The following is a 57,671-nucleotide window of genomic DNA, read 5'->3' as shown; positions in this document are numbered from 1 at the left end:
AAGATGGCTTAACGCCAATTGCGGGCAAGCCCGCTCCCACAGTGATTGAGAGGAACACAAAATTTGTGAACACCTCCGAACCTGTGGGAACGGGCTTGCCCGCGATGGCCGCGACTTGGTCGCACTGAACAGTTAGTTACTGATGCCTATAACAACAGATTCTCGTGGAGCCTCGCTGATGAAATCCTATGAAGTCAATTTTGACGGTCTAGTGGGGCCGACCCATAACTACGGCGGCCTGTCCTACGGCAACGTCGCGTCCCAGAGCAACAGTCAGCAGTCTTCGAACCCGAAGGAAGCCGCGCTGCAAGGCCTGGCGAAGATGAAAGCACTGATGGAGATGGGCTTTCAGCAAGGCGTTTTGGCGCCACAAGAACGTCCGGACGTAGCCGCACTGCGCCGCCTGGGTTTCAGCGGTACCGATGCTCAGGTGATCGAGAGCGCCGCCAAAGATGCCATGCCGCTGCTGGTTGCCAGTTGCTCGGCGTCGAGCATGTGGGTGGCCAACGCCGCCACGGTCAGCCCGAGCGCCGACACCGCGGATGGCCGCGTGCATTTCACCGCCGCCAACCTCAACTGCAAATACCACCGCAGCATCGAACACCCGACCACTAGCCGTGTACTGGGGGCGATGTTCGCCGATCAGAAGCACTTCGCTCACCACGCCGCTTTGCCGGCCGTGGCGCAGTTCGGTGACGAAGGCGCGGCCAACCACACCCGTTTCTGCCGTGACTACGGTGAGGCCGGCGTCGAGTTTTTCGTGTTCGGCCGCAGCGCGTTCGACACCCGTTACCCGTCGCCGCAGAAATATCCGGCGCGCCAGACCCTCGAAGCGTCCCAGGCGGTCGCGCGTCTGCACGGTCTGAGCGATGACGGCGTGGTCTATGCCCAGCAGAACCCTTCGGTGATCGATCAGGGTGTGTTCCACAACGACGTGATCGCGGTGGGTAACGGCGAGGTGCTGTTCTATCACGAGGATGCCTTCCTCGACACCGAGCAGATGCTCGCTGAACTGCACGGCAAACTCGCAAAAACCGGTGGGAAATTTCAGTCGATCTGCGTACCGCGTTCCGCGGTCACCGTAGAAGACGCCGTTCGTTCCTACCTGTTCAATAGCCAGCTGCTGTCGCGTCCTGACGGCTCCATGCTATTGATCGTGCCGGAAGAATGCCGTGGCAACGAGCGTGTCTGGCAGTACCTGCAAGGCCTGACGAGCTCTGGCGGCCTGATCCGCGAAGTGAAAGTTTTCGATCTCAAGCAGAGCATGCAGAACGGTGGTGGCCCGGCTTGCCTGCGGTTACGCGTCGCACTTAACGAAACCGAACTGGCGGCCGTCAACCAAGGGGTTATCATGACGGCACCGTTGTACGGCACGTTGACCGAATGGGTCGACAAGCACTACCGCGACCGCATGACCGAAAACGATCTCGCGGACCCGCAATTGCTGCTTGAGTGCCGGACGGCACTGGATGAACTGACGCAAATCCTTAAACTGGGCGCGGTTTATCCATTCCAGATCAATTGAACGTCGAGAGCGTAAAACACATGAGCGATACCCTGCAGCTGATCCTTGAAGACACCGACGGCACGCAACTGGAAACTTCCTGCACCCGCGTCGCGGTCATGTGGCAAGGCAAAGAGCTGTGGATCCAGCAGGACGGCCGCGGCCAGTTGCTGATCGGCGTAGACGTCGAAGAAGGTGACGCTGAATACGCAAACCTGCTGCTGCGCCCATTGGCGACTAATCTGGTAAGTCTGCAACTGGAAATGGAACCGGCTGAAGTCGGTGATGATGAGGACCACGTACACGGCCCGGATTGCAATCACGACCACTAAGGAAACCGCTCTATGCTCGCCCTCGGCAAACTGCTTGAACTGACCCTCGCCGGCCGCGAACCGGCGGAGAAGACTCAACTGACTGTCGAAGGCGTGCGGATGCGCTGGTTGAGCGAAGGTGCGCTGGAAGTCCGGCCACCTGAAGCTCGCGACAATGGCCTGGACCTGCTGCTCTCGGCTGGCATCCATGGCAACGAAACAGCGCCGATCGAGCTGCTCGATCGTCTGTTGCATGACATCGCCCGCGGTGACTTGAAGCCGCGCGCACGTATTCTGTTTCTGTTCGGCAACCCCGAGGCTATCCGCCGCGGCGAGCGTTTTATCGAGCAGGACGTCAATCGGCTGTTCAACGGCCGTCACGAACAAACCAGCGGTTCCGAGGCCTTGCGCGCTTGTGAACTGGAGCGGCTGGCGGCGACTTTCTTCAGCCTGCCGGACCGCAATCGCCTGCATTACGACCTGCACACGGCGATCCGTGGCTCGAAAATCGAGCAGTTCGCCCTGTATCCCTGGAAAGAAGGTCGTCAGCATTCACGCCAGGAACTGGCTCGCTTGCGCGCCGCCGGCATGGAAGCAGTGCTGCTGCAGAACAAACCCTCCATCGTCTTCAGCTCCTACACCTACGACAAGCTCGATGCCGAGTCCTTCACCCTGGAACTGGGCAAGGCCCGGCCGTTCGGGCAGAACGATGGGGTCAACGTCGACCTTCTTGAAACCCGCCTGAAGCAGATCATCTCAGGCACTGAGCCGCCAATGACCGACGAAGGGCTGGATGGCTTGCAGTTGTTCAGCGTTGCGCGGGAAGTCATCAAGCACAGCGATAGCTTCCGCCTGAACCTGCCGGCAGATATCGAAAACTTTTCGGAGTTGAAAGTGGGTTATGTGCTGGCCGAGGATATCGCCAATACCCGCTGGGTCATCGAAGAGAAGGGCGCCCGGATCATCTTCCCGAACCCCAGGGTCAAGAACGGCCTGCGCGCCGGCATCCTGATCGTGCCGACCACCGACGAAAACCTGGCCTGACTATGATCTTTGGCTCGACATAAATCCTTGTGGGAGCGGGCTTGCCCGCGATAACGGACTGTCTGTCGATAATAGGGTGACTGACACACTGCTATCGCGGGCAAGCCCGCTCCCACAGGTTTTGTGTTTAAACCGCTACCGCGCGTGGCTCACTGCGACGCAATGCGCGAGTCTTGTGCAGCGTATCCGCGCAAGTCTTCGCCGCTTCCTGACCTTTATGCACGAAATGCTCGAAGAAGAACTTCTGATGTTCTTCGCCGGCATGGAAGTGGTGCGGGGTCAAAACCACCGAGAACACTGGCACTTCAGTTTCCAGCTGAACCTGCATCAGGCCGCTGATTACCGACTGGGCGACGAATTCGTGGCGATAGATGCCGCCGTCGACCACCAGGCCCGCCGCGACGATGCCGGCATAGCGGCCTGACTTGGCCAGCAGTTTGGCGTGCAGCGGAATTTCAAAGGCGCCGCCGACTTCGAAGAAATCGATGTCTGACTCCTGATAACCCTGAGCAATCATTTCGGCGACGAAGCCTTTACGGCTCTGATCGACGATTTCCTTGTGCCAGCAGGCCTGGATGAACGCGACGCGCTCGCCCTGATGGTTTTTGCTTTTGCTATCGATTGCGGTGGGTTGCATGTTCTGACTCCTGTTTGTGTGAAAAACAGGGCGTTATGAATCGAATGGGATTTAAGGGTACGCAGGCACAAATGCCTGCGGACGGCGCTTTGGTATAGAGCCTAGGCGGCGCCAATCCCGTTCTCTCTTCATCCGGACTATGACCGTCGGCCCCGGGATCACACCGGGTCTGCTGACCTTACCGCCATCACAGCCATTGCCGTGCCTGTCGCCAAGCGCTCGCGGGCTATGCGCATTGCGCGCAATTACCGCCGGTGGGGAGTTGCACCCCGCCCTGAGAACGTTTTGCCGCCAGATTGTTTGGCGGCGAAGCGTTTTTAACACATATTTCTCACCTGTGCATTGCTGCCATCTGATGATTGTTATCGACTTTTTCGTTGGCATAACCAGCCTTTTCCTGGAACAAGGCTTGATTATTCGCCGACATGACCGCAGTAAATCCAATCCAAAAGGGATTTTCCCTGCTTACCGAGGCCAGATTCATGAGCGTTATCGATCTTCGCAGCGACACCGTCACCCAACCGACCGCAGGGATGCTCGACGCGATGGCCAATGCGGCCACCGGTGACGACGTTTATGGCGAAGATCCGACGGTCAACCGACTGGAAGCCGAGCTTGCAAATCAGTTGGGTTTTGCCGAGACGCTGTTTGTCCCGACGGGCACCATGAGCAACTTGCTGGGCCTGATGGCCCACTGCGATCGCGGTGACGAATACATTGTCGGACAACAGGCTCACACCTATAAGTACGAAGGTGGTGGCGCGGCAGTGCTCGGCTCGATCCAGCCGCAGCCGCTGGAAGTGCAGGCCGACGGTTCGCTGGACCTGGGGCAGGTCGCCGCCGCGATCAAGCCGGATGACTTCCACTTCGCCCGCACCCGTTTGCTGGCGCTGGAAAACACCATGCAGGGCAAGGTTCTGCCGCTGGAGTATCTGGCCCGGGCACGCCGTTTCACTCATGAAAACGGCCTGGCGCTGCATCTGGATGGCGCGCGGCTCTACAACGCGGCGGTCAAGTTGGGTGTCGACGCCCGGGAGATCACTCAGCATTTCGATTCGGTTTCGGTCTGCCTGTCCAAAGGCCTGGGCGCGCCGATTGGTTCGGTGCTATGCGGCTCGGTCGAGTTGATTGCCAAGGCGCGACGTCTGCGCAAGATGGTCGGCGGCGGCATGCGCCAGGCCGGGATTCTCGCCGCGGCAGGGCTTTATGCGCTGGATAACAATATTCAGCGCCTGGCAGATGATCATGCCAACGCACAAATGCTGGCCGAAGGCCTGCGTGCGGCGGGCTATCAGGTCGAGCCGGTGCAGACCAATATGGTTTACGTGCAGATGGGCGAAAAGGCCGAAGCGATCAAGGCCTTCGCGGCGACACGCGGGATCAAACTCAGCGCTGCCGGTCGTCTGCGAATGGTCACGCACATGGACGTCACTCGTGCGCAAATCGAGCAAGTCGTCGCCACATTTGCCGACTTTTCTCACAACTGAGCGTGTTAGCCGTCCAATTGACTGTTTGTATCGTACAAACACACTGTACCTAGTCACTAACGCCGATATAATGCGGCCCTTTGCCGTCGCTTCGTCTGTTGACGTTTCGCACAGGCCTTTGGCCGCAGCCTCCGTGGAAGAACCTAATGAAAAGCGCAGAAATCCGTGAAGCCTTCCTTCGCTTCTTCGAAGAGCAAGGCCACACCCGTGTAGCCTCCAGCTCTTTGATTCCGGGCAACGACCCAACCCTGCTGTTCACTAACGCGGGGATGAACCAGTTCAAGGACTGCTTTCTGGGCCAGGAAAAGCGCGCGTACACCCGCGCTGTAAGCAGCCAGAAATGCGTGCGCGCCGGCGGCAAGCACAACGACCTGGAAAACGTCGGTTATACCGCCCGCCACCACACCTTCTTCGAAATGCTGGGTAACTTCAGCTTCGGTGATTATTTCAAGCGTGACGCCATCACCTACGCCTGGAACTTCCTGACCTCCGAGAAGTGGCTGAACCTGCCGAAAGAAAAGCTCTGGGTCACCGTCTACGCCAGCGATGACGAGGCGTACGACATCTGGACCAAAGACATCGGCGTGCCAGCCGAGCGCATGGTTCGCATCGGCGACAACAAAGGCGCGCCGTACGCGTCCGATAACTTCTGGACCATGGGCGATACCGGCCCGTGCGGTCCTTGCACCGAGATTTTCTATGATCACGGCGCCGACATCTGGGGTGGCCCACCGGGCTCGCCGGAAGAAGACGGCGACCGTTACATCGAGATCTGGAACAACGTGTTCATGCAGTTCAACCGCACCGCCGATGGCGTGTTGCACCCGTTGCCAGCGCCGTCGGTGGACACCGGCATGGGCCTGGAGCGGATCAGTGCCGTGCTGCAGCACGTTCACTCGAACTATGAAATCGACCTGTTCCAGAGCCTGCTGACCGCATCGGCCAAAGCCATCGGTTGCACCAACGACGCTCAGGCTTCGCTGAAAGTCGTGGCTGACCACATTCGTTCGTGCGGCTTCCTGGTTGCCGATGGCGTGCTGCCGTCCAACGAAGGTCGCGGTTACGTGCTGCGCCGGATCATTCGTCGCGCTTGCCGTCACGGTAACAAGCTGGGCGCCAAGGGCAGCTTCTTCTACCAGATCGTTGCGGCCCTGGTCGCCGAGATGGGCGAAGCGTTCCCAGAGCTGAAATCCCAACAGGCGCACATCGAGCGCGTCCTGAAAGCTGAAGAAGAGCAGTTCGCCAAGACCCTGGAACAGGGCCTGAAGATCCTCGAGCAGGATCTGGCCGAACTCAAAGGCGACGTGGTGCCGGGCGATGTGGTGTTCAAGCTCTACGACACTTACGGCTTCCCGATGGACCTGACCGGCGACATCGCTCGCGAGCGCAGCCTGACCATCGACGAAGAAGGCTTCGAGCGCGAAATGGAAGCCCAGCGCGTCCGTGCTCGCTCCGCCAGCTCCTTCGGCATGGACTACAACAGTCTGGTCAAGGTTGATGTGGCCACTGAGTTCACCGGTTACACCGCTCATAGTGGTTCCGCCAAAATCGTTGCTCTCTATAAAGACGGGCAATCGGTTGACGTACTGAGCGAAGGCGAAGAGGGCGTGGTCGTTCTCAATCAGACCCCATTCTATGCTGAGTCGGGCGGTCAGATCGGTGACTGCGGCTTCCTGCAGGCTGGTGCTTCGCGTTTTGACGTGCGTGACACAACCAAGACCGGTGGTGCGTTCCTGCATCACGGTGTGTTGGCATCTGGCAGCCTGATCGTGGGTGCTCCGGTGGAGACTCATGTCGATGCCGAAGTGCGCCACGCGACTTCGCTGAACCACTCCGCCACTCACTTGCTGCACGCCGCATTGCGCCAGGTACTGGGCGAGCATGTTCAGCAGAAAGGCTCGTTGGTTGACAGTCAGCGTCTACGCTTTGACTTCAGCCACTTCGAAGCGATCAAGCCTGAACAGCTGAAAGCGCTGGAAGACATCGTCAACGCCGAGATTCGCAAGAACTCTGAAGTTGAAACCGAAGAAACCGACATCGAAACCGCCAAGCAGAAAGGCGCCATGGCGCTGTTCGGCGAGAAGTACGGCGACAGCGTCCGCGTGCTGAGCATGGGCGGCGATTTCTCCGTCGAGCTGTGCGGCGGTATTCACGCCAACCGTACCGGCGACATCGGCCTGCTGAAAATCATCAGCGAAGGCGGTGTGGCCTCCGGTGTGCGTCGTATCGAGGCAGTGACCGGCGCAGCAGCGCTGGCTTACTTGAACGCGGCTGAAGAACAACTCAAGGAAGCGGCCAACCTGGTCAAGGGCAGCCGCGATAACCTGATCGACAAGCTGTCGGCTGTGCTGGAGCGCAACCGTCTGCTGGAGAAGCAACTCGAGCAGTTGCAAGCCAAGGCGGCCAGTGCGGCGGGCGACGATCTGTCGGCTTCTGCCCTGGACGTCAAAGGCGTGAAAGTGCTGGCCGTGCGTCTGGACGGTCAGGATGGCAAGGCGCTGCTGGCGCTGGTCGATCAACTGAAAAACAAACTCGGCCGCGCAGTGATCCTGCTCGGCAGTGTCCATGAGGAAAAGGTCGTTCTGGTTGCAGGCGTGACCAAAGACCTGACTGGCCAACTCAAAGCCGGTGATTTAATGAAGCAGGCTGCTGCGGCAGTGGGCGGGAAGGGCGGTGGTCGTCCAGACATGGCGCAGGGCGGTGGTATTGACGCTGGCGCACTGGATGCCGCATTGGCCCTGACTGTTCCATTTGTAGAGCAGGGTTTATAAGGCAGTGTGCCTGGCCCGCGGTCTAGTGGCGGGCCAGAACGCTGTTTGAGTGATTATTGGGCGCCCTTCATGGGCAGAGGCGGCTTTGAAATGGCTTTGATCGTACAGAAATTTGGAGGCACCTCAGTCGGCACTGTCGAGAGAATCGAGCAGGTCGCCGACAAGGTTAAGAAATTCCGCGATGCGGGCGATGACCTGGTGGTTGTGCTGTCTGCAATGAGCGGCGAAACCAACCGTCTGATCGATCTGGCCAAGCAAATCAGTGGCGACAGTCAGCCGGTTCCTCGCGAACTGGATGTGATCGTTTCCACCGGTGAGCAGGTGACGATTGCACTGTTGGCCATGGCGCTCATCAAGCGTGGCGTGCCAGCGGTGTCGTACACCGGCAACCAGGTACGGATTCTGACGGATAGCGCGCACAATAAAGCGCGTATCTTGCAGATTGATGACCAGAAGATTCGCGGTGACCTGAAGGCCGGTCGTGTGGTGGTTGTCGCCGGTTTCCAGGGCGTCGACGAGCACGGCAATATCACCACCCTCGGTCGTGGCGGTTCCGACACCACCGGCGTGGCGCTGGCGGCAGCCCTGAAGGCTGACGAATGCCAGATCTACACCGACGTCGACGGCGTCTACACCACCGATCCGCGTGTAGTGTCCGTGGCTCAGCGTCTGGACAAGATCACCTTTGAAGAGATGCTGGAAATGGCCAGCCTCGGTTCCAAGGTGTTGCAGATCCGTGCGGTGGAATTCGCCGGCAAGTACAACGTTCCGCTGCGCGTACTGCACAGCTTCAAGGAGGGTCCGGGCACCCTCATTACTATTGATGAAGAGGAAACCATGGAACAGCCGATCATTTCCGGCATCGCTTTCAACCGCGATGAAGCCAAGCTGACCATCCGTGGCGTGCCAGACACCCCGGGCGTGGCGTTCAAGATTCTCGGCCCGATCAGTGCCGCGAACATCGAAGTCGACATGATCGTGCAAAACGTTGCGCACGATAACACCACCGACTTCACCTTCACCGTGCACCGCAATGACTTCCAGGCGGCGCAAACCGTGCTGGAAAACACTGCTCGCGAGATCGGTGCCCGTGAAGTCATTGGCGACACCAAGATTGCCAAGGTCTCGATCGTCGGCGTCGGCATGCGCTCCCATGCGGGCGTGGCCAGCCGTATGTTCGAATCGCTGGCGAAAGAGAGCATCAACATCCAGATGATCTCGACGTCGGAAATCAAAGTATCCGTGGTGATCGAAGAGAAGTACCTGGAGCTGGCTGTGCGCGCTCTGCACACGGCTTTCGAACTGGATGCGCCGGCCCGACAGGGCGAGTAATGCGTTTCCCGAAGGGCGCGGTCTGACCGCGCCCTTTGTTTTTTTGAATGGCGCGGCCCAAAGCTGTTCTTTTGCCCGCGCTAGTCAATACTCAGGCATGTAGGGCTGCGATCGTTCTGGTTGTAGGTCGAATGCCTTTTTTTTGCAGACTGTTGTCCCTGAAATGAAATGCGTGAGGAGAAAGGTATGCTGATTCTGACTCGTCGGTGCGCAGAAAGCCTGATTATTGGTGATGGCGAAATCACTGTGACCGTGCTCGGCGTTAAAGGAAATCAAGTGCGTATCGGTGTCAACGCCCCGAAAGAGGTTGCTGTGCACCGTGAAGAAATTTACCTGCGTATAAAGAAAGAGAAGGACGAAGAACCAAGCCATTAATTTTTATCGTTTTTTATGTTTGCAAACGGGGAAAAGGTTGGTTAAGATACGCCCCGTGTTGCGGAGAGCTGGCCGAGTGGCCGAAGGCGCTCCCCTGCTAAGGGAGTACACCTCAAAAGGGTGTCGGGGGTTCGAATCCCCCGTTCTCCGCCATTATTTGCGTAGTACGTTGTAATCTGGCTTCTTCGGTAAGTTGTTGAAATTACTAGAAAAAAGCGCTTTACAAAAAGATTCAACGGCCTATAATGCGCGGCAACAAATGCACTCGTAGCTCAGCTGGATAGAGTACTCGGCTACGAACCGAGCGGTCACAGGTTCGAATCCTGTCGAGTGCACCATTTAAGAGTTGTTTGCAGTAATGTGAATAACTTGGCTTCAACCAGTTGTGATCTGGTATAAAAACACAAATGCACTCGTAGCTCAGCTGGATAGAGTACTCGGCTACGAACCGAGCGGTCACAGGTTCGAATCCTGTCGAGTGCACCAAACACCAAAAAGCCCGCGTTTAACGCGGGCTTTTTGCCGTCTGCGATTTGGCTTTTCCTTTGGTACAGCCTTTCTCGTCGAACTCGATATGAGCACTGCGCCCTCGCTTGTTGTCATAGCGATAGGTTGTGGCTGAATTGCGGGTGTTGATCTTGTCTGGCTTGCCGAGAGCGCTTTCGACGTCCTGCTGACTCATGCCGGCCACGACCCGCTGATTGATGATCGCTATGCGGCGTTCTTTCGCGCTGAGCAGATCTCCACATTTACCCTCGGACTGACCAACGATCGTCGGCTCTCTCCTTTGGAGTTTCGTACCAGGTGTTTCGCGAAACTCTGCTTCTGGCATCAAGGGCGTCGCGCTGCCCGGCAAAAACGTGTGTACGTCCTGAAGTGAGAGGCTTTCTCCAGCCGTGCAACTCAAGGTCGTGAAGGTAATGTGCCCATTGGCGGCTTCGCACCGGTGAACGGTCGTGGCGAGCGCCTGGGGCGGCAGGCAGAGCAGGGCGGCAAGTAAATAACGAGCAATCGATGGCATTCGACGTCCTCCATGACGGTCTCCATCAAGGGTAGTCATTACATTTTCAGGCGGCAGTGTGTTTTCTTTTCAGGATAAGTCGTCGCAGTTTTATGGATCAGGATGGCGCTCAAGTTTGTCTCGCAAGCACTTGTTTCAGCCGCGATTTTTTAACGTTTAAAACCGTCAGGCGGTGTTATCATTGCGCCCGTCAGCCCCGCCGGGGCTTGTGGAATACCTCCATGGACTTACCCAGTAGTTACTCAGTACCCCGTTTCTACAATCATGAATTGACTGATTGATCCTTCCGGCGTGCCCCGCTGCTGGGAGTGGAGTTCGCCTATGTCTGAAGTTGAAGTAAAGAAAACGCAGGAAAGCTTGCAGGACCGCCTCGCTCAAGTCGTTGAGCTGCTGCAGCGCCAGCGGGTGGTCGAAGACCTGACTCATCGCCAGGAAGGTCCGCATCACGACCGGGTCGAGAACCTGGTTCACCGGCAAAACCTCGTCGAGTTGCAGCGCAAGCTCGATGATCTGCACTCCGCCGACGTTGCCTACATTCTTGAAGCCTTGCCACTGGACGATCGTCTGACCGTCTGGCAATTGGTCAAGGCCGATCGCGACGGCGACATTCTGCTCGAAGTATCCGATTCGGTTCGTGAAACCCTGATCGCCGACATGGACGATCACGAGCTCCTGGCAGCGGCCAAGGACATGGATGCCGACGAACTCGCTGACCTGGCCTCCGAGCTGCCGCGAGACGTCGTCCACGAGCTGATGGAAACCCTCGATGGTCAACAGCGTGAGCGCGTCCGCTCCGCGTTGTCCTATGACGAGGAGCAGGTCGGTGCGCTGATGGACTTCGAGATGGTGACCATCCGTGAGGATGTCAGTCTCGAAGTGGTTTTGCGCTACCTGCGCCGTCTCAAGGAGCTGCCGAGCCACACCGACAAACTGTTCGTGGTCGATTACGACGGCGTGCTCAAGGGCGTGTTGCCGATCAAGCGTCTGCTGGTCAACGACCCGGAAAAGCAAGTTTCGGAAGTCATGGCCAGCGACCCGGTGAGTTTTCATCCGGACGAAGACGCTTACGAGGCCGCTCAAGCATTCGAACGTTATGACTTGATCTCGGCCCCCGTGGTCGACAAGAACGGCAAGCTGATCGGTCGTCTGACCATCGATGAAATGGTCGACCTGATTCGTGAAGAGAGCGAAAACGAAGTTCTCAACATGGCGGGTCTGCGTGAAGAAGAAGATATTTTTGCGTCAGTCTGGAAATCCCTGCGTAACCGTTGGGCTTGGCTGGCGGTGAACCTGATTACCGCGTTCATTGCATCCCGGGTGATCGGCCTGTTCGAGGGCTCTATCGAGAAACTGGTAGCACTTGCGGCATTGATGCCGATCGTTGCCGGTATTGGTGGCAACTCGGGTAACCAGACGATCACCATGATCGTTCGGGCCATGGCGCTGGACCAGGTCAGTACCGGCAATACGTCGCGGCTGATGCGCAAGGAGTTGGCGGTTGGTTTGATCAATGGTTTGGTCTGGGGCGGCGTGATTGGTGTGGTGGCTTATCTGCTTTATGGCAGTTGGTCCCTGGGCGTGGTGATGACCGCCGCCATGACGCTTAACCTGTTGCTTGCGGCATTGATGGGGGTTTTGATTCCGATGACCCTGGCGAGGCTTGGGCGCGACCCGGCAATGGGCGCCAGTGTGATGATCACTGCCATGACTGACAGCGGTGGCTTTTTCATCTTCCTCGGGCTGGCAACGATTTTCCTGCTTTAACGTCCTGCTTCAAAAACAACCCGCCTGATCGGCGGGTTTTTTTTAGCCAGATTTCAGGCAAAAAAAAGCCAGCAATTACGCTGGCTTGAGCTTTCGGGATGAATCAGGAAGCGTCTGCGGCCATTTCGGCGTCATGGGCGATCAGCGAAACCAGAGCGTTTTGCTGACGGTGGGAGAGTTGGCGGAAGCGTTGCAGCAGTTCGCGTTCATGCAATGACAGCTCGGGGCTGTCCAGGCGCATGCTCAATTCTTCACCCAACGCGCCTTCCTGAATAAGACTCTGCTCAAGGCGCGCGATGATTTCGGAGTTCATGCTGCGATGATGATTGCGAGCCACCTCGGCAATGCGTTCACGCATTCCGTCTGGCAGACGTACGACGAACTTGTCAGCCGTACGGCTGGAATAAATTGCCTGTTTCAATGGGCGCATATATTTAACCGGTTAGTTCAGGGGAGCGGTTCTCGGGATAGGCCGCAGGATGTCAGATAGGACAAGCACTCCGGCCAAATGTTCAACCTGAATTGATAGAGGCGCGCATCATGCCTCAAATTAGCCAGATCATTGGCGTCAATTCTGTGACAAATATTGATCTGGGTAAAGGCTTAATGCCAGCACCTATTATCAGAAATGCGGACTGGTTTGAAAATAATCCATGAGTCCGTATCGCTGAACCGCGTCCTCTTGCCCGACAGGTGATGCCCGAAGACGCCTGAAGGTGCATGCTATGCGGATTCGATCCTTGTTCCTTACCTTATACAGGATAGTGGCAATTGGCCGATTTACTAGTGTGGGCACGTGGCGCGGGATGATTTAAGGATGGATGGCAGGCTGATTTATTTAATGGGGCCTTCGGGATCCGGCAAGGACAGCCTCATCGAAGCAGCTCGCGAGCCGTTGCGCGCAGGCAATTGTGAAGTCGTGCGCCGCGTTATCACGCGCTCGGCGGAGTCCGTGGGTGAAGACGCCATCGAGGTTTCCCGCGAAGAGTTCGAGCGACGCAGAGCCAAAGGGGATTTTGCATTGTCGTGGCAAGCCAATGGGCTGAGTTACGGTATTCCTGTGCGCATAGACCAATGGCTCGCGGACGGTCGCGATGTGTTGATCAACGGTTCTCGCGGGCACCTGGCAGAAGCGCAACAGCGCTATCCCACGCTATTGCCGGTGTTGTTGACGGTCAAGGATGAAGCCCTGCGCGAGCGTCTGCTGCGGCGGGGGCGTGAAAGCCCGGCAGAAATTGAAGCAAGACTGCGCCGTAATGGGCTGTTCACGGCTGACGATTCAATCGGTGATACGCAGATCCGCCGACTCGATAACTCCGGCGACCTTGCTGGCACTGTTGCCAATCTTCTGAAGCTGCTGAGCCTCAGCGCAACACCGGATCGAATTTGATTTTGCGCCCGGCGATCAGCGCCAGCACGAACAGGGCACCGAACACGCCGCAAGCAATCAGGGGCAGGGTGACGACCGTGTCCTCGACCAATGACAGATGAAGGATGCCACTCAGTAAAGCGAGGATGAAAAATCCTGCGGCTGATTTGGACATGCTGTGCTCCTGATGGGGTGATTCAAAATATCAAGCGTTCAAAAGACTGTGTGCGCAGCTGAATAGTCTCCTGGCTCACCTCTTGGCTGACAAAACCGCGTTGATCGCTCATGACTGCCAACTGCGGTGTTTTTTGCAGTTGCAGGTAATGGGGGATGCGTTGAGCAATCGTCGCAACATCGTTTTCGGGGAAGAAATGAAAACCCACCAGAACCGCCAAAGCGACCGCGTTTGCGACTAACAGAGCGCTGTTCATAGGGCTGACCTCCTGTGTTCTGTGAGAAACAGCCGAAGCAGCCTGCATGCCAAAAGTTTAACGGCTATTAAATCCTTTAAAAACAATGAATTAAGATATTTTTGCCAAATGGCTGCATTGCATTTTGCAATGATGGCATTTTGTGGTGATGCAATTTGCACGGTAAACAAAGCCACGCTACCGTGAGGCGTCTGCCTACACTTAAAAAGCCCTACGGACGACATGACAAAAGCGGGCCTGCCCGTTAACATGCACGCCGTCCATCGCTGCGCATTCCTTTGCGGGCGACTTGTGTCTCAGTAGCTCAATTGGATAGAGCATCCCCCTCCTAAGGGGAAGGTTGGCAGTTCGAACCTGCCCTGGGACACCATATATTTGAAAGCCCCGCGCAGAACGATCTGGTGGGGCTTTTTTGTGGCTGTCTGCAGGTGGATTCAACTCCAGCCCAACATCACGCCGTCAGCGTATGGTCACCCTCCCCAAACCAGGTGCGCACCAGATCGGTACCGCTCGTGCCCGTGTTGGCAAGGACTGCCACATCGGCGAAGTTCGTACCATTGGCTGCGCCATCGGCATCCACCTTCACGGTGATGTCACTGCCGGACTGCGCTAGTTGGACGAAGTCGGACGCTTGGCTGACACCGCTAACGAAGTTGGCGCTGAGCAGTGCAGAGAGGTCGAGCGCGTCACCTTCGGCGAAGTTGTAGTCGAGGATGGTATCTCCGCCTTCAGCCACATTGAGATAGGCGAACATATCGGCTCCCGCGCCACCGCTGAGCGTGTCCTCCCCACCACGACCCGCGAGGATGTCATTGCCGTCGCCGCCATTGAGTACGTCCGCCGCCATGCTGCCCACCAGTGTGCCGCTGGATTCGCCGCTGTAACTGACTTGGGTACCGGCCTCGCCGCCGTCGGTGGCCTGGAAGTCATCCACTGTGTAGTGTCCCAGCAAGTTCACCTCGGCCCGATGCACGCCGTCGTCCACCGTCAGCAGGCCGCCGGCACCAGAGGCGTTGGCGCTGTAGGTGAGCTGGGTGTTGGCGCCGAAGGCGAGATCGCTGAAGGTCAGCATGTCATCGCTCTCCAGACCGAGGATGCCGACCAGCGAGCCCGCAGCTTCGGCCTGTGCGATCACCAGTGTGCCCGCGCCTTCGCCGTGGAACGCGACGGACCCGTGCGCCGCGCCAGAAAAGGTCAGTGTCGCATCGCCGTCGATGGTGGCGCTGCCGTTGCCCATCACGTCGGCCAGCAGGCGCATGTCGCCGCCGTTGGCCCACAAGTGACCGGAGTTGTCGACTGCACTGGCCACCGTCATGCCGCCTTCACCCGTAGACTCCAGCACCCCGCTGTTGGTGATGGTGTGGGTGCCGGTGTCGAGCACCAGGCTGTTCAGCCCACTGGCCAGGATCAACCCCGCATTGACCAGCACCATCTGCCCGGCGCCCAACTGGCCGGCGCCGGAAATGCGGTTGTCGACGTTGGTCAGGACGGTGTCGGCGCTGCCGCCGAAAATCACGTTTTGTGCGCTGTCGGATAGCTGCACCTGACCGCCACCGGTCAAGGTCGCGCCACGGAACAGAATCTCAAGATTGGTCTCGCTGCCGGTGGAGCCCAGTTCAATGGTGCCGCTGTTATGAATGCTGCCACCGAACGGCATGATCGCGCCGTCGGCAATGGTGAGGGTACCGGTATTGGTCATGACCGGGTCCACATCGAACTGGAAGTTCGTTTCGCTCAAGTCTGCTGCATCGATACCTTTAAGGGTGACCGACTGGCCGGAGCTGATGCTGACCAGCGCATTGCCGTTGGCGTCGTTAGTGATACTCAAATCAGCAAAGCCGTTGACGCCCGCGAAGCCGATCAAGTCGATCTTGTCCGCCGTGATATCGAAACTGTAGATCTGGTTGTTGCCGATCGGCTGGGCGAAGACGAAAGTGTCGGCACCAGTCGAGCCGGTCAGGTTGTCGTCAGCGGACAAGGCGAAGATGGGCGCGCCGGGGGCATAGACTTCGATGTTGTTGAACACATAGGCGCTGCCGTCGCTGCCGTCACTATTGCTCCAGTACATGTTGACATCAAGCACCAACGCTCCCGCGAAGTCGCTTGGGGTTGTCACAGTCAATGCGCCAGGATCGCTGGTCTGCACGGTCCAGGTGCCGTCGCCGTTGTCGGTTCCCGCATTGAATATCCATCCCGAGGGAACACCGCTGATCGTCACCATTATCGGGCCGTTAATTTCGGCCAGCGGAATGTTGAGGGCTAGATTGATGGGTTCGCCAGCCACACCTGCCGGGAGGTTTGCACTGGTGCTGAACGCAACGCCCGTATTACCAGCCAAGTCCGTGTAGGTGTTTGCAACGCTGGCTTTTACAGATCCATTGCCGGTTCTTGTGAAATCCACGGTATAAGTGTTGCCGCTACCGGAGAAGTTGCTGAGGGTTCCGCGGCCTGCGGTGACACTGAAATCATTGATATCGAAGTTACTCACAGCTTCACTGAACGTGATGGTTATTGTGCCGCTACCGGTGTTCCCTAACACTGGGAACGCGGTTATGGAGGTCACCGTCGGCGCCACGCTATCAACTGGAGTTTCAACTACGTTCTGCACATTCACCGTAATCGTCTGGGTGTCGGTTCCGCCATTGCCGTCCGCCACCAGAACGTCCACAACATAGGCATTGTCACCGTCAGCACCACCGACATCCTGGGCATTCTCGTAATCCGGCGCCGAATTGAACGTCAGCACCCCGCTCGAACTGATCGAGAACTTGCTGAAGTCCGTCCCGGCCGTATTCAGGATCGAGTAGCTCAGGGTTTGCGCCGGCAGATCAGCGTCTGTCGCCGTCACTGTCGTGACCGCTGTGGTGTTCTCCGCCACGTTGACCGAAGCCGTCGCACCACCACCGTTGGAGGTGATCACCGGGCTGTTGTCATTGACGCCCGTCACGCTCACCGCGAGCGCCTGGTCGTCAAACAGCGTGCCGTCCGATGCCCGCACAATCACGTCATAGACGTTGTTCGTTCCTGAATCAGTCGGTGCCTCAAAGTTGGGCGCAGAAACAAAGCTCAGCGCGCCCGTGCCTGAAACGATCGAGAACTTCGCGGCATCCGCTCCGCCGACGATGCTATAGCTCAGCGTTTGCGCCGGAAGATCGGTATCGGTCGCCGCCACTGTCGTGACCACCGTGCTGTTCTCCGTCACGCTGACCGAAGCGGTCGCACCGCCCCCGTTGGAGGTGATCGTCGGGGTGTTGTCGTTGACGCCCGTCACGGTCACCGCGATCGCCTGGTCGTCAAACAGCGTGCCGTCCGATGCCCGCACAATTACGTCATAGACGTTGTTCGTTCCCGAATCAGTTGGGGACTCAAAGTTGGGCGCAGAGATGAAGCTCAGCGCGCCTGTGCCTGAAACGATCGAGAACTTCGCGGCATCTGCTCCGCCGACAATGCTGTAGCTCAGGGTTTGTGCCGGAAGATCAACGTCGGTTGCTACCACCGTCGTAACTGCCGTGGTGTTCTCCGCCACGCTGACCGAGGCCGTCGCACCACCACCGTTCGAGGTGATTGTCGGGGAGTCGTTGCTGCCGTTGATGGTCACCGTCACCGCGGTCGCGGTGCCGTCGGCGCTAAGTACCGTGAAGGTGTCGGTCAGGCTGTCGCCGACATTAAGTGAGTCGAAGGCCGAGTTGGCGGTATGGCTCCAGTTGCCTGCGGCATCGATGGCGAAGGTTCCGTTGGCGCCGGCGGTACCGGATTGGGCCTGGAAGGTTTCCGGGCTGTCGACGTCGCTGATGGTGAGGGTGCCAGCTGTGGTCAGCGGGGCATTGGTTTCGGTCAGCGTGACGCTGGCTGAGGACAGCACGGCGGCGTCGTTGCTGCCGTTGATGGTGACCGTCACCGCGGTCGCGGTGCCGTCGGCACTGAGTACCGCGAAGGTGTCGGTCAAGCTGTCGCCGACATTGAGCGCGTCGAAGGCCGAGTTGGCGGTATAGCTCCAGTTACCTGCGGCATTGATGGCGAAGGTTCCGTTGGCGCCGGCGGTACCGGATTGGGCCTGGAAGGTTTCCGGGCTGTCGACGTCGCTGATGGTGAGGGTGCCAGCTGTGGTCAGCGGGGCATTGGTTTCGGTCAGCGTGATGCTGGCCGAGGACAGCACGGCAGCGTCGTTGGTCCCGAGGATGTGGACGGTGACTGAAGTGAGGGTGCCGTCGGCGCTGCTCACTGAGAAAGTGTCGGTGTAGGTGGTGCCTGCAGCGAACTCGTTGTGGGCGTTATTGGCGACATAGGTCCAGGCACCATTGGTGCCGATGGAGAACTGGCCGTAATTGCCGGCGGTGCCAGGCTGCGCGACGAAGGTCGCCGCGCTGTCGACGTCGCTGATGGTCAGGCTGCCGGTGGTGGTCAGTGGGGCATTGGTTTCGGTCAGGTTGGCGATGTCGGCGGACAACACCGCGGCATCGTTGGTCCCGAGGATATTGACGGTGACCGAGGTGATGGTGCCGTCGGCACTGCTCACCGCGAAGGTGTCAGTGTAGGTGGTGCCGGCGACGAACTCGTTGTGAGCGGAGTCGGCGACATAGCTCCAGGCACCATTAGTGCCGATGGAGAACTGGCCATAACTGCCGGCGGTGTCAGGTTGCGCGACGAAGGTCGCCGCGCTGTCGACGTCACTGATGGTCAGCGTACCGTTGGTGGTCAGCGGGGCATTGGTTTCGGTCAGGTTGACGCTATCGGCGGACAGCACCGCGGCATCGTTGGTCCCGAGGATATGCACGGTGACCGAGGTGAGGGTGCCGTCGGCGCTGCTCACCGCGAAGGTGTCGGTGTAGGTGGTGCCGGCGACAAACTCGTTGTGAGCGGAGTCGGCGACATAGCTCCAGGCACCATTGGTGCCGATGGAGAACTGGCCGTAATTGCCGGCGGTACCAGGTTGCGCGACGAAGGTCGCCGCGCTGTCGACGTCACTGATGGTCAGCGTACCGTTGGTGGTCAGCGGGGCATTGGTTTCGGTCAGGTTGACGCTATCGGCGGACAGCACCGCGGCATCGTTGGTGCCGAGGATATGCACGGTGACCGAGGTAAGGGTGCCGTCGGCACTGCTCACCGCGAAGGTGTCGGTGTAGGTGGTGCCGGCGACAAACTCGTTGTGAGCGGAGTCGGCGACATAGCTCCAGGCACCATTGGTGCCGATGGAGAACTGGCCGTAATTGCCGGCGGTGCCAGGCTGCGCGACGAAGGTCGCCGCGCTGTCGACATCGCTGATGGTCAGGCTGCCGCTGGTGGTCAGCGGGGCATTGGTTTCGGTCAGGTTGGCGATGTCGGCGGACAACACCGCGGCATCGTTGGTCCCGAGGATATTGACGGTCACCGAGGTGGCGGTGCCGTCGGCACTGCTCACCGCGAAGGTGTCGGTGTAGGTGGTGCCGGCGACAAACTCGTTGTGGGCGTTATTGGCGACATAGGTCCAGGCACCATTGGTGCCGATGGAGAACTGGCCGTAATTGCCGGCGGTGCCAGGCTGCGCGACGAAGGTCGCCGCGCTGTCGACGTCGCTGATGGTCAGCGTACCGGTGGTGGTCAGCGGGGCATCGGTTTCGGTCAGTGTGACGTTGGCCGAGGACAACACGGCCGCATCGTTAGTACCGGTAACGGTAACGGTCACCAGTTGGGTGTCTACGCCGCCAAGGCCATCGCTGACCTGCACGCTGAACACTTCATCATGACTCTCGCCAGCCCCCAGCGACTGCACTGCGCTGGCGATTCCGTCGGAGCCATTGGCCAGGGTGTAAGTCCATTGGCCGGTGCTGTCCACCGCGATCGAGCCGTAGATGCCGGTATTCGTACCGGCAATGCTCCAGCTGGCTGTGGCCGCGTGATCGATATCGGCCGAACTGAACTGACCGCTGACGCTGAGCGCGGTGTCTTCCTGCACTGCGCCAGCATCATTGCCTGTCGCGAAGCTGAGGACCGGCGCATCGTTAGTGCCACTGACGGTAACGGTCACCAGCTGAGTGTCCACGCCGCCGAGGCCATCGCTGACCTGCACGCTGAACACTTCGTCATGACTCTCGCCCACCTTCAGCGACTGCACCGCACTGGCAATGCCATCGGTGCCGTTGGCCAGGGTGTAAGTCCATTGGCCAGTGCTGTCCACCGCGATCGAGCCGTAAGTGCCGGTATTCGTACCGGCAATGCTCCAGGTGGCCGTCGCAGCGTGATCGATATCGACGGAACTGAACTGGCCACTCACGCTGAGCGCGGTGTCTTCCTGCACCGCGCCGGCATCGTTGCCGGTCGCGAAGCTGAGGACCGGCGCATCGTTAGTGCCGGTGACGGTGACGGTCACCAGCTGAGTGTCCACGCCGCCGAGGCCATCGCTGACCTGCACGCTGAACACTTCGTCATGACTCTCGCCCACCTTCAGCGACTGCACCGCACTGGCAATGCCATCGGTGCCGTTGGCCAGGGTGTAAGTCCATTGGCCAGTGCTGTCCACCGCGATCGAGCCGTAAGTGCCGGTATTCGTACCGGCAATGCTCCAGGTGGCCGTCGCAGCGTGATCGATATCGACGGAACTGAACTGGCCACTCACGCTGAGCGCGGTGTCTTCCTGCACCGCGCCGGCATCGTTGCCGGTCGCGAAGCTGAGGACCGGCGCATCGTTAGTGCCGGTGACGGTGACGGTCACCAGCTGAGTGTCCACGCCGCCGAGGCCATCGCTGACCTGCACGCTGAACACTTCGTCATGACTCTCGCCCACCTTCAGCGACTGCACCGCACTGGCAATGCCATCGGTGCCGTTGGCCAGGGTGTAAGTCCATTGGCCGGTGCTGTCCACCGCGATCGAGCCGTAAGTGCCGGTATTCGTACCGGCGATGCTCCAAGTGGTCGTCGCAGCATGATCGATGTCGGCCGAGCTGAACTGGCCGCTGACGCTGAGCGTGGTGTCTTCCTGCACTGCGCCAGCATCATTGCCCGTCACGAAGCTGAGCACGGGCGCGTCGTTGCTGCCGGTGATGGTAACGGTCACCAGCTGGGTGTCCACGCCGCCCAGGCCATCGCTGACCTGCACGCTGAACACTTCATCATGACTCTCGCCCACCTTCAGCGACTGCACCGCACTGGCAATGCCATCGGTGCCGTTGGCCAGGGTGTAAGTCCATTGGCCGGTGCTGTCCACCGCGATCGAGCCGTAGATGCCGGTATTCGTACCAGCAATGCTCCAGCTGGCTGTGGCCGCGTGATCGATATCGGCCGAACTGAACTGGCCACTGACGCTGAGCGTGGTGTCTTCCTGCACTGCGCCAGCATCATTGCCCGTCACGAAGCTGAGCACGGGCGCGTCGTTGCTGCCGGTGACGGTAACGGTCACCAGCTGAGTGTCCACGCCGCCGAGGCCATCGCTGACCTGCACGCTGAACACTTCATCATGACTCTCGCCCACCTTCAGCGACTGCACCGCACTGGCGACACCATCGGTGCCATTGGCCAGGGTGTAAGTCCATTGGCCAGTGCTGTCCACCGCTATCGAGCCGTAGGTGCCGGTATTCGTACCGGCAATGCTCCAGCTGGCCGTCGCAGCGTGATCTATGTCGGCCGAACTGAACTGGCCACTCACGCTGAGCGTGGTGTCTTCCTGTACTGCGCCGGCATCGTTGCCGGTCGCGAAGCTGAGTACCGGCGCATCGTTAGTGCCGGTGATAGTGATGGTGACGGTCTGCGTCGCCGAGGCAGCATTAGCCGCGCCGCTATCGTCGGTAGCAACCACCGCGTACGAGAAGGTGATGGTTTCACCCGCACCGAGGAAGTCGAGGTTCTGATTGCTGCTGTAGTCCCAGCTGTTCTGGTCGACCGAAAAACCAGCCACCAGTGCCGAGGCCACGGTCGCATTGAGCACGCCGCCGCTCCAGGCGATGTCGCCGTTGGCGGTCTGCGACACGGTCACCGTGTCGGTACTGTCCAGATCAGTAAAGCTCAGTGCACCGCTGTCGCTCAGGGTGGCCGTGCTGTTGCCTTCGTTCATCGCGCCGGTGGTGTCGGTAATCGTCAGCGTCGGCTGGTCGTTGGTGCCGGTAATCGTGATGGTCACGGTCTGCACCGCGCCGTCGCCGATCGCCACGTTATAGGTTTGGGTGACGATCTGGCCTTCGCCGAGGAACTGCAGGGCGGTGTTGTTCACCGCGAAGTTCCAACCCAGCGAACCACTGCCCGTGCCGGTGCTGTCGCTCAGTGGGTTGGTGGTGAAGCTGCCCAGATAGCCGGAAGCGCCCGGCGTGACAGTGACGCTGTGGGTGTCGATCAGGTCGACGTCGGTGAAGGTGATGTTGCCGCTGGCTGCGTAGTCGCCGCTGTCTTCCTTGGCATCGCCGGCCTGCACGCCGCTGGTGATCTGCACCTGATCGTTGTCGCCGGTAATCGTAATGGTCACGGTCTGCACCGCGCCGTCGCCGATCGCCACGTTATAGGTTTGCGTGACGCTCTGGCCTTCGCCGAGGAACTGCAACGCGGTGTTGTTCACCGCGAAGTTCCACCCCAGCGAACCGCTGCCCGTGCCGGTGCTGTCGCTCAGTGGATTGGTGGTGAAGTTGCCCAGATAGCCGGAAGCACCCGGTGTGACGGTGACGCTGTGGGTGTCGATCAGGTCGACGTCGGTGAAAGTGATGTTGCCGTTGGCCGCGTAGTCGCCGCTGTCTTCCCCGGCATCGCCAGCCTGCACGCCGCTGGTGATCTGCACCTGATCGTTGTCGCCGGTAATCGTAATGGTCACGGTCTGCACCGCGCCGTCGCCGATCGCCACGTTATAGGTTTGCGTGACGCTCTGGCCTTCGCCGAGGAACTGCAATGCGGTGTTGTTCACCGCGAAGTTCCAACCCAGCGAACCACTGCCCGTGCCGGTGCTGTCGCTCAGTGGATTGGTGGTGAAGCTGCCCAGATAGCCGGAAGCGCCCGGTGTAACAGTGACGCTGTGGGTATCGATCAGGTCGACGTCGGTGAAGGTGATGCTGCCGCTGGCCGCGTAGTCGCCGCTGTCTTCCCCGGCATCGCCAGCCTGCACGCCGCTGGTGATCTGCACCTGATCGTTGATGCCGGTAATGGTGATGGTCACGGTCTGCACTGCACCGTCGCCGATCGCCACGTTATAGGTTTGCGTGACGATCTGGCCTTCGCCGAGGAACTGCAACGCGGTGTTGTTCACCGCAAAGTTCCAGCCCAGCGAACCGCTGCCCGTGCCGGTGCTGTCGCTCAGTGGATCGGTAGTGAAGTTGCCCAGATAGCCGGAAGCGCCCGGCGTGATGCTGACGCTGTGGATGTCGATCAGGTCGACGTCGGTGAAGGTGATGTTGCCGCTGGCTGCGTAGTCGCCGCTGTCTTCCCCGGCATCGCCAGCCTGCACGCCGCTGGTGATCTGCACCTGGTCGTTGGTGCCGGTGATAGAGATAGTCACATTCTGCGTGGTCGATGAGCCGTGCCCGTCACTGATGGTGACCACATAGGTTTCAGTAACAGTCTGCCCCTGGGCCAGGGATTGGGCTGCCGCATTATCCAGGGCGTAAGTCCAGTTAACCGTGCCGTCGGCTGCGTTGGCCGCTTCAGTTACTGATGCAAGGGTGAAGTTGCCCAGCGCGGTGGCATTGCCTCCCGCAGCCACGAAAGAGGCGGTATGCGTGTCGCTCAGGTCAACATCGCTAAAGGCAATAGTGCCCGAGGTGCTCAGCGAGTCGGTCGGGCTCGGCGTCGTGGTCGCATCTTCGGTTACCGTGCCAGCCTGCACGCCGATGGTCATCGTCACACTGTCATTCATGCCAGCGAACTGCACCTGCGCAGTGGCCCAGCTGAGCGTGCCGTTGCCGAGACGAATCGCATAGGTAAAGCTGTCCGTCAGGGACGCTCCAGCGGCAAGCGACTGGAGTTGTGCCTTGAAAGCAGTCGACAACGTTGCGGCGTCGTAGCCGACCTTGCCGTCCGAGGTAATCCAGATCTTTGCCCCATTGAAACTGGTGTCAGTACTCGTCGCCTCAATTCTGCCCGTGTCCTGGATCAGGAGATCGGCCGGCGCATAAATCTTGGTGGCAGTAGAAAGACTGGTCGCGTCATCGAGTGACCAAAGTGTCTTTGCGCTACCGCCAAGGTCATTGGACATGACGTCCAGGTACACGACCCCCAGCAGGTCTTCAGTGATGGCCGCGGTGCTCGTGCCAATCACACCGGTAGTGAAAATGTCGTCCTGCGCCTGCGGAGTGTTGGAAAGCGAAGTAACGGTGCCGCCGCTGGTAGTTGTGGTGGTAGTCATGTCTTTCTCCCGAAAATGCCATTTTTTTATTTTTAGAATCGCTAGGGACTGCTAACAGGACGAAGTCCGGTTCTTGCACCGCTCAGGTCGTTCAAGAGTGGTGCGAGGCGGCCGCCGGACATCGCCGGCCTGACGGGCCAGGCGCTGCCGGCAGAGGCGCGAGGGTATTGCGGGGATGGAAAAATTCGCCGCGCTTGAGGAGCGGGTCGCAGGACAGGTCGGGCGAATGTGAGCCCGAGGCTGGGGCCGCGCTGCACATGGCACGCAATAGACTGAGAGCACCCATGTGGCAGGGACTCCTGAAATGATGGCTGGATGAGGCCGTGTTTTGAGGTAGCACTGACTCAGGGATACGGCCTTTCCTGATATCAGTTTGATGTGTGTTTAGTTGTGGGGTCAGGCTTTGTAAAGGTGTTAACCGCAGCTAACAGTACGATGTGCCAATATTCCGACAGGCGGGTGTGATGGTGTCAATATTATGTCGATTTGTTTTTGGCGAAGAGGGCGTGGGCACTCAACACGGGTGGAGCTCAAATGAGCTGAAACCCAAGCGGGGCATGGGCTGGTCGAGTCGTGCGGCCCTGGAAAACCATCAGATTTCAGCACTCTGCTGTTAAAAAGCCCCGCCAGAGCGTTCTTTCTGGCGGGGCTTTTTCATGCTCGAACCACCCGACGACTTACATGGAGAGCCTGTCATGACAGCCAAATGCGCAATTGCACTCCCGCCGCTTCAAGGGAACGCGACTACTGGCCGATAACCCGACCAGTCGTTGTCATTTTTACTTCTGGCGGCCGGCAACTGTCATCACGGGTTTATGCGAAATTGCTTGATAGCCTATGGCCTCCCGCTATCATCTGCGCGCCAAAAAGGCCGCGAAACCGAGCTCGCCCGTGTGGTTGCCTTTGGGTTGTTCTTCTTAAATTGCCTGGAAATCTTCGATGCTGTCGTATCACCAAAAGAGTTTTCTGATCGTCGATGATTTCTCGGATTTCCGCAGTTCCGTCAGGTCCATGCTGCGGGAGCTGGGCGTCAAGGACGTCGACACCGCTGATACCGGTGAACAGGCGCTGCGCATGTGCTCGCAGAAGTCCTACGACTTCATCCTGCAGGACTTCCACCTGGGCGATGGCAAGAAGAACGGTCAGCAGGTACTTGAAGACCTGATGATCGAGAAGCTGATCAGCCATGAAAGCGTGTTTGTCATGGTCACCGCCGAAACCAGCCAGGCCATGGTGCTCAGCGCACTGGAGCATGAGCCTGATGCTTACCTGACCAAGCCGTTCAACCGTTCCGGCCTGGCCCAGCGCCTGGAACGCCTGGAGCAGCGCAAGACCTTGCTCAAGCCGATCCTGCAAGCCCTTGATCGGGGCAAACCGATGGAGGTGCTTAATGCCTGCATCGCCCTGTGCAAACAGGACATTCGTTATTCCCCGCTGTGCCTGCGTTACCGCGCTGATGCTCTGCGCGACTTGAATCAGAACGAAGCGCTGGAGCGCCTGTACGACAGCATCATTGCTGATCGGCCTTTGCCTTGGGCGTTTGCCGGGTTGGGCCAGTTGCTGTTCAAGCGCGGCCATGTCAGCCAGGCCAAAGGCATTTACGAAAAAGCCCTGAAAGTCTTCCCGATGATGCCGGCCCTCTACGATGGCATGGCCGATGTGCTGGTCTGCGAAGGTGATACCAAGGCGGCGCAGCGAGTCTTGGAAGAGGCTATTCGGCTGTCGCCGTTGGCGGTGCGCCGGCAAGCGTTGCTGGGCAAGCTGGCGATGGCCAACGAAGATTTTGATACCGCCTCCAGAGCCTATCGCCAGGCCGTGGCCCAAGGGGCGCAGTCACGTTTCAAGGATGCGGAAAGCAACCTCGGCCTGGCCCATGCCTTGATCAGCAAAGGCAGTGAGAAGGGCCTGGACACCCGGACCCGCCTTGAAATCAATACAACGCTGAGTGCGGTGGCGAAGGAGAATCCTTCCGACCCCGGTTTGCAGATTCGTGCGCGTCTGATGAAGGCCACCAGCCTGTTGCTCAACGATGCCGAAACCGCCGAGAAGCTCACCGAACAAGCGATGATGCGCCTCGATGGCATGGAGCAATTCATGAGCGCCGAAGCGGCGCTGCTGGTCGCCAAGCAGCTGCAAATGCTGGGACAGGCGAGTGCCGGCGCGTCGATGCTGAAAAACTGTGCGGAAATCTACGGCGACGATCCGGCCGTGATGAAGGACATCGCCAAGCTGACCGACGACCCGACCATCCTCAACTCCAGCAACGCGGCCGCCGACCTCAACCGTCAGGGCGTGCGGGTGTACAAGACCGGCAATCTGGTGGAAGCCCGGGACGTATTCCGCAAAGCCCTGGCACTGCAGCCGAAGAACATCAGTATTGCCCTGAACATGGCGCAGTCGTTGCTGCATGGCACCGACACCAGCGTGCCGTCGGCCGAACTGGAAGAATGTCGCTCCTGCCTGAAAACCGTCGGCCTGATGCCCGATACCGACGCGCGTTATCCGCGCTACCAGAAACTGAAAATCAAGGCGTTCGGCGAATGATCGACAGCGAACCGTCACTCGACTTTTCCACGGTGATTGCCTCCACCGTGCATGACATGAAGAACTCTCTGGCCATGCTGATGCAGGCGCACAGTCAATGGCTGGCGCGCTTGCCCGATCCCGAGCAGCACACCCCCGAGCAGGGTGTGATCGACTTCGAGTTCGCCCATCTCAACGGCATGCTGGTGCAGTTGCTGGGGCTGTACAAACTCGGCGTCAACCAGATGCCGTTGCAGCCGGCCTACCATGAGCTGGATGATTTCATTGAGGCGCAACTGGCGGCTCACCAAGAAGTGTTCGCCAGCCGCGGCATCATCGCGACGTATGAAGTGGATCCGTTGAGCCCGCTGGGTTTCTTCGACCGTGAGCTGATTGCCTCGGTGCTCGCCAATTGCATCAACAACGCCATTCGTTACGCCCGCCATGCCTTGTTGATCAGCGTCAGCGATGAGGCCGGGCAACTGGTGCTGACCATCAATGACGATGGCGAGGGTTTTCCAGCCGAGATGATTGAGCGTCAGGCCGATTACGTGCAGGGCATCAACCACAGCAGTGGCAGCACGGGCCTGGGCCTGTACTTTGCCGGGCGGATTGCCGCGTTGCATCAGCGCAATGGCGTGGGCGGACGCACCGAAATCAGCAATGGCGGCCCATTGGGCGGCGGCGTGTTCAGCATTTACCTCCCCTGAATACCTTTTTGTTTGACGCTGCTTGATATTCCGAACAGCCGGAGCCTATTTTGTACGAGTCGCCGTTCGCGGCTCGTACAACAACAAGGATTGCGTCATGACAACCGATGGCCATCGTTCACTCGCACAGCGATTGACGGGCATTGATGAGATTGAATGTGTCACGCCGGACCTGAACGGCGTACCACGCGGCAAGGTAATGACCGCCGAAGGATTTCTTGAAGGGCGGCGTTTGCAGATGGCGCGGGGAGTGCTGCTGCAATGCATCATGGGCGGTTATCCGCCGGCGCGCTTTTACGGCAGTGATGATGGCGACCTGGCGCTGGTGCCTGATCCCGCGCAGATCCACCGCTTGCCCTGGAGCCAGCAGCCTCGGGCGCTGGCCATTTGCGATGCGGATGAACTGACTGGCGAGAGCTCGCCATTGTCGACCCGTGGCCAACTCAAGGCCGTGATTGCTCGATACGCCGCTCTCGGTCTGGCGCCGGTGGTGGCGACCGAGCTGGAATTCTTCGTCTTCGCGCCCAACCCTGACCCGACACAACCCTTCCAGCCGCCACTGGGCCTGGACGGTCGTCGCGAGGACGGTCATTCGGCGTTCAGCGTCAGTTCCAATAACGGCTTGCGGCCGTTCTTCAATGAAGTCTACGAATGCATGGCGGCTCTGGGCTTGCCGCGCGATACCTTCATGCATGAGATGGGCGTCAGCCAGTTCGAGATCAACCTGCTGCACGGCGATCCGCTTCTGCTGGCCGACCAGACCTTGTTGTTCAAGCATCTGCTCAAAGAAGTGGCGCTCAAGCATGGCCTGACTGTGGTCTGCATGGCCAAGCCGTTGGCGCACACGCCGGGCAGTTCGATGCATATTCACCAGAGCATCGTGGAGATCGGCACCGGGCGTAACGTGTTCAGCGACAAGGCCGGCGAGCCGACCGCGACCTTCCGTCATTTCATCGGTGGTCAGCAGGCCGGCCTGGCGGATTTCACCGCGCTGTTTGCGCCGAACGTGAACTCCTATCAGCGCCTGTGCCATCCTTTCGCATCGCCGAATAATGCCTGCTGGTCCCACGACAATCGCGCGGCCGGGCTGCGCATTCCGGCCAGTTCACCGGTCGCTCGTCGGGTTGAAAACCGCTTGCCGGGGGGCGATGCCAATCCGTATCTGGCGATTGCCGCGAGCCTGGCCGCGGGGTTGTATGGCATCGAGAACAAACTGGAGCCGAGCGAGCCGATCCAGGGTGAGTTCGTTGTGCCGGATAATCTTTCGTTGCCGTGTACCTTGCATGCCGCTCTCGAACGTCTGAAACGTAGCCAATTGGCGAAGGAACTGTTCGGCAAGGAGTTCATCGAAGGCTACATCGCTTCGAAGACCATGGAGTTGACCAGCTTCTTTGATGAAATTACTCCCTGGGAACGGCGTGTTCTAGCAGCCCAGGCCTGACGACACGTCGCCGTCGGGCTATCGTTTGTCGATAGTCCGATATTCACTGCAAGGAGCCGCTCGGAACGCCGATGCGCCAAATCTTGAAATCTTTTCGGGGGCTTTATTTCGCCTCGCTGATGATGTTGATCGGCTCGGGCCTGTTGAGTACTTACCTTGCCCTGCGCCTGGCGGCCGATAAAGTCGACAGCCTGTGGGTCGGTGCGTTGATGGCGGCCAACTATTTCGGCCTGGTGCTGGGTGGCAAGATCGGCCACCGGCTGATTGCCCGGGTCGGGCATATTCGAGCCTATTCAGCCTGCGCCGGGATCGTCGGCGCGGCAGTGCTGGGCCATGGCTTGGTGGACTGGTTGCCCGCGTGGCTGTTCCTGCGGGTGATCGTCGGCCTGGGCATGATGTGCCAGTACATGGTGATCGAAAGCTGGCTCAATGAGCAGGCAGAAGCCAAGCAGCGTGGCGTGGTGTTCAGCGGTTACATGATCGCTTCGTACCTGGGGTTGGTGTTGGGTCAACTGATTCTGGTCATGCACCCGGGCTTGGGTCTGGAACTGCTGATGCTGGTCGCCCTGTGTTTCGCACTGTGCCTGGTGCCAGTGGCCCTGACGCGGCGGATTCACCCTGCGCCTTTGCACCCGGCTCCGATGGAGCCACGGTTCTTCATCAAGCGCGTGCCGCAGTCACTGAGTACGGTGTTGGGGTCGGGATTGATCGTCGGTTCGTTCTATGGTCTGGCGCCGCTGTATGCCTCGCAGCAAGGGTTGTCGACCGAACAGGTCGGTCTGTTCATGGGTAGCTGCATTTTTGCAGGCCTGGTGGTGCAGTGGCCGTTGGGTTGGCTGTCGGACCGCTATGACCGGGCGCTGTTGATCCGCTGCTTCGCGTTTAGCCTGGCGCTGGCTGCGTTGCCGCTGGCAATCATGCGGCAGGTGCCGCTGGAGGTCCTGTTCATCGCTGGGTTCTTCTGTTCGTTGGTGCAGTTCTGCCTGTACCCGCTGGCGGTGGCGTTCTCCAACGACCACGTCGAGGGTGATCGCCGAGTGTCGCTGACGGCGATGCTGTTGGTGACCTACGGCGTCGGCGCGAGTATCGGGCCGTTGGTGGCCGGGGTGTTGATGAAGCTGTTCGGCAGTCAGATGCTCTATGCCTTCTTCAGTTTCTTCGCCTTGGTGCTGGTGTGGCGAATTCGTCCGAAAGCGGTCACCAACCTGCATCAGGTAGACGATGCTCCGCTGCATCACGTGGCCATGCCGGACAGTATGTCGAGCTCGCCACTGGTCGCTTGCCTTGACCCGCGAGTCGATGAGCAGGTGGTGCAGGATCAGATGCAGAACCCGGTCACCCCGGAGGCTGATTTCAATTCGGATGCCGAGCCCGAATCAGCACCTGAAACGGATTCGGAACCCGAAGACCCTGACACGGGGCGCGAGCAAAGCTTTACCGAAGCTCGGCCTTGATCAAGGCATAAAAAAACGGGCAGTCCCCACAAGGGACTGCCCGTTTTTTTATGGAAGTTGCGTCTCAGAAGTCGTCTTTATCGAAGCGCCGCGCTTCGCGCTGAAGCTGATAGACGAACCGCTCGACCTGCCGCTGCACCAGGCCGCTTATGTTGTGAAAACGCACGCCGGCAAAGGTGGTGTTGATCTTTTCTTCGAAGTGCAGGTAACGCAGCTCGACCGGTGCCGTCATGCTGCCGAAGGGCAGGGCAGCGACGAAACGGTCGTAGACCTGGCCCAGTTGCAGCCTGGCGGTGATGTCGCCTTCGAAGCGCAACTTGCAGCCGGTGGCGGAGATGTCCAGCAATTTGCCTGTGACGGGCGACTTGAGTTTTTCACCACCGAGGTCGACATCGACCAGTTGCGCCAGCTTCAACGCGGCGCGGAAAGCATTGCGGCGCTGGTGATAAACCACCTCATCGGGCAGCGCGCCTCGGTAGCAGCGGCCATCGCCGGATTCGTCGATGGTCAGCGGGCCGTTGCTTTCCCAGGCGATGCGCACGCCGTCGTGAAAGCCTTCGACCTTGAACGGTTCGCCGGCCAGCAGAAAGCGTTCGCCATCGCGAGGGATCATTTCGTCCAGAGTGATCATCTTGCTGTCACGGTCGACGTCCACCAGATAACTCTGAAAGCGCTGGCTGCGCTCGTGGAACGTGATGATCAGCGGATCATGGCTGTCTTGCAGCTGTCGCAGATTGCCGGAGATTTCCAAGGGCGTGGTGAGCACCTTGGGAGGCTGCGTAGCCTCTTCCGCGCTTAAGGCATTGAACACGGGATATCAATCTCCAGACAAATATGACTACCGGCCATCATTCTGCCAGCATGTTTCGCGTCTTGATAGAGCGTGCTCATTGAAAGGCTCAAGCCTGACTGAGCGGGCGTGGTTTTGCGAGTTTGGAGGTTGAACCGCGGGCATCGTAGAGCGCTGGCGGCTCGCCGCCGGTGAGGATTTTCAGCTGGTTGGCCGTGGCGGCCTGCTGCACCAGAATCGACTGGCCATTGTTAACGTTGGCGGCCTGGCATTGGGCCAGGAGGTCGGTCAGCACGTCACTCTGTGCCAGCAATTGGTCGCCAATGCTCGAATGGCTGGCAAGTTGCTCCAGGCCCTGGCGATTGGTCGGCAGGTTGAGGCTGGTGAGGATTTCACTGCGCTTGCGGCCATGCTGCTCGAGCAAAATGATCATTGCCTGTTTCTGCGCCAGAATGTCTTCGAGCAGTGGCATGTCGCGACCGTGCAGCGCGAGGGACTCGGTTTGCAGCAGCTCCAGCAGGTGTTGAGCCGGGGCAAAGTCGTCGATGATCAGTTGCAGTAAATTAGTGTCGTGCATGGCTGGCCTTGGGTTTTAAGCGTCCAAAAGCCTGGCGCGGGCCGTAGCCTAGCGCTGGGCTTCGAAGTTGAGCAGTTTGCTGGCTACACGGTTGCTGTCGACTTTATAGCTGCCATCGGCAATCGCTGCTTTCAACTCGGCCACACGGGCGTTGTCGACGGCAGGCTGATCGCGCAGCTTGTCAGTGACCTTCTGCAACTGTTGAGCCTCATTGCTGAGGTGTACCGATTCCCCGCTTTTGGTGGTACTGGCCTGTTCGGCCGGGGTATTCAGCGGCGTGGATTGGCCGGCTTCGGCGGTTTCCTTCGCAGCGCTGGTACGTGTACTGCCCGTAAGTGACGAGGAGCTGTTTAAACGACTGAAATCGATGACCATGACAAAAACCTCTGGGTATTTGGACGCTTGCCATGTTTTCGGCTCTTCCCCGGAAAACTTTAGGCCCATTTATCAATGAGCTTGCATGCGCCAGCACGTGTCCTGCATGCGGCACAGTTTAGGGAACAGGCGAGTGGCGCGCCATATCTTCACGACACAGAGCCCTGCATGGCCGCTCACATAGAAACTTCCACCTGGCCGGGCGCGGTGACTTGCGCCTTGATGACCCGCTGGGAGTTAAGGTTTTTCACGCGAATCTGTTCGCTCATGCCGCCGTTGGACAACGCTTCACCCGGCATACGTACACTGAGCGTACCACTGCGGGCGGTAATCACCACCTGATCGCCCTTGCGAATCACTTCCGCCTGTTCGAGGTGCACCAGGGTAATGACCTGATCGGCGACCATTGGTCGGGTAAGTTTTTGTCCGATCGCCTCATCGACGGAGGTCAGAAAACCCTGATTTATCAAGCTGATATCGCGTTCGCGAAGGGTTACGTCCTGAGGCTCGATAATCCCTGTGCGCTTGAGGGGGCGAGTGGTGGTCACGATGTCGCGAAACAGCCGTACTTGAGCGGGTACGAAGACTGTCCAGGGGGAGGCGCCGTCGCAGCGAACCTTGACCGTGACCCGACCCAGAGGCCTCGCGGGGCTCTCGAGGGTGGCTGTCAATTCCTTGTCGCACATAGGCATGCGCAGGCGCGGATCGAGTTGGTTGACCTCGATCTCGTAGCGTCCTTGTGTTTGACTCGTGGCCAGATAGTCTTCTACGGTGAATTCAAGAAAGCCCTGAGTGACGCCGATAAGCATGTCAGGCAAGGTAACCGCGTCAGCAAGGGCAGGGCTGCCAGCGTTGAACAGGCAAGCGGCCGACACCGCGCAGAGCAATCTGCGACAGGTTGATGTCAGGCGTCGGAAAAATGTCGGTTCTGTGTTCATAAGAGTTAAAAAGCAAGCGCCGTGCCGTTTAGTCATGAATGTGCGTCGCAACACACTTAGCGTTGGTGTAGGAGTCTGGGCATGGCTGGTGTAATGGATTCGGTGAACCAGCGCACGCAACTGGTAGGGCAGAATCGCCTTGAGCTGTTGTTGTTCCGTCTTGACGGCCAGCAGCTGTATGGGATCAACGTGTTCAAGGTTCGTGAGGTGCTGCAATGCCCCAAGCTGACCCTGATGCCCAAGTCCAGTCCTGTCGTGTGCGGTGTGGCGAATATTCGGGGGGCGACCATTCCGATTCTGGATCTGGCGATGGCGACCGGTTCCGGAGCGCTGAAAGATCAAAGCAATCCCTTCGTGATCATCACGGAGTACAACACCAAGACCCAGGGTTTCCTGGTTCGGTCGGTGGAGCGCATCGTCAACATGAACTGGGAGGAGATTCATCCGCCACCCAAGGGCACCGGGCGCGATCACTACCTGACAGCTGTGACTCGAGTCGACAATCAGTTAGTCGAAATCATCGACGTCGAGAAGGTGCTGGCAGAAGTGGCGCCTACGCCGGAAGCGATTTCGGTGGGCGTGGTGGATGTCGAGACTCAGCACAAGGCGTTGTCTTTGCGCGTGCTGACGGTCGATGACTCGTCGGTGGCACGCAAGCAGGTGACCCGTTGCCTGCAAACGGTCGGCGTCGAGGTGGTGGCGTTGAACGACGGTCGGCAAGCGCTGGATTACCTGCGCAAGCTGGTCGACGAAGGCAAGAAGCCGGAAGAAGAGTTCCTGATGATGATTTCCGACATCGAGATGCCGGAGATGGACGGGTACACCCTGACGGCCGAGATCCGCAACGACCCGCGCATGCAAAAGCTGCATATCATCCTGCATACTTCGTTGTCGGGTGTGTTCAATCAGGCGATGGTCAAGAAGGTCGGTGCCGATGACTTCCTGGCCAAATTCCGTCCTGATGACCTGGCATCCCGGGTAGTCGACCGGATCAAAGCAGCAGATAACAGCTAGGGGCCTTCTGCCCCTGGCGGTCAACACGATTTAAGAGGCGGCATCTTTGTCTACAGGTAATTTGGATTTCGAACAGTTCCGGGTATTCCTGGAAAAAGCCTGTGGCATTTTGCTCGGTGAAAACAAGCAATACCTGGTCTCGAGCCGTCTCAACAAACTGATGGAACAGCAGGGCATCAAATCGCTGGGTGAGCTGGTTCAGCGCATCCAGACTCAGCCGCGCAGCGGTTTGCGCGAGATGGTGGTGGATGCCATGACCACCAACGAAACCTTGTGGTTTCGTGACACCTATCCGTTTGAAGTCTTGAAGAACAAGGTGTTGCCTGAAGCGATCAAGGCAGCCCCTGGCCAGCGCCTGCGGATCTGGTCGGCGGCATGCTCGTCGGGTCAGGAACCGTATTCGCTGTCGATGTCCATCGATGAGTTCGAGCGGGTCAACATGGGCCAATTGAAGATGGGCGTGCAGATCGTTGCCACGGACCTGTCCGGCACCATGCTAACCAACTGCAAGACCGGCGAGTACGACAGCCTGGCCATCGGTCGCGGTCTGTCGCCCGAGCGCCTTCAGCGTTACTTCGACCCGAAAGGGCCGGGACGCTGGGCCATCAAGGCGCCAATCAAGAGCCGGGTGGAGTTTCGCTCGTTCAACCTGCTGGACAGCTACGCGAGCCTGGGCAAGTTTGACATCGTGTTCTGCCGCAACGTGCTGATCTACTTCTCTGCCGAGGTGAAGAAAGACATCCTGTTGCGCATCCACAGCACGCTGAAGCCGGGCGGTTATCTGTTCCTTGGTGCGTCCGAAGCGCTGAACGGTTTGCCGGATCATTACCAGATGGTCCAGTGCAGCCCGGGGATCATTTACAAGGCGAAGTGATTCGTTGACGGCATAAAAAACGGGAGTCCTCAGGGGGCTCCCGTTTTTTTGTGCCTGTAATTATCTCTAAAAATCACCACACCTCCTGTGGGAGCGGGCTTGCCCGCGATAGCGTCATGTCAGTCGACATCTTCATTGCCTGTCACTCCGCCATCGCGGGCAAGCCCGCTCCCACAGGGGGAGATGGTGTTCTTTCGATCGTGATAAGCGGCAGAAAAGCGGCAGGCGGCGGAAATCGGTTGCCGCTTTTCTGGCATTGCCGCCTTGCCATCGCGCGCAAAGCCCCGGTTTACGGGCTTTTTTGAATTGGCACGCCGCTTGCTATGTCCATCGTACGAAAAATCAGGTCACCCGAAGGTTTCCCGACATGAGCATCAGCTTCGATAAAGCGCTCGGTATCCACGAACAAGCCCTGGGCTTCCGCGCTCAGCGTGCCGAAGTCCTGGCCAACAACATCGCCAACGCCGACACCCCGAACTACAAGGCTCGGGATCTGGACTTCTCGAAAGTGCTCGCCGAGCAGAACGAGAAAACCAAAAACGGCAAGTTCGCCTTGAACATGACCAACAGCCGTCATATCGAAGCTGAAGGCCTGGGCAATGGTGACGAGTCGCTGATGTATCGCACGCCGATGCAACCGTCGATCGACCAGAACACCGTGGACGCCCAACTGGAACAGTCGAACTACGCGGAAAACGCGGTCAACTTCCAGGCCAGCTTCACCCTGCTCAACAGTAAATTCAAAGGGCTGGTGTCAGCCCTGCGCGGAGAGTAATCCATGTCTCTATCCAGTGTTTTCAACATTGCCGGTAGCGGCATGAGTGCACAAACCACTCGCTTGAACACCGTGGCCTCGAACATCGCCAACGCCGAGACCGTCTCGTCGAGCATCGACCAGACCTACCGTGCCCGTCACCCGGTATTCGCCACCATGTTCCAGGGCGGCCAGAGCGGCGGCAGCGATTCGCTGTTCCAGAACCAGGACGCAGCCGGTCAAGGCGTGCAAGTGCTGGGCGTGGTCGAAGACCAGAGCAACCTTGAAGCGCGCTACGAGCCGAACCATCCGGCTGCCGATGGCAAGGGCTACGTCTACTACCCGAACGTCAACGTCGTCGAAGAAATGGCCGACATGATTTCCGCGAGCCGTTCGTTCCAGACCAACGCCGAAATGATGAACACCGCCAAAACCATGATGCAGAAGGTCCTGACCCTCGGTCAGTGATAAGGGGCGATTCATATGAGCGTTATCAGCGATGTTCTGGCCAACTCTTCGGTCCAGACCACTACCACCAAAGACAGCCTGACCACGGCCGCTACCGGCGGGCAGGCGCTGGGCAAGGACGCGTTCCTGCAACTGTTGGTGACTCAGCTGAAAAACCAGAACCCGCTCGATCCTCAGGACAACAGCGAGTTCGTGGCACAGCTGGCGCAGTTCAGTAGCCTGGAAGGTATCACCACGCTGAATGATACGGTCAGTGGCCTTGCCAGCAGCTACAGCTCGTCGCAAGCCTTGCAAGCTTCTTCGCTGGTGGGCCGTTCGGTCATCGCGCAGACCGACAAAGCCGTGGTCGACACCTCCAAGAGCCTCAACGGTACCGTCGTGGTACCGACATCGGTTTCCGCCGCCACCGTCAAGGTCACCAACTCGGAAGGCAAGACCATCCGCACCCTCGAGCTGGGCAGTCAAAGCGCCGGCAACACCAGTTTCATTTGGGACGGTAAGGACGATGCGGGCGTGGTGGCACCGGCGGGCACCTACACCTTCGGCGCAACGACCACCATCGACGGCACGAACACCTCACTGATTACTTACCTGCCTGCAACGGTCAACAGCGTGACCATCAGCCAGACCGGCGGTGAGTTGATGTTGAACCTGGCAGGCATGGGCAGCGTTGCCCTGTCCAAAGTACAAACCATTGGTATATAGAGCCGACTAACACGGCACAAAGGAGTGGAATATGTCTTTCAGTATCGGCCTTAGCGGTCTCTATGCAGCCAACAAACAACTGGACGTGACCGGCAACAACATCGCCAACGTCGCCACCACCGGTTTCAAATCGTCCCGTGCAGAATTCGAAGACGTGTACTCGGCCACTCGCCTGGGTACCGGCAGCAAGACCATCGGTAACGGCGTGCGTCTGGCCAACGTTTCCCAGCAGTTCAGCCAGGGCGACGTGAACAACACCGGCAACGTGCTGGACATGGGCATCCAGGGTACCGGCTTCTTCATCCTCAGTGACAACGGTTCCCTGAGCTATACCCGTGCCGGTGCGTTCAAGACCGACGCTGAAAACTATGTGGTCGATAACAACGGCAACCGTCTGCAGGGTTATGGCGTCGATGCCAACGGCAAGATCATCAACGGTGTGTTGACTGACTTGAAGATCGATACCACGGCCCTCAAGCCGAATCCGACCACCAAAGTCGATCAGACGTTGAACCTGAACTCGGCGGAAACACTGCCGACTGTGGCGACGTTCAGTGCCACCGATACCAATAGCTATAACAAGACCATTTCCACCAAGGTCTACGATAGCCAGGGTAACGAGCACACCATGGATCAGTACTACGTGAAAACGGGGACCAACGCCTGGCGCGTTTATACCTATATGGATGGTCGTTCCCCGGCCAACCCCGCTACCACGCCACCAGCACCGATCACCGCCGACATCACCTTCAACTCTGACGGCAGCATCAATACGCTGACGGCGGGTGCTGGCTGGACCCAGACCGGCAACACGTTGACCATGACCGGTTGGGTGCCAGGCACCATTACCAACGCCGCAACGATTCCTGTGACCTGGGGGCCGAACGGTTCCGTCGCTGCCACTGGCGGTATCGCGTTCAACATGGCGCTGACCACCTCTTACAACTCGCCAACCGCCCGTACCGCCCAATATCAGGACGGCTACGCCACTGGCCAGATCTCCAGCCTGAGCATCGACGCCACCGGCGTCATGACCGCCAACTTCAGCAACCAGCAAACCAAGGCCATCGGCCAGGTTGCAGTCGCCAGCTTCGCCAACGAGCAAGGCTTGCAGCCGATCGGTGGTACCCGCTGGAAAGAAACCTTTGCCTCAGGCGTGGCGGGTGTCGATGCGCCGACAACCGGCACTCTGGGTTCGGTCGTGTCCAACTCCCTGGAAGAGTCCAACGTCAACCTGACCAATGAATTGGTCGAGTTGATCAAGGCTCAGAGCAACTACCAGGCAAACGCCAAGACCATCTCCACCCAGAGCACCATCATGCAGACCATCATTCAGATGACCTGATGTTGGTTAGCGGATAGCGCTTCACAAAGAGCCCCTCGCAAGAGGGGCTTTTTTGTGGGTGGTAAATAAAGATCAAGATCAAAAGATCGCAGCCTCGTTGCACTCGACAGCTCCTACAGGGTTCGCTTGTCAACGTAGGAGCTGTCGAGCGAAGCGAGGCTGCGATCTTTTGATCTTAAAGCAGGCAAAAGAAAACCCCCGACAAGCCAGAAGCTCATCGGGGGTTTCGAGTAAGCGCCTTTCAGCGCTCACCAGCTCAGCTTATTGGCAAGCTTCGCAATCCGGCTCGTCGATGGCGCAAGCCTTCGGCACTGGAGCAGGGCCGGCAGGAGCTGCCAGGACCGAGTCGTCACCGTGGTTGCCGCCGCTGGAAACAGCGTTCAGCTTACCGGTGTTGATGGTCGACTTCTCGGTGCTGGTCGCGGCCAGGGCACGGAGGTAGTAAGTGGTTTTCAGACCACGGTACCAGGCCATGCGGTAGGTCACGTCCAGCTTCTTGCCCGAAGCGCCGGCGATGTACAGGTTCAGCGATTGAGCCTGGTCGATCCACTTCTGACGACGGCTGGCCGCGTCAACGATCCACTTGGTGTCCACTTCGAACGCAGTTGCGTAGAGCTCTTTGAGTTCTTGCGGGATGCGCTCGATCTGCTGTACCGAACCGTCGTAGTACTTCAGGTCGTTGATCATGACCGAGTCCCACAGACCGCGAGCCTTGAGGTCGCGAACCAGGTACGGGTTGATCACGGTGAATTCGCCCGACAGGTTCGATTTCACGTAGAGGTTCTGATAAGTCGGTTCGATCGACTGCGATACGCCAGTGATGTTGGCGATGGTCGCGGTCGGTGCGATGGCCATGATGTTGGAGTTACGAATGCCTTTCTGCACACGGGCACGAACCGGTGCCCAGTCCAGGGATTCGTTCAGGTCAACGTCGATGTACTTCTGGCCGCGCTGCTCGATCAGGATCTGTTGCGAATCCAGCGGCAGGATGCCTTTGGACCACAGCGAACCCTGGAACGTCTCGTAAGCGCCGCGCTCGTCGGCCAGATCGCAGGAAGCCTGGATCGCGTAGTAGCTGACCGCTTCCATCGACTTGTCGGCGAACTCGACGGCAGCGTCGGAACCGTAAGGGATGTGCTGCAGGTACAAAGCATCCTGGAAGCCCATGATGCCCAGACCGACCGGACGGTGCTTGAAGTTGGAGTTCTTCGCTTGTGGCACCGAGTAGTAGTTGATGTCGATAACGTTATCGAGCATGCGAACGGCGGTGTTCACAGTGCGTTCCAGCTTGGCGGTGTCCAGCTTGCCGTTGGTGATGTGGTTCGGCAGGTTGATCGAACCCAGGTTGCAAACGGCGATCTCGTCCTTGTTGGTGTTCAAGGTGATCTCGGTGCACAGGTTCGAGCTGTGAACCACACCCACGTGCTGCTGCGGGCTGCGCAGATTGCACGGGTCTTTGAAGGTCAGCCATGGGTGGCCGGTTTCAAACAGCATGGACAGCATTTTGCGCCACAGGTCTTTGGCCTGAATGGTCTTGAACAGCTTGATCTTGCCTGGGTACTGGGACAGGGCTTCGTAGTACTCGTAACGCTCTTCGAAAGCCTTGCCGGTCAGGTCGTGCAGATCCGGAACTTCGGATGGCGAGAACAGGGTCCACGGGCCGTCATCGAAGACACGCTTCATGAACAGGTCAGGGATCCAGTTGGCGGTGTTCATGTCGTGGGTACGACGACGGTCATCACCAGTGTTCTTGCGGAGTTCGATGAACTCCTCGATGTCCATGTGCCAGGTTTCCAGGTAAGCACAGACGGCGCCTTTGCGCTTGCCACCCTGGTTAACGGCGACGGCGGTGTCGTTCACTACTTTCAGGAACGGTACAACGCCCTGGGATTTGCCGTTGGTGCCCTTGATGTACGAACCCAGCGCACGAACCGGCGTCCAGTCGTTGCCCAGGCCGCCAGCGAATTTCGACAACATGGCGTTGTCGTGGATCGCGTGGTAGATGCCCGACAGGTCATCCGGCACGGTGGTCAGGTAGCAGCTAGACAGCTGTGGACGCAGGGTACCGGCGTTGAACAGGGTCGGGGTCGAGGACATGTAGTCGAAGGACGACAACAGGTTGTAGAACTCGATCGCACGGTCTTCTTTGTTCTTCTCTTCGATTGCCAGGCCCATGGCCACGCGCATGAAGAAAATCTGCGGCAGTTCGAAGCGGATACCGTCCTTGTGGATGAAGTAACGGTCGTACAGGGTTTGCAGGCCCAGGTACGTGAACTGCTGATCGCGCTCGTGGTTGATCGCCTTGCCGAGTTTTTCCAGGTCGAAGGACGCCAGAACCGGGTTCAGCAATTCGAATTCGATACCTTTGGCGATGTATGCAGGCAGCGCCTTGGCGTACAGGTCGACCATTTCGTGGTGAGTCGCGCTCTCGGCGACGCCCAGGAAGTTCAGGCCTTCGGCACGCAGGGTGTCCATCAGCAGGCGGGCGGTCACGAACGAGTAGTTCGGCTCACGCTCGACCAGCGTACGGGCGGTCATCACCAGAGCGGTGTTAACGTCGGTCAGGGCCACGCCGTCGTACAGGTTCTTCAGGGTTTCGCGCTGGATCAGGTCGCCGTCGACTTCTTCCAGGCCTTCGCACGCTTCAGTGACGATGGTGTTCAGACGACCCATGTCCAGAGGTGCAAGGCTGCCATCGGCGCGGGTGATGCGGATCGATGGGTGAGCCTGTACTGCGTCTTCGGCAGGGGTGCGTACTGCGCGTTCCTTGGAGCGGGCGTCGCGGTAGATCACGTAGTCGCGCGCAACTTTCTGCTCGCCAGCACGCATCAGGGCCAGTTCGACCTGGTCCTGGATTTCTTCGATGTGGATGGTGCCGCCCGATGGCATGCGACGCTTGAAGGTAGCGGTGACCTGTTCGGTCAGGCGGGCAACGGTGTCGTGGATGCGCGACGAAGCGGCAGCGGTGCCGCCTTCAACTGCAAGAAACGCTTTGGTGATGGCGACGGTGATTTTGTCATCGGTGTAAGGAACGACAGTCCCGTTACGCTTGATCACGCGCAGTTGGCCAGGCGCGGTGGCGGACAGATCCGAATTCGAATCGGCGGCCTGCGGCAAGGTGCCCTGCGGGTTCTCGCGAGTTGTGTCGGTTTGCATGGGGGGTTGTCTCCACATTCTCTATGTTTGTTTGGGCACCATCACGGTGCCCACCGTTCTGTCCTGAAGCACTACAACCGACGTGGCGTCGGGCATAACAACTTCGGGACAGTAGGAAAAAGGCTAATGATGCCGCTTCCTTGCCGAAGTCTTTGGCCGCGAGCCTGGGCTCGAAGCCGGATTCCTTTCTGGGGTGCCAGTTTTGACTGCAACACCCGTACCGTTCTGGCTGTTCTGGCCTGAAAAAACGGTGCCATCCGCACAGGCGGTTTGGGCTTGTAAAATCGTGCTTGGTTCAACCATAAACAGGCAATAAAGCGCTTGAGTTTCTGGTCTGAAATGTGGTTGGGCTTTTAAGCTAAAACCCTACATGTAGGGTTTTTTTAGCGCCTAGGTACAAGATAATGCGTTTTGGAGGGTGTTGCAACGTACTACCTGTGGATAAACCTGTGCGTAAATTGTGTGTGAAAGGTGGAACAAGCGTGTAGGCCGCGAGCTAGCTGGAGCGGACTGTTTTTCACTGATTTTCAGCGATTGAAAACAGTCATTCGGATTTTTAAGGGCGCGAACCCTATCACAAAAAACCGTCGCGTCCGAACGCATTTACCCGCTTGTGTTCCAGACGTGCGCCGTTTATACAATCGGCCAATGCAGATGCATTCTTATCCTCCCCAATCATTACAAAAAGACGGGCGGATCCGTCCCTTTAAAGTGATGTTGGCAAGCAGAGGTCACCGTGGAGCAAGAAGTCTGGCAGGTATTGATTGTCGAGGACGACCAACGTCTGGCCGAACTGACCCGCGACTACCTCGAAGCCAATGGCCTGCGCGTATCGATCGAGGGCAACGGCACCCTTGCGGCGGCACGCATCATCAAGGAGAAACCGGATCTGGTAATCCTCGACCTGATGCTCCCCGGCGAAGATGGCCTGAGCATTTGCCGCAAGGTTCGCGACAAGTATGACGGCCCGATCCTGATGCTCACCGCGCGCACCGATGACACCGATCAAATCCTCGGACTCGACCTCGGCGCGGATGACTACGTCTGCAAGCCCGTTCGCCCACGCCTGCTGCTGGCGCGCATCCAGGCCCTGTTGCGGCGCAGTGAACCCCCTGAAACCGCTCCGGAAAAACAACGGCGTCTGCAGTTCGGCCCGTTGGTGGTCGACAACGCGTTGCGCGAGGCTTGGCTGCATGACAAAGGCATCGAGTTGACCAGTGCCGAGTTCGATTTGCTCTGGCTGCTGGTGGCCAACGCCGGGCGTATTCTGTCCCGCGAAGAAATATTCACCGCGCTGCGCGGTATCGGTTATGACGGCCAGGACCGTTCCATCGACGTGCGCATTTCACGCATCCGCCCGAAGATCGGCGATGACCCGGAGCATCCGCGACTGATCAAAACCATCCGCAGCAAAGGCTATCTGTTCGTTCCCGAAGCCTGCGCAGACTTGTCGCTGTGAACTCGATCTTCCTGCGCATTTATGGCGGCATGTGCGCGGCGCTGATTCTGGTGGCTGTGCTCGGCGTGCTGGCCTTGCACCTGCTTAACCAAGTGCGCAGCGAGCAATACCGCGAGCGCCTGGCCCACGGCACGTTCTCGCTGATGGCCGATAACCTGCAACCAATGAACGAAACCGAGCGCCATCGGGCCTTGCTGGTGTGGGAGCGCTTGCTCGGCATTCCGTTGGCGCTGAAGACATTTCCCCAGACCGATCTCGACCTGACCCAGCGCACCCGCGTGCTGCGCGGCCAGGCCTTGGTGGAGCAGACCGGCCCGCACGCGGCAAAGGTTTACCGCTTGGTCAGCGACAAGGAACAACTGGTGCTCACCGGGGAAGTCCAGCAGATCAGCGAGCAACTGGCGCGAGCGACCATTTATCTGCTGGCCGATGAACTGGTGCGCTACCCGGTGGCCGAGCAGCCCAAGCGTCTGGCGCAGTTAAAGGAAGAGAAGGGTTTCGGCTTTGATCTGCAGCTGGTCACGATCGATCAGGCCGACATGGACGAAGACCAGAGTCGCCGCATATCCGAAGGCGACACGGTGATGGCGCTGGGCAAGGGTGGCGATTCGATCCGGGTGTTTGCCGGCATGGTCGGTACACCGTGGGTGCTGGAAATCGGACCGCTGTATCAGATGAATCCTTACCCGCCCGAGTGGCTGGTGCTGATCGCGGCCCTAGGCTTGAGCCTGATCGGTTTGATTGTCTATCTGTTGGTGCGCCAGCTGGAGCGCCGTTTGCGCGGGCTGGAAGCCGCCGCCACGCGCATCGCCAAGGGCAGCCTGGAAACCCGCGTACCGGCACGCGGCGCAGACTCTGTGGGGCGTCTGGCCTCGGCGTTCAACGGCATGGCCGAGCACTTGCAGCAATTGTTGGCGATTCAGCGAGAACTGGTGCGTGCCGTGTCCCATGAACTGCGCACGCCGGTCGCGCGTTTGCGTTTTGGCCTGGAGATGATCGGCTCGGCTACCACGCCTGAGGCGCTGGAAAAATACCGCGAAGGGATGGACCACGACATCGAGGACCTCGATCGGCTGGTCGACGAGATGCTCACCTATGCGCGGCTGGAGCAAGGTTCGCCGGCGCTGAACTTTCAGCGAATCGATCTGGATGCGTTGGTCAATCAGGTGATCGAAGAACTGGCGCCACTGCGGGCCGAGGTCACGGTGCAGCGCGGCTTGTGCCTGTCAGCCGCCGATTGCGACGACGCCTGGGTCGAGGCCGAGCCGCGCTACTTGCACCGGGCGTTGCAGAACCTGGTGAGCAACGCCATGCGTCACGCCCATTCACGGGTGACCGTCAGTTATCAGGTGGGGCAGCAGCGCTGTCGGGTGGATGTCGAGGATGACGGGCCGGGCGTGCCGGAAACCGCGTGGGAGAAAATCTTCACCCCGTTCCTGCGCCTCGATGACAGCCGCACCCGCGCCTCGGGCGGGCATGGGTTGGGGTTATCGATTGTGCGACGGATCATCCATTGGCATGACGGGCGAGCGTTGATCGGCAAGAGCAAAAGCCTGGGTGGGGCCTGTTTCAGTTTGAGCTGGCCGAGGAATCAGGAGCGGCGTTGAGATTGTTGGTGTCCTTTGGGCCCTATCGCGGGCAAGCCCGCTCCCACAGGGTCCGTGTCGTACACGAGATCTGTGGACACCACTGAACCTGTGGGAGCGGGCTTGCCCGCGATGAGGCCATCCCAAACACTGAAAGCCTTCAAGCCTTGATACTCCCACAGTGTTCGTGTCGTACACGAGATCTGTGGACACCACTGAACCTGTGGGAGCGGGCTTGCCCGCGATGAGGCCATCCCAAACACTGAAAGCCTTCAAGCCTTGATACTCCCACAGTGTTCGTGTCGTACACGAGATCTGTGGACACCACTGAACCTGTGGGAGCGGGCTTGCCCGCGATGAGGCCATCCCAAACACTGAAAGCCTTCAAGCCTTGATACTCCCACAGTGTTCGTGTCGTACACGAGATCTGTGGACACCACTGAACCTGTGGGAGCGGGCTTGCCCGCGATGAGGCCATCCCAAACACTGAAAGCCTTCAAGCCTTGATACTCCCACAGTGTTCGTGTCGTACACGAGATCTGTGGACACCACTGAACCTGTGGGAGCGGGCTTGCCCGCGATGAGGCCATTCCAAACGCTGAAAATTTTCAGGCTCTGATACTGACCAGACTCAACAACTGCCCATCAATCACTGCAAACTGCGCATCCAGCTCAGTGCCGCTACGCCATTCACTGGACAGGTCAGTCAGCAACCGCAACCGCACTTCGCCCCCCGCGCTCCACTCCAGCACTTCGGCGTGTTCGAAATAGAAGCGCTTCTGTACGATCGGGTAGAGCGCCTTGAACAGGCTTTCCTTCACCGAAAACGTAAGCGTCACCCACAGTGCCAATTGATCTCCAGCCCCGGCAGCCATGCGCTGCATTTCAGGCCCGGTGAGAATTTCCCCGGCCAGGCGTTCGGCGCGCTCCGCATCGAGCAGGTTTTCCAGGTCCATCCCCAGACCGCGCCAGTGCGCCTTGTTCGCGACAATCGCCGCGGCACGGCCGGTGCTGTGGGTGATCGAGCCGGTGATATGCGCCGGCCACACCGGTGCGCGGTCTTCGCCGATGGCGGGAATGAAACTCAGCCCTTCCAGTTGTTGCAACGCCGCCCGAGCGCAGACTCGCCCGGCGAGAAACTCGGCTTGGCGCTTGGCCACTGACCGCTGGATGCTCGCAGGCGGCTCGATGGCGCTGCGCTGGAAATCATCGCTGGCCAGTTGCCTGGTATCGAAGTGGGTACCCAACAAGACCGTATCGGGCAGCACAAACGGCAGCGGCCAATGGGCGTCGAGTGGGGTGCAGCAGACGGGTAGGGCGGGGACGGGATTCATGACGGGCATTTTGCCGTCTAGCGCGATGGCTGGGTAGTGGCAGCAGGGCTTTTGTGGCGAGGGGGCTTGCCCCCGTTCGGCTGCGAAGCAGTCGTGAATCGGCGAACGCGGTTTATCTGTCGAAACGCGATTGCAGATTTCGGGGCTGCTTCGCAACCCAACGGGGGCAAGCCCCCTCGCCACAGTGGTCTACGTGATCAGCTAAATATCTTCTTGAAAAACGCCTGCATGTCCGCCCAAGACTTTTCATCCGCGGTCTTGCTGTAACCAATGTCCGGCCCGCCGTGGTCGCCATGGCTCAGACGATCCGCCTCGGGATTGCTGAACCCATGCTTGGCGCCTTCGAGGGTGACGAACTTGTAGTCGGCTTTGGCCTTGTCCATTTCCGCTTTAAATGCCATCACGTTTTCCGCAGTGACCATGCTGTCCAGCGCGCCATGCTCCACCAGGACTTTCGCCTTCACACTGCCAGGCGTCGCCGGGGTATTGGTCACCAGCGCACCATGGAAACTCACCACGCCTGCCAGCGGCACGCCTTGACGCGCCGCATCCAGCACCACCTTGCCGCCGAAGCAATAACCAATGGCCGCCAGTTTGTCCGGATCGGTCTGCGGCTGTTTCTTCAGCAAATCGAGCCCGGCCTGAAACCGCGCGCTGGCCGCTGCGCTGTCCTTCAATGCTGCTTGCATGAAGGCCATGGCGTCCTTGGCGTGTTCGGTGTTCTTGCCGTCGCCAAACATGTCGATCGCCAGCGCGCTGTAGCCCAGACCAGCCAGATCACGGGCGCGGCGCTTGGCGTAGTCGTTGAGGCCCCACCACTCATGCACCACCACCACGCCCGGGCGCGGGCCTTTGATGGCGTCGTCGTAGGCGTAATAGCCGATCAGCTTCGTACCGTCGGCACTTTGATAGGGGATTTCCTGGGTCTGGATGGCAGCCTGGCTGACCCCACTCAGAGCCAGTAATACGAGGGCGAGGAACATACGCATGATCAAACCTCCTTATTAAGAGTTGTCAGAACAGCGTAGTCGATGTGATTCAGCTCAGGTTCAGAGTGCGTTCAGGGGCAGTACAGGGAGGGGTCAGTAACCTTGCCCCGTACCCAAAAAGCACATAGCGCATGAGGAAACTCCCCAATGACTACTTTTAAAAAACTGTTTCTGGCTTTCACCATGATGGGCGCCAGTATTGCGGCCCACGCCGATACCACCAATTTCGCCGGCCTGACCTTTGGCCAGACCAGCGACAAGGTTAAAAAATCCAGCGCCCTGAACGACAACCTCAACCACCCGAACGCCGACGGTGTGATCGGCAAGGACAACACCTGGGGCGTGCGTCTGGGCCAGCAAGACAGCAAGGGCCGCTACTACGCCACTTATGACAATGTGTCGGGCTCGCACAATGGCATTAAACTGCGTCAGGAAAACCTGCTGGGCAGCTACGATTTGTTTTACCCGGTGGGTGGCAGCACCAAATTGTTCGGCGGTGCCACCGCCGGCTTGACCAAACTGACCCAGGATTCGCCAGGCTTCAGCCGCGACAGCGACATCGGTTACGCCATTGGCGGCCAGGTCGGTGTATTGCAGCAAGTTTCGCAAAACACCTCGGTCGAGCTGGGTTACCGTTACCTGCGCAGCAACGCCAGCACCGAGGTGAGCGAGCGCGGCGGCAGTAAACAGGGTTCGCTGGACTTGACCAGCAGCGCCCAGACCTACCTGTCCGCCAACTACGCTTTCTAAGAAGCGTTTCGCAAGGGTATGCGCCGAGGTCCGTCTGTTAAACGCAATCCCTGTGGGAGCGGGCTTGCCCGCGATGACGGCAGCACATCCACCATTGATGTGTCAGACCGATCGCTATCGCGGGCAAGCCCGCTCCCACAGGTTCCGCGGCTGAACTGACTGGCATCAGTGCACACGCCGGATCAACCCAAGCGGTTGATTCGGCGTCGCCATGTTAGCCATCGAGGTGCGCATGCCTTTGTATGTGTTGCGCCTTTGGAGATGTTGATTTGCCCAGGAGAGCGTTATGAAATTGCTGGTCGTCGAAGATGAAGCGCTGTTGCGCCATCACCTGCAAACCCGCCTGACGGATAGCGGCCACGTGGTCGAGTCCGTGGCCAATGCCGAGGAGGCGCTGTACCAGGCCGGGCAGTTCAACCATGACCTGGCGGTGATCGACCTCGGTCTGCCGGGCATGGGTGGGCTCGACCTGATTCGTCAGTTGCGTTCCCAGGGCAAGACCTTTCCGATCCTGATCCTCACCGCGCGCGGCAACTGGCAGGACAAGGTCGAAGGCCTCGCCGCCGGTGCCGACGACTACGTGGTCAAGCCGTTCCAGTTCGAAGAGCTGGACGCCCGCCTGAATGCCTTGCTGCGCCGCTCCAGCGGTTTCACCCAGTCGACCATCGTCGCCGGTCCCTTGTTGCTGGACCTCAACCGCAAACAGGCATCCCTCGATGAACAACCGCTGGCGTTGACCGCCTACGAATACCGGATCCTCGAGTACCTGATGCGCCATCACCAGCAAGTGGTGGCCAAGGACCGCTTGATGGAGCAGCTCTACCCGGATGACGACGAGCGTGATCCGAATGTGATCGAGGTATTGGTCGGCCGCTTGCGCCGCAAACTCGAAGGCCCATCCGGCTTCAAGCCGATCGATACCGTGCGTGGCCTCGGCTACCTGTTTAACGAGCGCTGCACTTGATTCGTTCCCTTCGTGTCCGATTGATGCTCGCCGCCACGATCCTTGCGGTGTTGTTCATGCTGGCGTTGCTGCCGGCGATGCAGGGCGCGTTCAGCCTGGCGTTGCAGGATTCCATCGAGCAGCGCCTGGCGTCGGACGTCACCACGCTGATCTCCGCCGCGCGGGTGGATAACAACCGCTTGCAGATGCCGACGCAGCTACCCGATGAGCGTTTCAACCTCACCGACAGCCGTTTGCTCGGCTACATCTATGACCGCGAAGGTCATCTGGTCTGGCGCTCGAAAGCCACCCAGGAAGAGAAGATCAACTACAAGCCGCGTTACGATGGGCGCGGCAACGAGTTCGCGAGAATCCGCGAAGCCAATGGTGAAGAGTTCTTCGTCTATGACGTCGAGGTCAAGCTGCTGGGCGGCCAAAGCGCGGCGTTCAGCATCGTCGCCCTGCAACCGGTGCGCGAATACGAAATCACCCTCGAAGGCCTGCGGGAAAACCTTTATCTGGGCTTCGGCGCAGCCTTGTTGGTGTTGCTCGCTTTGCTGTGGATCGGCCTGACCTGGGGCTTGCAGGCGTTGCGTCGGCTGAGCCAGGAGCTGGACCAGATCGAAAGCGGCACTCTGGAAAGCCTCAGCGAACAACACCCGCGTGAATTGCTGCGCCTGACCGGCTCGCTCAACCGCTTGTTGCACAGCGAACGCGAACAGCGCAGCCGTTATCGCGATTCCCTCGACGACCTGGCTCACAGCCTGAAAACCCCGCTGACGGTGTTGCAAGGGGTCAGCGAAGACATGGCGCAAAAGCCGCAAGAGCGCGAGCAGGCCTGGGTGCTGCAAACCCAGATCGAACGCATGAGCCAGCAGATCGGCTATCAGCTGCAACGCGCGAGCCTGCGCAAAAGCGGTCTGGTGCGCCATCAGGTGCGCCTGCGCCCGGTACTGAAAAGCCTCTGCGATACGCTGGACAAGGTCTATCGTGACAAACGCGTGCGGGTCGCCTTCGATCTGCCGGAGCAGTGCTACGTGCCGATCGAACAAGGCGCCTTGCTGGAAATGATGGGCAACCTGCTGGAAAATGCCTATCGCCTGTGCCTGAGCGAAGTGCGCATCAGCGTGCGCGAAACCCTCAGTGGCATTGAACTCTGCGTCGAAGATGACGGGCCGGGCGTGCCACCGGATCAGCGTGCGAGGATTCTGCAGCGTGGCGAGCGGCTGGATCGCCAGCATCCGGGGCAGGGGATCGGGTTGGCGGTGGTCAAGGACATCATCGAAAGCTACAGCGCCAAGCTGACACTGGGTGATTCGCCAATGGGCGGGGCGGCGTTCCGGATTCATTTTCCGGTGGTTTGATCCCTTGGATTGATGGTGTTTTTTCGGGCCTCATCGCGGGCAAGCCCGCTCCCACAGTGATCGGTGTCGTTCACAAATCCTTTGGTTAAAGTAGATACCTGTGGGAGCGGGCTTGCCCGCGATGGGGCCAGCCAATTCAACGCAAAAATCAGTTCTCTTGCGTGCGGTAAGCACCAGGCGTCAACCCCGTCCATTTCTTGAACGCCCGATGAAACGCCGACGGCTCGGAAAACCCCAGCTGCTCGGCAATCTGTTGCAACGACAGATCCGCACGCCCCAGGTGATAAATCGCAATGTCCCGGCGCAACTGATCCTTCAATTCCTGAAAACTCGTGCCTTCTTCGCGCAAATGCCGACGCAAGGTTTGCGGGCTGATATGCAGGTGCGCGGCCACCGCTTCCAGGTCTGGCCAGCGCGCACTGTCGCGGCTGAGCAAGCGCCGCAACTGGCTGCTCAGGCTGTCGCCTTCGTCGGGGCGCGAGAGCAGGTCGGCGGGGGATCGCTCGAGAAAGTGCTTGAGGGTTCGTTCGTCCTGCAACAGCGGCATGTTCAGGTAGCGACTGTGAAATAACAGACTGCTTTGCGCCGTCGTGCTCTTTACGGTGGAAAAGCTCAGCGGGCAAGAAAACAGCAAGTCGTATTCGGCCCCGTGTTCAGGCCTCGGGTAGCTGAACGTGGCCTGCTCCAGACGAATGCGCTGGCCGATCAGCCAACTGCCGAACCGATGCCAGATCACCAACAGGCTTTCGCTGAGGAAATGGTCCGGGTCCCACAGCGGCGAATCGTCGAGGCTCAGGCGAACCATGTCGCCTTCGCGGCTCAGCGTCAGACGCGGCGCCCCGGGGAACAGGCTGTAAAACAATAAACCGCGATTGAGCGCTTTCTCCAGCGTGCGGCAGTGGATCACCGCGTGGCACATCATCGCGAAGCTGCCGGGTTTGCTCGGCGCTTGCCCGAAACCCAGGTATTCGTCGTCCAGGGCCAACCACAACTCCTGGATCAATCGGGCGAACTGCTCGGGCGCGATTCGGGCGCGCGGCTCCTCGAGCAACTCGGGGCTGATCCCCAGTTGCTGCAACAGACTTGAATAGTCGTAGCCACGCCGACGCGCGCCACCGAGGGCGGCGCGGGCGAAATGGCTGGCGATGGTGCGTTCGCGCATAGAGGGCAGGTCCGTCCACTGAGCAATGGATGGTAGCGGTGCCCGTCGAGAATGAACAAGGCGGATATCCGCCAAATTGCAGGACGAGGTTTGGCTGGTGGGCGGAAATCCGCCACATCGTTGTAGCGGGTTAGTGACCAAAAAAAACCTGTAACCCTTGATGTCACAAGGCTGGCAGGGTTTTTTTCGAAGGTGGCACGGGGCTTGCGATACAAGCCACAGAGGTCTGCCAGCGCGCAGCTCGACAAAACAAATCCCTCCAGTGCAGGAGGGTTCGCAAATGAGGTGTCAGGGACAACAGACGGATGTTGTTACTGAGGCACTCTTGAGGAACTTTGCAATGACGACTCGTCAGCCACTGTATAAATCCCTGTACTTCCAGGTGATCGTTGCCATCGCTATCGGCATCCTGCTCGGTCACTTCTACCCGCAGACCGGTGTAGCCCTCAAGCCGCTGGGTGACGGGTTCATCAAACTGATCAAAATGGTCATCGCACCGATCATCTTCTGTACCGTTGTCAGCGGTATCGCCGGCATGCAGAACATGAAATCGGTCGGCAAGACCGGCGGCTATGCGCTGTTGTACTTCGAAATCGTCTCCACCATTGCCTTGCTGATCGGTCTGGTCGTGGTCAACGTCGTGCAACCGGGCGCCGGCATGCACATCGACGTGTCGACCCTGGACACCAGCAAAATCGCTGGCTTCATCTCGGCCGGTAAAGACCAGAGCATCATTGCTTTTGTCCTCAACGTGATCCCTAACACCATCGTCGGCGCCTTCGCCAACGGCGACATCCTGCAAGTGCTGATGTTCTCGGTGATCTTCGGTTTCGCCCTGCATCGCCTGGGTGCCTACGGCAAACCGGTGCTGGACTTCATTGATCGCTTTGCCCACGTGATGTTCAACATCATCAACATGATTATGAAGCTCGCTCCAGTCGGCGCGTTCGGTGCGATGGCCTTCACCATCGGTGCCTACGGTGTCGGTTCGCTGGTGCAACTCGGTCAGCTGATGATTTGCTTCTACATCACCTGCATCCTGTTCGTGGTCCTGGTACTGGGCGCGATCTGCCGCGCACACGGTTTCAGCGTCATCAAACTGATTCGCTACATCCGTGAAGAACTGCTGATCGTGCTGGGCACTTCCTCTTCGGAATCCGCGCTGCCACGCATGCTGATCAAGATGGAACGCCTGGGTGCGCAGAAATCGGTTGTGGGTCTGGTGATCCCGACTGGCTACTCGTTCAACCTCGACGGTACTTCGATCTACCTGACCATGGCGGCTGTATTCATCGCTCAGGCGACTGATACGCCGATGGACCTCACTCACCAGATCACCTTGCTGCTGGTGCTGCTGTTGTCCTCCAAAGGTGCGGCGGGTGTGACCGGTAGTGGTTTCATCGTGCTGGCAGCCACCCTGTCGGCCGTGGGTACTCTGCCGGTGGCCGGCCTGGCGCTGATCCTCGGTATCGACCGCTTCATGTCCGAAGCCCGTGCGCTGACCAACCTTGTTGGTAACGCCGTAGCCACCATCGTGGTTGCCAAGTGGGTGAAAGAGCTGGACGAAGACAAGCTGCAAGTCGAGCTGGCTTCCGGCGGTCGCGGTATCTCCGATACTCGCGAGGAAGATGACCTGGGTGTGGCTGAAGGCCCAACCCCGGCCAGCGTCAAGTAAGTACTCTGGCTGCATGAAAAACCCGCTTCGGCGGGTTTTTTCATGCCTGCGATTTGAGCGCAACGGTCACCGCCACTGACACATAAGGTGATTGCTGCAATGTCCTCGGCTGCCTAGGCTTGGGGGATCGTACTGGAGAACACTTATGCTCGGTCCACTGGCATCACTCAAGGTTCTGGATTTCTCGACACTGCTGCCGGGGCCGTTCGCCTCGTTGCTGCTGGCAGACATGGGCGCCGAGGTGCTGCGCATCGAATCGCCGACCCGCATGGACCTCCTGCGAGTATTGCCGCCGCACGATCAAGGCGTCTCGGCCAGCCACGCGTACCTCAATCGCAACAAGCGCAGCCTGGCGCTGGACCTCAAGCAGCCCGAGGCGCTGGAGGTGATCAAGCAATTGCTGCAGGACCACGACATCGTGCTGGAGCAGTTTCGTCCCGGCGTGATGGACCGGCTCGGTTTGGGGTATGAAGACTTGAAGGCGATCAACCCGAAGCTGATTTATGTGTCGATCACCGGCTATGGCCAGACCGGCCCCTACAAGGATCGCGCCGGGCACGATATCAACTACCTGGCGCTGGCGGGGCTTTCGAGCTACACCGGTCGTGCCGACAGCGGGCCGGTGCCGTTGGGCATGCAGGTGGCGGATGTCGCCGGTGGCTCGCTGCACGGGGTGATCGGCCTGCTGGCAGCGGTGATCGCGCGGCAGCAGACCGGGCAAGGGCAGCATCTGGATGTGAGCATGACCGACTGCGCCTTCAGCCTGAATGCCATGGCCGGTGCCGGGTACCTGGCCTGTGGCGTGGAGCCGGGCAGGGAAGAGCAGATGCTCAATGGTGGCAGCTTCTACGATTACTACCGTTCGCGTGATGGACGCTGGTTGTCGGTGGGTAGTCTGGAGCCGGTGTTCATGAAGCAGCTGTGTACGGCGCTGGGGGTGGAGGAACTGGCGCTCCAGGGCTTGTCATCCATACCCGCCCGGCAACAGGTACTCAAGGAGGCGTTGAAAGTTGAATTCGAAAAATACGATTTTGACGAGTTGTGCGCGCTGTTTGCCGAACTCGACGCGTGTGTCGAGCCGGTGTTGAGCCTGGGTGAAGCGGTGCGGCATCCGCAGTTGAAGGCGCGGGAATTGGTGGTTGAGGTGCCGAGGGGCGATGGTTCGACTCAGGCGCAGATGGCTTGCCCGTTGAAGTTTTCGGACGGGTTGCCTGAGCCGCGGCATATCGGGGCGGGGCTGGGTGAGCATACGGATCAGGTGTTGGAGGAGTTGGGGTTTAGTGTTGAGCGGATCGAGGAATTGCGGCGCATCAAGGTGATTTTGTAGCGTCGGTCCCGGCCCCATCGCGGGCAAGCCCGCTCCCACAGGGATCAGTTTTGATTACAAAATTTGTGAACGAATCCGACCACTGTGGGAGCGGGCTTGCCCGCGATGAGGCCGGCCGAACCACCACAAATCTGACTTATTCGACCCGCATCTCCCCACTAAACACCAATGTATTTCTGCACCGCCGGCACAAATACCGCCGCCCCTGTCTCACCAAACCATGACGCTGGGCCGAAAACGGGAAGTCGCTGTCGGCGCACGGGCATTTGTAGATGTAGCGGGTCATGCTGCGGCGTTTGACGTCGTAGGTGTGGCAGCGGTTGGGCGGCAGTTCGTAAACACCGCGCATGATCAGTTGCCACTCTTCGCCGTGAGGCTGAATGCGGTCGCCGAACAATTGATGGGCGATCAGGTGCGCGACTTCATGCGCCACGGTCTGCTTGAGGAAGTCTTCGGTGTTTTCCCGGTACAGCTGCGGATTGAAGCGCAGCAGGTTCTCGTGCAAATGCGCGACACCGGCTTTTTGCCCGCGCAGCTTGAGGCTCACCACGGGGCGTTTGAAAGGTCGTTTGAAAAAGGATTCGGCTTGTTGGAAACAGTCTTCGACGCGGGTATTGAGTTGCTCGGGCATGCTTGATGGATCTCCAGAGACGTCGAGTATGCCGCAACCCTCGGGACTTGCGAATCGCCGAGGCGCCGAATGGTCGTTGCTCCTGCTCTTTCTTAGAGAGTAGAAGGCCGCCTTGCGGCGGCCTGTGTTGGCAGATCTTGTTTTTGGTTGGTGTGTTGCTAATTGGTATAGACCGGCCCCACGCCGAGTCCCCAGACAATCACCGTGAACGCCATGATCGCCACCAGCACCACCAGTCCCACGGCGAGCACCGAGCTTGAAAACAGGAATCCCTCGTCCGACGGAATGTTCATGAACGTTGGCAAGCCCACATACAGCAGGTACACCGTGTAGCAGATGGCTGCGGTGCCGACGATCATTCCCAACCACATGTGCGGGTACAGCGCCGCCAGACCACCGATGAACAGTGGAGTCGCGGTGTATGTGGCGAACGCGACACAGCGTGCCAGGCTCGGGTTGGCGTCATAGGTGCGGGCCATCCAGTGGATGAAAGCCCCCATCACCGCGACACCGCCGAGCATCGCCAGGTACGACATGATGGTCATCCACAGCGCGCTTTCCATGGTCAGCATTACCGGCGCCCGGTTACCAATGACCCAGCCGACCTGCGTGGTGCCGATAAACGCCGATACGGCGGGGATCGCCGCCAGAATCAGGGTGTGCGTGAGGTACATGTGGCTGATGCTTTCCTCCTGGTCGCCACGGATTTCTTTCCATTCCTGGTCAGGGTGGGTGAAGAGCCCCACTACGTGATGGATCATGCCAGTCACTCCTCTTGTTGTTGCCATCGCCCCCCAGCGGAGCGCTTACGGGCCAAAGTGGCCAGGTAAGTACAGGTCTGAATACGTGTGCGACCTTATGCCGCAGTATAGAAAGGAGTTACCGGTAATAGTGCGAGGGGCTTAGAGCAAATCGCGCTGTAAACAATCTTGTTAATCGCCGCCGGGTCTGTCCCGAATGCAACCTGTGGCGAGGGGGCTTGCCCCCGTTGGGCCCCAAATCAGTCGACTATATTCTCCAAGAGGTAGCGCAGTGTTTGTTTTACGACTGCTTCGCAGCCGAACGGGGCGATGCGGCGTTCCGACAAGCCCCCTCGCCACAAGTGCAATGTTTTTGCGTAAAATGCCGGCCTTTCGTCACACCTCACGGATTTCGCGTCATGGGCACTCTCACGGTTAACCAGAACAAACTGCAAAAGCGCCTTCGCCGCCAGGCCGGTGAGGCTGTCGCCGATTTCAACATGATTGAAGACGGCGACAAGCTCATGGTCTGCCTGTCCGGTGGCAAGGACAGCTACACCATGCTCGACGTGCTGATGCATTTGCAGAAGGTCGCCCCGATCAAGTTCGAGATCGTGGCCGTGAACATGGACCAGAAGCAGCCAGGCTTTCCCGAGCACGTGCTGCCGGCTTACCTCAAAGAACTGGGCATCGAGTACCACATCGTCGAGAAAGACACCTATTCGGTGGTCAAGGAGCTGATCCCGGAAGGCAAGACCACCTGCTCGCTGTGCTCGCGCCTGCGTCGCGGCACGCTCTACACCTTTGCCGATGAAATCGGCGCGACCAAAATGGCCCTCGGTCATCACCGCGACGACATCGTCGAGACGTTCTTTCTGAACATGTTCTTTAACGGTTCGCTCAAGGCCATGCCGCCGAAGCTGCGTGCCGACGACGGTCGCAACGTAGTGATCCGCCCGCTGGCCTACTGCAACGAAAAAGACATTCAGGCTTACTCGGACTTCAAGCAATTCCCGATCATCCCGTGCAACCTCTGTGGCTCCCAGGAAAACCTGCAACGCCAAGTGGTTAAAGAGATGCTGCAGGAGTGGGAACGCAAGACCCCAGGCCGTACCGAAAGCATTTTCCGCAGTTTGCAGAACGTGATTCCGTCGCAACTGGCGGACCGCAACCTGTTTGACTTCACCAATCTCAAGATCGATGAAACGGCGGCTTCGCGCTTCGTCAACGTGGTCAATCTCTGACACAAATTGTGTGGGAGCGAGCCTTGTGGTGAGGGGGCTTGCCCCCGTTGGGCTGCGAAGCGGCCCCAAAATCGCTGATGTACCAAAGATTTTGTGAGTGCTACGCACTCAAACGGGGGCAAGCCCCCTCGCTACGGGTCGCTCCCACAGTTGGTTTTTCGCTTCAATCCTCAGGAGAGGGCATGCGCGACTACAAGTGGCTGAACGAGTACTGCTTGAACCGCTTCGGTTCGGCGGCTGAACTGGAAGCCCATCTGCCCGTTCCCAAGACCCCGGCGCAATTGCGCAAGATCAGCGACGACCGCTACCTCTCGACCATGGCGTTGCGGGTGTTCCGCGCCGGGCTCAAGCACAGCCTGGTGGACGCCAAGTGGCCGGCGTTCGAAGAGGTGTTCTTCAAGTTCGACCCGGAAAAAGTCGTGCTGATGAGCGCCGAGCATCTGGAGCGCTTGATGCAGGAAGCGCGGATCATCCGCCACCTGGGCAAGCTCAAGAGCGTTCCGCGCAATGCGCAGTTCATACTGGACGTGGCCCATGAGAAAGGCAGTTTTGGCGCGTTGATCGCCGAATGGCCGGTGACCGATATCGTCGGTTTGTGGACTTACCTGAAAAAACACGGGCATCAGTTGGGCGGGTTATCGGCACCGCGATTCTTGCGGATGGTCGGCAAGGACACCTTCGTGCCGAGCTACGACGTGGTGGCGGCGCTGAGTGCGCAGAAGATCGTCGACAAGGTGCCGACCAGCCTGCGGGACATGGCCACGGTGCAGAATGCGTTCAACCAGTGGCACGAAGAGAGCGGTGGACGGCCGATGAGCCAGATTTCGATGATGCTGGCTTACACAGTGAATCATTGAGACCGAGTTGAGCCCATCGCGGGCAAGCCCGCTTGTGTCTTGGGCAGGAATTAGACTGAGGGTGAGAGCGGTGAGTGGCAAGCTGAATGCCCGGAGTGCTTAAAGCACGTGTGGGAGCCCATGCTGCCATTCACCTCTCCGCTCTGGTT

General features: G+C 59.1%; 47 protein-coding genes, 4 tRNA genes and 1 riboswitch (1 of these 52 running past the window's edge). Of the genes, 34 read left to right on the top strand and 17 right to left on the bottom strand.

Annotated elements, in window-relative coordinates; translation table 11 throughout:
* The 4 genes from astD to astE all read left to right on the top strand — a co-directional run.
* Positions 1–12: the 3' portion of a succinylglutamate-semialdehyde dehydrogenase gene (gene astD / locus KGB18_RS27500; protein ID WP_187326465.1), read on the top strand. Its footprint begins 1,458 nt before the window's first position; the window shows 12 of its 1,470 coding nt (coding positions 1,459–1,470); the start codon falls outside the window, past its left edge; it ends in the stop codon at positions 10–12.
* Positions 13–178: 166 nt separating this feature from the next.
* Positions 179–1,525 (top strand): N-succinylarginine dihydrolase, encoded by a 1,347-nt coding sequence (astB, locus tag KGB18_RS27495; RefSeq protein WP_223570812.1) that lies wholly within the window; start codon positions 179–181, stop codon positions 1,523–1,525.
* A gap of 20 nt (positions 1,526–1,545) precedes the next feature.
* Complete coding sequence (locus tag KGB18_RS27490) at positions 1,546–1,836, top strand: hypothetical protein (RefSeq protein ID WP_030131779.1); 291 nt, start codon at positions 1,546–1,548, stop codon at positions 1,834–1,836.
* Between the two features lie 12 nt (positions 1,837–1,848).
* Entirely contained in the window at positions 1,849–2,859 is a 1,011-nt protein-coding gene (gene astE, locus KGB18_RS27485; protein ID WP_223570811.1) for a succinylglutamate desuccinylase, read from the top strand.
* Between the two features lie 127 nt (positions 2,860–2,986).
* Here the strand turns inward: astE and KGB18_RS27480 are convergent, their stop codons facing one another.
* Together KGB18_RS27480 and KGB18_RS27475 are read right to left on the bottom strand one after the other, a co-directional pair.
* The gene (locus tag KGB18_RS27480) at positions 2,987–3,496 is read right to left on the bottom strand and encodes a 6,7-dimethyl-8-ribityllumazine synthase (RefSeq protein ID WP_019582888.1); all 510 of its coding nucleotides are present in this window, start codon (positions 3,494–3,496) and stop codon (positions 2,987–2,989) included.
* A gap of 115 nt (positions 3,497–3,611) precedes the next feature.
* Positions 3,612–3,782: riboswitch (FMN riboswitch) on the bottom strand.
* A 45-nt stretch (positions 3,783–3,827) separates the two neighbouring features.
* Positions 3,828–3,980: a hypothetical protein gene (locus KGB18_RS27475; protein ID WP_223570810.1), complete on the bottom strand. Its 153-nt coding sequence runs from the start codon at positions 3,978–3,980 to the stop codon at positions 3,828–3,830.
* On the opposite strand from KGB18_RS27475, the gene ltaE reads away from it, so the two are divergent.
* The 7 genes from ltaE (at position 3,979) to KGB18_RS27440 (ending at position 9,947) form a co-directional block, all read left to right on the top strand.
* Complete coding sequence (ltaE, locus tag KGB18_RS27470) at positions 3,979–4,983, top strand: low-specificity L-threonine aldolase (protein WP_223570809.1); 1,005 nt, start codon at positions 3,979–3,981, stop codon at positions 4,981–4,983. The two genes, KGB18_RS27475 and ltaE, sit on opposite strands and share 2 nt — an antisense overlap.
* A 146-nt stretch (positions 4,984–5,129) precedes the next feature.
* Entirely contained in the window at positions 5,130–7,754 is a 2,625-nt protein-coding gene (alaS, locus tag KGB18_RS27465; RefSeq protein WP_223570808.1) for an alanine--tRNA ligase, read from the top strand.
* Positions 7,755–7,844: 90 nt separating this feature from the next.
* On the top strand, positions 7,845–9,086 hold the full coding sequence (locus tag KGB18_RS27460) for an aspartate kinase (protein ID WP_123721864.1): 1,242 nt from the start codon (positions 7,845–7,847) through the stop codon (positions 9,084–9,086).
* Positions 9,087–9,272: 186 nt separating this feature from the next.
* Complete coding sequence (gene csrA, locus KGB18_RS27455) at positions 9,273–9,461, top strand: carbon storage regulator CsrA (RefSeq protein ID WP_002554426.1); 189 nt, start codon at positions 9,273–9,275, stop codon at positions 9,459–9,461.
* Between the two features lie 62 nt (positions 9,462–9,523).
* Positions 9,524–9,614: transfer RNA gene (locus KGB18_RS27450), tRNA-Ser, on the top strand.
* Between the two features lie 108 nt (positions 9,615–9,722).
* Positions 9,723–9,799 (top strand) — tRNA-Arg (locus KGB18_RS27445).
* Between the two features lie 71 nt (positions 9,800–9,870).
* Positions 9,871–9,947: transfer RNA gene (locus KGB18_RS27440), tRNA-Arg, on the top strand.
* A gap of 19 nt (positions 9,948–9,966) precedes the next feature.
* On the opposite strand, the gene KGB18_RS27435 is transcribed toward KGB18_RS27440, so the two are convergent.
* Positions 9,967–10,482, bottom strand: a complete 516-nt coding sequence (locus tag KGB18_RS27435; protein ID WP_223570807.1) for a cell envelope protein SmpA — start codon at positions 10,480–10,482, stop codon at positions 9,967–9,969.
* Positions 10,483–10,803: 321 nt separating this feature from the next.
* Here KGB18_RS27435 and mgtE point away from each other — a divergent pair, with 321 nt between their 5' ends.
* Positions 10,804–12,246, top strand: a complete 1,443-nt coding sequence (gene mgtE / locus KGB18_RS27430) for a magnesium transporter (protein WP_052966531.1) — start codon at positions 10,804–10,806, stop codon at positions 12,244–12,246.
* Between the two features lie 103 nt (positions 12,247–12,349).
* On the opposite strand, the gene KGB18_RS27425 is transcribed toward mgtE, so the two are convergent.
* Entirely contained in the window at positions 12,350–12,676 is a 327-nt protein-coding gene (locus KGB18_RS27425; protein ID WP_003178899.1) for an Arc family DNA-binding protein, read from the bottom strand.
* Positions 12,677–13,063: 387 nt separating this feature from the next.
* On the opposite strand from KGB18_RS27425, the gene phnN reads away from it, so the two are divergent.
* Positions 13,064–13,636: a phosphonate metabolism protein/1,5-bisphosphokinase (PRPP-forming) PhnN gene (gene phnN, locus KGB18_RS27420; RefSeq protein ID WP_123721862.1), complete on the top strand. Its 573-nt coding sequence runs from the start codon at positions 13,064–13,066 to the stop codon at positions 13,634–13,636.
* Here the strand turns inward: phnN and KGB18_RS27415 are convergent.
* A complete protein-coding gene (locus KGB18_RS27415) occupies positions 13,611–13,790 on the bottom strand; it encodes a PA3371 family protein (protein WP_095630445.1) in 180 nt (59 codons plus the stop codon). The two genes, phnN and KGB18_RS27415, sit on opposite strands and share 26 nt — an antisense overlap.
* Before the next feature lie 22 nt (positions 13,791–13,812).
* Positions 13,813–14,046, bottom strand: coding sequence for a hypothetical protein (locus tag KGB18_RS27410; protein ID WP_123721861.1), 234 nt, complete (start codon positions 14,044–14,046; stop codon positions 13,813–13,815).
* Positions 14,047–14,339: 293 nt separating this feature from the next.
* Between KGB18_RS27410 and KGB18_RS27405 the strand changes: the two genes are divergently transcribed.
* Positions 14,340–14,416, top strand: a tRNA-Arg gene (locus tag KGB18_RS27405).
* 81 nt (positions 14,417–14,497) lie between these two features.
* Here the strand turns inward: KGB18_RS27405 and KGB18_RS27400 are convergent.
* Positions 14,498–24,337 (bottom strand): VCBS domain-containing protein, encoded by a 9,840-nt coding sequence (locus KGB18_RS27400; RefSeq protein ID WP_223570806.1) that lies wholly within the window; start codon positions 24,335–24,337, stop codon positions 14,498–14,500.
* 939 nt (positions 24,338–25,276) lie between these two features.
* Between KGB18_RS27400 and KGB18_RS27395 the strand changes: the two genes are divergently transcribed.
* From KGB18_RS27395 to KGB18_RS27380, 4 genes are all read left to right on the top strand, one after another.
* A complete protein-coding gene (locus KGB18_RS27395) occupies positions 25,277–26,881 on the top strand; it encodes a tetratricopeptide repeat-containing response regulator (protein WP_223570805.1) in 1,605 nt (534 codons plus the stop codon).
* Positions 26,878–27,570, top strand: a complete 693-nt coding sequence (locus tag KGB18_RS27390; RefSeq protein WP_223570804.1) for a sensor histidine kinase — start codon at positions 26,878–26,880, stop codon at positions 27,568–27,570. The genes KGB18_RS27395 and KGB18_RS27390 overlap by 4 nt, the downstream gene beginning before the upstream one ends.
* A 199-nt stretch (positions 27,571–27,769) precedes the next feature.
* Positions 27,770–29,011 carry a glutamine synthetase family protein gene (locus tag KGB18_RS27385; protein ID WP_223570816.1) on the top strand — a complete coding sequence of 414 codons (1,242 nt, stop codon included), beginning with the start codon at positions 27,770–27,772 and terminating at the stop codon, positions 29,009–29,011.
* 71 nt (positions 29,012–29,082) lie between these two features.
* Positions 29,083–30,465 (top strand): MFS transporter, encoded by a 1,383-nt coding sequence (locus tag KGB18_RS27380; RefSeq protein WP_223570803.1) that lies wholly within the window; start codon positions 29,083–29,085, stop codon positions 30,463–30,465.
* A 64-nt stretch (positions 30,466–30,529) separates the two neighbouring features.
* Here KGB18_RS27380 and KGB18_RS27375 read toward each other — a convergent pair whose 3' ends face one another.
* From KGB18_RS27375 to flgA, 4 genes are all read right to left on the bottom strand, one after another.
* Entirely contained in the window at positions 30,530–31,276 is a 747-nt protein-coding gene (locus KGB18_RS27375) for a flagellar brake protein (RefSeq protein WP_123720603.1), read from the bottom strand.
* Between the two features lie 88 nt (positions 31,277–31,364).
* Positions 31,365–31,832 (bottom strand): flagella synthesis protein FlgN, encoded by a 468-nt coding sequence (locus KGB18_RS27370; RefSeq protein WP_123720604.1) that lies wholly within the window; start codon positions 31,830–31,832, stop codon positions 31,365–31,367.
* Positions 31,833–31,880: 48 nt separating this feature from the next.
* Positions 31,881–32,207 (bottom strand): flagellar biosynthesis anti-sigma factor FlgM, encoded by a 327-nt coding sequence (gene flgM, locus KGB18_RS27365; RefSeq protein WP_008071796.1) that lies wholly within the window; start codon positions 32,205–32,207, stop codon positions 31,881–31,883.
* 176 nt (positions 32,208–32,383) lie between these two features.
* Positions 32,384–33,145 (bottom strand): flagellar basal body P-ring formation chaperone FlgA, encoded by a 762-nt coding sequence (gene flgA / locus KGB18_RS27360; RefSeq protein WP_223570802.1) that lies wholly within the window; start codon positions 33,143–33,145, stop codon positions 32,384–32,386.
* 81 nt (positions 33,146–33,226) lie between these two features.
* On the opposite strand from flgA, the gene KGB18_RS27355 reads away from it, so the two are divergent.
* The 7 genes from KGB18_RS27355 (at position 33,227) to flgE (ending at position 38,305) form a co-directional block, all read left to right on the top strand.
* Positions 33,227–34,159, top strand: coding sequence for a chemotaxis protein CheV (locus KGB18_RS27355; RefSeq protein ID WP_123720606.1), 933 nt, complete (start codon positions 33,227–33,229; stop codon positions 34,157–34,159).
* Positions 34,160–34,205: 46 nt separating this feature from the next.
* Positions 34,206–35,033, top strand: coding sequence for a protein-glutamate O-methyltransferase CheR (gene cheR, locus KGB18_RS27350; protein ID WP_052966597.1), 828 nt, complete (start codon positions 34,206–34,208; stop codon positions 35,031–35,033).
* A 116-nt stretch (positions 35,034–35,149) separates the two neighbouring features.
* The gene (locus KGB18_RS27345) at positions 35,150–35,338 is read left to right on the top strand and encodes a hypothetical protein (RefSeq protein ID WP_201059656.1); all 189 of its coding nucleotides are present in this window, start codon (positions 35,150–35,152) and stop codon (positions 35,336–35,338) included.
* A gap of 62 nt (positions 35,339–35,400) precedes the next feature.
* A complete protein-coding gene (flgB, locus tag KGB18_RS27340; protein WP_007899124.1) occupies positions 35,401–35,808 on the top strand; it encodes a flagellar basal body rod protein FlgB in 408 nt (135 codons plus the stop codon).
* 3 nt (positions 35,809–35,811) lie between these two features.
* Positions 35,812–36,255: a flagellar basal body rod protein FlgC gene (flgC, locus tag KGB18_RS27335; protein WP_007899122.1), complete on the top strand. Its 444-nt coding sequence runs from the start codon at positions 35,812–35,814 to the stop codon at positions 36,253–36,255.
* A gap of 15 nt (positions 36,256–36,270) precedes the next feature.
* The gene (gene flgD, locus KGB18_RS27330) at positions 36,271–36,960 is read left to right on the top strand and encodes a flagellar hook assembly protein FlgD (protein ID WP_123720607.1); all 690 of its coding nucleotides are present in this window, start codon (positions 36,271–36,273) and stop codon (positions 36,958–36,960) included.
* 31 nt (positions 36,961–36,991) lie between these two features.
* On the top strand, positions 36,992–38,305 hold the full coding sequence (gene flgE, locus KGB18_RS27325; protein WP_123720608.1) for a flagellar hook protein FlgE: 1,314 nt from the start codon (positions 36,992–36,994) through the stop codon (positions 38,303–38,305).
* A 261-nt stretch (positions 38,306–38,566) separates the two neighbouring features.
* On the opposite strand, the gene KGB18_RS27320 is transcribed toward flgE, so the two are convergent.
* Positions 38,567–41,461 carry a ribonucleoside-diphosphate reductase subunit alpha gene (locus KGB18_RS27320; protein ID WP_123720609.1) on the bottom strand — a complete coding sequence of 965 codons (2,895 nt, stop codon included), beginning with the start codon at positions 41,459–41,461 and terminating at the stop codon, positions 38,567–38,569.
* A 736-nt stretch (positions 41,462–42,197) separates the two neighbouring features.
* Here KGB18_RS27320 and KGB18_RS27315 point away from each other — a divergent pair.
* A complete protein-coding gene (locus tag KGB18_RS27315; protein ID WP_123720610.1) occupies positions 42,198–42,920 on the top strand; it encodes a response regulator in 723 nt (240 codons plus the stop codon).
* The gene (locus KGB18_RS27310) at positions 42,917–44,527 is read left to right on the top strand and encodes an ATP-binding protein (RefSeq protein ID WP_123720611.1); all 1,611 of its coding nucleotides are present in this window, start codon (positions 42,917–42,919) and stop codon (positions 44,525–44,527) included. Before KGB18_RS27315 ends, KGB18_RS27310 begins: the two co-directional genes overlap by 4 nt.
* A 587-nt stretch (positions 44,528–45,114) precedes the next feature.
* Here the strand turns inward: KGB18_RS27310 and KGB18_RS27305 are convergent.
* Both KGB18_RS27305 and KGB18_RS27300 read right to left on the bottom strand, forming a co-directional pair.
* Positions 45,115–45,840, bottom strand: coding sequence for a 4'-phosphopantetheinyl transferase (locus KGB18_RS27305; protein WP_223570801.1), 726 nt, complete (start codon positions 45,838–45,840; stop codon positions 45,115–45,117).
* A gap of 197 nt (positions 45,841–46,037) precedes the next feature.
* The gene (locus KGB18_RS27300; RefSeq protein WP_123720613.1) at positions 46,038–46,829 is read right to left on the bottom strand and encodes a dienelactone hydrolase family protein; all 792 of its coding nucleotides are present in this window, start codon (positions 46,827–46,829) and stop codon (positions 46,038–46,040) included.
* A 147-nt stretch (positions 46,830–46,976) separates the two neighbouring features.
* Here KGB18_RS27300 and KGB18_RS27295 point away from each other — a divergent pair, with 147 nt between their 5' ends.
* The 3 genes from KGB18_RS27295 to KGB18_RS27285 all read left to right on the top strand — a co-directional run bounded on the left by KGB18_RS27295 (position 46,977) and on the right by KGB18_RS27285 (position 49,886).
* Complete coding sequence (locus KGB18_RS27295) at positions 46,977–47,579, top strand: hypothetical protein (RefSeq protein ID WP_123720614.1); 603 nt, start codon at positions 46,977–46,979, stop codon at positions 47,577–47,579.
* 286 nt (positions 47,580–47,865) lie between these two features.
* Positions 47,866–48,543, top strand: coding sequence for a response regulator transcription factor (locus tag KGB18_RS27290; protein WP_123720615.1), 678 nt, complete (start codon positions 47,866–47,868; stop codon positions 48,541–48,543).
* Positions 48,540–49,886, top strand: a complete 1,347-nt coding sequence (locus KGB18_RS27285) for an ATP-binding protein (protein ID WP_223570800.1) — start codon at positions 48,540–48,542, stop codon at positions 49,884–49,886. Before KGB18_RS27290 ends, KGB18_RS27285 begins: the two co-directional genes overlap by 4 nt.
* A gap of 148 nt (positions 49,887–50,034) precedes the next feature.
* Here the strand turns inward: KGB18_RS27285 and KGB18_RS27280 are convergent, their stop codons facing one another.
* The gene (locus KGB18_RS27280) at positions 50,035–51,048 is read right to left on the bottom strand and encodes an AraC family transcriptional regulator (protein ID WP_223570799.1); all 1,014 of its coding nucleotides are present in this window, start codon (positions 51,046–51,048) and stop codon (positions 50,035–50,037) included.
* A 340-nt stretch (positions 51,049–51,388) separates the two neighbouring features.
* Here KGB18_RS27280 and KGB18_RS27275 point away from each other — a divergent pair, with 340 nt between their 5' ends.
* Together KGB18_RS27275 and KGB18_RS27270 are read left to right on the top strand one after the other, a co-directional pair.
* Positions 51,389–52,723, top strand: a complete 1,335-nt coding sequence (locus tag KGB18_RS27275) for a dicarboxylate/amino acid:cation symporter (RefSeq protein WP_123720618.1) — start codon at positions 51,389–51,391, stop codon at positions 52,721–52,723.
* 145 nt (positions 52,724–52,868) lie between these two features.
* Positions 52,869–54,050: a CaiB/BaiF CoA transferase family protein gene (locus KGB18_RS27270; RefSeq protein ID WP_201059646.1), complete on the top strand. Its 1,182-nt coding sequence runs from the start codon at positions 52,869–52,871 to the stop codon at positions 54,048–54,050.
* Positions 54,051–54,186: 136 nt separating this feature from the next.
* Here KGB18_RS27270 and KGB18_RS27265 read toward each other — a convergent pair whose 3' ends face one another.
* Together KGB18_RS27265 and KGB18_RS27260 are read right to left on the bottom strand one after the other, a co-directional pair.
* On the bottom strand, positions 54,187–54,681 hold the full coding sequence (locus tag KGB18_RS27265; protein ID WP_038979462.1) for a SprT family zinc-dependent metalloprotease: 495 nt from the start codon (positions 54,679–54,681) through the stop codon (positions 54,187–54,189).
* Between the two features lie 158 nt (positions 54,682–54,839).
* On the bottom strand, positions 54,840–55,442 hold the full coding sequence (locus KGB18_RS27260) for a Yip1 family protein (protein ID WP_030131100.1): 603 nt from the start codon (positions 55,440–55,442) through the stop codon (positions 54,840–54,842).
* Between the two features lie 398 nt (positions 55,443–55,840).
* Between KGB18_RS27260 and ttcA the strand changes: the two genes are divergently transcribed.
* Entirely contained in the window at positions 55,841–56,665 is an 825-nt protein-coding gene (gene ttcA, locus KGB18_RS27255; protein WP_223570798.1) for a tRNA 2-thiocytidine(32) synthetase TtcA, read from the top strand.
* Positions 56,666–56,847: 182 nt separating this feature from the next.
* The gene (locus tag KGB18_RS27250) at positions 56,848–57,522 is read left to right on the top strand and encodes a DNA-3-methyladenine glycosylase I (RefSeq protein WP_223570797.1); all 675 of its coding nucleotides are present in this window, start codon (positions 56,848–56,850) and stop codon (positions 57,520–57,522) included.
* Positions 57,523–57,671 lie beyond the last annotated feature (149 nt).

Source organism: Pseudomonas sp. BF-R-26 (assembly GCF_019947395.1).
GTDB classification, from domain to species: domain Bacteria; phylum Pseudomonadota; class Gammaproteobacteria; order Pseudomonadales; family Pseudomonadaceae; genus Aquipseudomonas; species Aquipseudomonas farris.
Note: the sequence above shows the minus strand (reverse complement) of the source record. Positions and strands in the feature narration are given on the sequence as shown.

What these genes read in the sequence shown, in the direction of transcription:
- KGB18_RS27305 (WP_223570801.1), bottom strand. Translation starts at nt 45,840, where the DNA reads ATGAATCCCGTCCCCGCCCTACCCGTCTGCTGCACCCCACTCGACGCC.
- KGB18_RS27345 (WP_201059656.1), top strand. Translation starts at nt 35,150, where the DNA reads ATGTCAGTCGACATCTTCATTGCCTGTCACTCCGCCATCGCGGGCAAG.
- KGB18_RS27270 (WP_201059646.1), top strand. Translation starts at nt 52,869, where the DNA reads ATGCTCGGTCCACTGGCATCACTCAAGGTTCTGGATTTCTCGACACTG.
- KGB18_RS27370 (WP_123720604.1), bottom strand. Translation starts at nt 31,832, where the DNA reads ATGCACGACACTAATTTACTGCAACTGATCATCGACGACTTTGCCCCG.
- KGB18_RS27320 (WP_123720609.1), bottom strand. Translation starts at nt 41,461, where the DNA reads ATGCAAACCGACACAACTCGCGAGAACCCGCAGGGCACCTTGCCGCAG.
- KGB18_RS27355 (WP_123720606.1), top strand. Translation starts at nt 33,227, where the DNA reads ATGGCTGGTGTAATGGATTCGGTGAACCAGCGCACGCAACTGGTAGGG.
- astE (WP_223570811.1), top strand. Translation starts at nt 1,849, where the DNA reads ATGCTCGCCCTCGGCAAACTGCTTGAACTGACCCTCGCCGGCCGCGAA.
- KGB18_RS27295 (WP_123720614.1), top strand. Translation starts at nt 46,977, where the DNA reads ATGACTACTTTTAAAAAACTGTTTCTGGCTTTCACCATGATGGGCGCC.
- flgA (WP_223570802.1), bottom strand. Translation starts at nt 33,145, where the DNA reads ATGAACACAGAACCGACATTTTTCCGACGCCTGACATCAACCTGTCGC.
- flgE (WP_123720608.1), top strand. Translation starts at nt 36,992, where the DNA reads ATGTCTTTCAGTATCGGCCTTAGCGGTCTCTATGCAGCCAACAAACAA.
- alaS (WP_223570808.1), top strand. Translation starts at nt 5,130, where the DNA reads ATGAAAAGCGCAGAAATCCGTGAAGCCTTCCTTCGCTTCTTCGAAGAG.
- ttcA (WP_223570798.1), top strand. Translation starts at nt 55,841, where the DNA reads ATGGGCACTCTCACGGTTAACCAGAACAAACTGCAAAAGCGCCTTCGC.
- ltaE (WP_223570809.1), top strand. Translation starts at nt 3,979, where the DNA reads ATGAGCGTTATCGATCTTCGCAGCGACACCGTCACCCAACCGACCGCA.
- KGB18_RS27390 (WP_223570804.1), top strand. Translation starts at nt 26,878, where the DNA reads ATGATCGACAGCGAACCGTCACTCGACTTTTCCACGGTGATTGCCTCC.
- KGB18_RS27480 (WP_019582888.1), bottom strand. Translation starts at nt 3,496, where the DNA reads ATGCAACCCACCGCAATCGATAGCAAAAGCAAAAACCATCAGGGCGAG.
- mgtE (WP_052966531.1), top strand. Translation starts at nt 10,804, where the DNA reads ATGTCTGAAGTTGAAGTAAAGAAAACGCAGGAAAGCTTGCAGGACCGC.
- KGB18_RS27260 (WP_030131100.1), bottom strand. Translation starts at nt 55,442, where the DNA reads ATGATCCATCACGTAGTGGGGCTCTTCACCCACCCTGACCAGGAATGG.
- KGB18_RS27280 (WP_223570799.1), bottom strand. Translation starts at nt 51,048, where the DNA reads ATGCGCGAACGCACCATCGCCAGCCATTTCGCCCGCGCCGCCCTCGGT.
- flgB (WP_007899124.1), top strand. Translation starts at nt 35,401, where the DNA reads ATGAGCATCAGCTTCGATAAAGCGCTCGGTATCCACGAACAAGCCCTG.
- phnN (WP_123721862.1), top strand. Translation starts at nt 13,064, where the DNA reads ATGGATGGCAGGCTGATTTATTTAATGGGGCCTTCGGGATCCGGCAAG.
- KGB18_RS27380 (WP_223570803.1), top strand. Translation starts at nt 29,083, where the DNA reads ATGCGCCAAATCTTGAAATCTTTTCGGGGGCTTTATTTCGCCTCGCTG.
- KGB18_RS27250 (WP_223570797.1), top strand. Translation starts at nt 56,848, where the DNA reads ATGCGCGACTACAAGTGGCTGAACGAGTACTGCTTGAACCGCTTCGGT.
- KGB18_RS27400 (WP_223570806.1), bottom strand. Translation starts at nt 24,337, where the DNA reads ATGACTACCACCACAACTACCAGCGGCGGCACCGTTACTTCGCTTTCC.
- KGB18_RS27415 (WP_095630445.1), bottom strand. Translation starts at nt 13,790, where the DNA reads ATGTCCAAATCAGCCGCAGGATTTTTCATCCTCGCTTTACTGAGTGGC.
- KGB18_RS27275 (WP_123720618.1), top strand. Translation starts at nt 51,389, where the DNA reads ATGACGACTCGTCAGCCACTGTATAAATCCCTGTACTTCCAGGTGATC.
- KGB18_RS27300 (WP_123720613.1), bottom strand. Translation starts at nt 46,829, where the DNA reads ATGCGTATGTTCCTCGCCCTCGTATTACTGGCTCTGAGTGGGGTCAGC.
- flgM (WP_008071796.1), bottom strand. Translation starts at nt 32,207, where the DNA reads ATGGTCATCGATTTCAGTCGTTTAAACAGCTCCTCGTCACTTACGGGC.
- KGB18_RS27385 (WP_223570816.1), top strand. Translation starts at nt 27,770, where the DNA reads ATGACCGCCGAAGGATTTCTTGAAGGGCGGCGTTTGCAGATGGCGCGG.
- KGB18_RS27435 (WP_223570807.1), bottom strand. Translation starts at nt 10,482, where the DNA reads ATGCCATCGATTGCTCGTTATTTACTTGCCGCCCTGCTCTGCCTGCCG.
- KGB18_RS27410 (WP_123721861.1), bottom strand. Translation starts at nt 14,046, where the DNA reads ATGAACAGCGCTCTGTTAGTCGCAAACGCGGTCGCTTTGGCGGTTCTG.
- astB (WP_223570812.1), top strand. Translation starts at nt 179, where the DNA reads ATGAAATCCTATGAAGTCAATTTTGACGGTCTAGTGGGGCCGACCCAT.
- KGB18_RS27475 (WP_223570810.1), bottom strand. Translation starts at nt 3,980, where the DNA reads ATGAATCTGGCCTCGGTAAGCAGGGAAAATCCCTTTTGGATTGGATTT.
- csrA (WP_002554426.1), top strand. Translation starts at nt 9,273, where the DNA reads ATGCTGATTCTGACTCGTCGGTGCGCAGAAAGCCTGATTATTGGTGAT.
- flgD (WP_123720607.1), top strand. Translation starts at nt 36,271, where the DNA reads ATGAGCGTTATCAGCGATGTTCTGGCCAACTCTTCGGTCCAGACCACT.
- KGB18_RS27290 (WP_123720615.1), top strand. Translation starts at nt 47,866, where the DNA reads ATGAAATTGCTGGTCGTCGAAGATGAAGCGCTGTTGCGCCATCACCTG.
- KGB18_RS27490 (WP_030131779.1), top strand. Translation starts at nt 1,546, where the DNA reads ATGAGCGATACCCTGCAGCTGATCCTTGAAGACACCGACGGCACGCAA.
- KGB18_RS27265 (WP_038979462.1), bottom strand. Translation starts at nt 54,681, where the DNA reads ATGCCCGAGCAACTCAATACCCGCGTCGAAGACTGTTTCCAACAAGCC.
- KGB18_RS27425 (WP_003178899.1), bottom strand. Translation starts at nt 12,676, where the DNA reads ATGCGCCCATTGAAACAGGCAATTTATTCCAGCCGTACGGCTGACAAG.
- KGB18_RS27395 (WP_223570805.1), top strand. Translation starts at nt 25,277, where the DNA reads ATGCTGTCGTATCACCAAAAGAGTTTTCTGATCGTCGATGATTTCTCG.
- KGB18_RS27460 (WP_123721864.1), top strand. Translation starts at nt 7,845, where the DNA reads ATGGCTTTGATCGTACAGAAATTTGGAGGCACCTCAGTCGGCACTGTC.
- flgC (WP_007899122.1), top strand. Translation starts at nt 35,812, where the DNA reads ATGTCTCTATCCAGTGTTTTCAACATTGCCGGTAGCGGCATGAGTGCA.